Genomic DNA, 57,671 nt, shown 5'->3' with positions numbered 1-57,671 from the left:
CGTTCACCGCGGCCACGGCCGGGCGCGACGCCGGCCCGGTGAACGCGATCGCGCTGCTGAACAAGGCCGACACCGTGGCACCGGAGTCGGTGGCCGGCTCGGAGGGCGAGGTGTGGCGGGCCGCCACGATCCTGGCCGAGAAGCAGGCCCTCGCGCTGGGGCCCAAGGTGGCCGCGGTGCTGCCGGTGATCGGCCTGCTCGCCGAGTCGGCGGAGACCGGGTCGTTCACCTCGGCGGACGCCGACGCCCTGCGCCGCCTCGCCGAGCTGGACGAGGCCACCTGGGACACCATGCTGATGTCCGCCGACCTGTTCACCACCTGGGAGTGCGAGGTCCCGGCGAGCGCCCGGTCGGCCCTGCTGGAGAAGCTGGACCTGTACGGGGTAGGGCAGGCCGTGCGCGCACTGCGGGCCGACCCCACGCTGACCGCGGGTGCCCTGCGCCGCGCGCTGCTCGACGCGTCCGGGCTGGCCGGGGTGCGGTCCCGGCTGGACGCGGTGTTCCGCGCCCGCGCCGACGGCATCAAGGCGGCCGCCGCGCTGGCCTCGATCACCGCGCTGGCCCACGCCTCCGGCGACCCCGGTGAGCGCCAGCGGGTGCACGACGCCATCGAGGTGCTGCTGGCCAAGCCGGAGGCCCACCAGTTGCGCCTGCTGGAGGCGCTGACCCTGGTCACCTCCAACGCCGTGCGGATGCCCGAGGACCTGGCCGATGAGGTGCTGCGGGTGGGCGGTTCGGCCAGGATCCCCGAGCAGCTCGGCATGGTGGGCAGGCCGCCGCAGGAGTTGATCGCCTACGCGCTGGAGCGGGCCGGCTGGTGGCGGTCGTTCGCCTCGTTCGGCGCCACCCCGGCGCAGAGCCGGGTTGCGCACGTGGTGCACAGGGCGTACTTCCTGATCTGGCAGCAGTTGCGAGGGGGGAACGATGTCCGGGGGAACTGAACCACCAGGTGCCGCGTCGGAACCGGATGTGCAGGCCGAACTCCTGGAACAGGCGCTCAGCGAACGCAAGGCACTGATCAACCTGTGCCTCTACGCGATGGACCGCGCACGCAGCTCCGGGGTGGTGGAGCGGCTGGAGGCGGGGCTGGCCGAGCTCGGGGTGAGCGCGGTCCGCCCGGACGGCGAGCGCTTCGACCCGGCGCACCACGAGGCCGGTGGCACGCAGCCCACCGAGGACCCCGCGCTGGACGGCCTGGTCGCCGAGACCGAGCTGGCCGGGTTCACCGACCGCGGGCTGCCGCTGCGCCCGCCGATCGTGATCGTCTACGCCTCGTGACCGCCCCGGCCCCCGGACTGCCCCAGCTGGTCAAGCAGGCCCGGGAGAACCTGAGCGGGCTGCTGCGCGAGCACGACCGCAAGGCGGCGGAGCAGCTCGAGCGCCTGCGCGAACAGCGTGCCGCCACGCCGACCGTCGTGGTCCTCGGTGAGACCAACCGCGGCAAGAGCTCACTGGTCAACGCCCTGCTCGCCAGCCCAGGACTGTCCCCTGTGGACGCCGACGTGGCCACCGCCAGCTACCTCGTGCTGCGGCACGCGGAGAACTGGTCGGCCCGCGCGCACTACCCGGGACGCGCCGAGCCGGTCGAGTTCGAGGTCGACCGGTTGCGGCAGTACGTGACGGCACAGGAGGAACTGCCGCCGCGGCACGTCGAGCTGTCGGCGCCGATCCCGCTGCTGTCGAGACTGTCCGTTGTGGACACGCCAGGGGTCGGTGGGCTGAACTCCATGCACGGTGAGCTGGCCGCCGAAGCCGCCGCCTCGGCCACCGTGCTGCTGTTCGTCGTGGACGCCTCCGCGCCGTTCACCAAGGGGGAACTGGACTTCCTGCGCACCGTGGGCGGTCGCGTCGAGACGGTGCTGTTCGCGCTCACCAAGACCGACCAGTTCCGCGGCTGGCGCCAGGTGCTGGAGGCCGACCAGGCGTTGCTGGCCGAGCACGCGCCGAGGTTCGCGGGCGCCCGGTTCCACCCGGTGTCGGCGCGCATGGCCGAGATGGCGGGCAAGGCGCCCAACCAGGACGCGGCCGCCATGCTCCGCGAGCGTTCGGGCGTCGCCGAGTTGCAGACCGCCTTGCAGGAACTGGTGGTCGGCCGCTCGCTGATGCTGGCCGAGGCCAACGCGCTGCGCGGGCTGTCCACCGCCACCGCCGAGGTCGTGGTCAAGCTGGAGGGCCAGGTCAGGGCCCTGTCCACCGGCAACGCCGAGGCTGAGGCGCTGCGCGAGCGGCGTGAGCAGTTGGCCGCCGAGCGCAAGTCCTCCACCAGGAGCTGGCAGGTCAAGCTGCGCAGCGAGATCCAGCGCGCGCGGCTGGAGTCGGCGCACGAGGTGAGCAAGCAGGTCCGTGACGCCCAGGCGTGGTTCCGCCAGGCCATCGACGTGGCCGACCGCGAGCAACTCGCCCAGGTGCCCCAGCAGCTCGACGCCGGGTTGCAGCTGATCGCCGGGCGGGTCACCGAGGTGCTGGCCGACCGGCTCGGCCGGGCCGCCGACACCGCGCTGACCGAGCTGTTCTCCGCCGAGGAGCTCGCGGTGATCCGATCCCAGTTCGCCAGGGCCGGTCACCCGCCGGTGGTGCTGCGGCTGCCGGACAAGCGCACGCCCACCGCCGAGGACAAGCTGCTCGTGTTCATGGGCCTGTCCGGGGGCATGGGCATCGGCCGGGTCGCCGCCCTGCCGCTGGCGGGAATCGGCGTGGCCGCGCTGAACCCCGTGGTGCTGCCGGTGACCATCGTGCTGGGGCTCGGCGCGGGCTGGTGGATGGCGCGCACCCGCAAGCACACCGCCGACAAGCAGCACATGAAGCAGTGGCTGTCCGACGCGCTCGCCGACGCCCGGTCCACCCTGGACCAGGTGGTGTCCGAGCAGCTGATCGACGCCGAGGCCCAGTTGTCCCTGGCCCTGGACGAGGCGCTGAGCAGCCGGATCGAGGCCATCGAGGAGCAGCTGCGCGAGGTGGACAAGGCGCTCAAGCTGGACGCCACCGAACGGGCCCAGCGCCAGCAGGCGGTGGCCGTCAAGCTGGCCGACCTGACCGCCGGGCGGGACCGCGCCGAAGCCCTGCTGGGCACGATGCGCCAGCTCAGGGACAACGTGCCTGCAACCACGAATTGACGTGGAAGTCGGACGCCGTGTCCTAGTTGATTATGCGCTCTTCTGTGCACTTCAGTTCGGCGTACGCTGGATGAGCCCTAGCTCCGAACTGGGAGGTGTCCGCCATGAGTGGCGACAATCTGTCGTTGGGCGCCCGTATCAGGCGTGCGCGCAAGCGTCGCCAGTTCACCCAGGAGTATCTGGCTGAGAAAGCCGAGGTCAGTGTCGATCTTGTTCGCAAACTGGAGCAGGAAGTCCGCCACACGGCCAGCATGAGTTCACTGACCCGTATCGCGCGTGCGCTGGATGTGGATGTTCCGCAGCTGCTCGGTCAGATCGGCAACATAGAACCTTCGGTGGACGAGGAAGCGGTGGGAATCCTCGCGGTCCGTGATGAACTGACATCGCTTTCCTACTTTCCGGGCCTTGTCGACGAAGAGGTGTTCAACGACCAGCCGCCGACTATCGATGGACTCCGTGTCGCACTGTCGCATGCGGAATCCGTACGACAGCGCGGATCCTTCGCCGAACTCGGTGCCATGCTTCCCGGTCTCATCACCGAGGCACGGGCGGCTGTGCGCGAGCTCTCAGGAGAAGATCGGGAAGCTGCGTATGGACTGGTGTCAGAGGTGCTCCAGATCGCTTCTACGATGCTCACCGCGTTGGGGAGACCCGATATCGGCTACATCGGGCTTCTTCGGGCGCAGGAGGCCGCCGAGCAGTCCGGCAACGAGCTGTTGCAAGCCATGAACGTCTCGGCGTTGAGCTGGGTCTTCTTCAAGCAGGGGCGGCTGGCCGACGCGGAGACCGCAGCACTGCGAAAGGCTGGTCAGCAGTCGCCCGACTTCGTCCGCGACCCGGCCGAGAAACTGGCGGTGTGGGGGATCCTCATGCTTCGCGCGGCAAGTGCCGCGGTACGGAACAAGCAGGTTGACCGTGCGGAGGAGCACATGAGCCTGGCGCGGGCGGCTGCTGCTCGCGTCGGCCGGGATCACAACATATACGCCACCCCGTTCGGTCCGACCAATGCCGGTATCGCCGCAGTCAACGCGGCCGTGGAGAGCGAGCGGTTCGAGCGCGCCTTGCAGTTGGCCGAGTCGGTGCCGACCGACGGCTGGGTGTCCACCACCTGGCGATCGCGATATCTGCTCGATCTCGCGATCGCGCACAGCGAGCTGGATCAGGATGACGCCGCGACAGAACAGTTGCTCGCCGCCGAACGGTTGGCGCCGGAATGGATGCGGTACCACATGCTGAGCCGCCAAACTGTCCGTGAACTCGCCGAACGAGCTCGGCGAAGGCGAGCACCGATTCAACAGCTGGCCGATCGCCTGCACATCGAGCTCTAGCGCTGGGACACCGCGTCCCAGTGTGAGTGAGCACTGGGCTTCTCTCTGAACCCCGGTCACTTCAGGTCGCGCTGTTCTTGTTGTACCTTGGTCGGCATGACCAGCAAACCGGAACCGGGCACAAGGGTGAGTGCAGTACTCGGCGGCGTATGCAGATTCGGTGTCGTGATGCCGTACGACGTGGGGTTGGCATCGACCGCGGTGCCGATCCGGTTCGACGACGAGGTGTGGCGTCAGTTCAGCGCTGACGAGGTTGAGATCGTCGAAGTGATCCAGGACTGTGGGCTGGAACGGTAGATGCCCAACGCCTCGTCGCTCGTCCGCCAACTCGTTGAAGTCCGGTGTCGCTACACAGGTGAAACGCACAGCGCTGTACTGCCGGAGATCATCCGTGGGCTGGAGCCACTCACCAAGGACGATCGGGACTGTCTACTGGCAGCCCTGCACGATCATGACGTTCTCATACAGGCAGATCTACAGTCGGCGGTGCTCCCCGACGCGGTAACTGGTGAACAGCAGTACCTGGAGGCCGCGCTCTTCGTCGCTGCGGGCAAGGTCGGCGGGCCGGTGTTCCGCATGGTCCGGCCGTTGGCGGACGGCATCGCAGTGCACGTGCGCCCGGATGCGCTGATCCCCCTGCTGCGTGGGTTGCTGCTTGGTCTCGCGGGTCTGAGGTTGCGGCGGCACCGACGGCATCAGGAGTTGTACTTGCCGGGTACGTCAGCCCGCGTGGTGCTGCCCGCAGTGGCCGCGGCGCGATTGGCTTACCTCGGCGAGGAGTTCTGGCCCTGGTTGCTCAGAGGTCCCCGCCCGCGGGCCGATGTGCAGCTGTGTCCGTGGAACGCGGCCGCCAGTGCACTGTTGCGTCGATCTTCGGTTTTCGACACCGCGTGGGAGTGCACGGCGGCACCTCCAACCTGCCGCGTGACGTGGCGGGACGGTCTGACGACTGCGCGTGTGGCCGCGCTGCTAGCGCACCCGATCGTGGGTCTGCCACTGCTGGGCTGTCGACCTGCCGAGCAGTACCTGGAGCTCGGGCTGGCGGTGGGCAGCATCCAACTCGTCGGCCCTGACCTGGTCGGGGGCACTGTCCCGGTGACCTGACTGGATGGTGGAACCGATCGGGCCTACCGTGGGTCCAATCGGTACAGGCAACCCGAGCGGAGATGGGGGCGCGGCGGTGTACATCGAGGACGACAACGACACGGGCCACGAGATCAAGGTCGTGATCGACGGGCACGAGTACACCGCCGAGGAGACCGAGAGCTACCACCACGACGGCACGATGGACACCGCCGTGGTGGCGGGCGACGACGGTGGGCACATCAACTACACCGACACCAACCACGACGGTGAGGCCGACCTGGCCGTCCAGTACGACAGCCACGGCACCGTGGTCGCGCAGGCCCACTACGACCACGCCAGCGGCAAGTGGATCAAGGACTCGGCCGGGCACGGTGGCGGGACCATGACCGTGGACACCGCGCAGGGCGAGAAGTCGGTGGGTCCGGCGACCGCCGACACCACCGGCAGCGGGCACAACGACACGGCCGTGGTCACCGACTCGCACGGCAACACGTGGATGTACACCGACGTGGACGGGGACGGTAAGGCCGACTACGCCATGGAGATCGACAGCAAGGGGCAGGTCACGATCTCCGAGCACACCGGCACGCACAAGTGGACCGCCGTGGAGCACGGGCACCTGGACTCCAGCGGCACGTACCACAAGGACAGCGGCACCGGCACGCACAAGGTGGTCGGTGCGAGCGACGCGGACTGGGGCGCCGACAACCCGCTCGGCGACCAGGCCTCGACCGCCGCCGTGGTGAGCACCGACCCGGTCACCGGCGAGTGGCGCTGACGCTCGTGGCGTGAAGGTGGCTTTCACTGCGCTGGACGTAGTGAAGGGCACTTTCGCTGCATCGGCGGCGGCGCCGTGGGCGGGGTGCGCATGCCGTGAAGGTGCCGTTCGGGACGTTGGGCGTCACGAAGGTGCCGTTTGAGACGTGGGTGGCGGCGCCTCGCTCGGGCCTGCGGTGCCGTGAAGGTGCCGTTCGGGACGTTGGGCGTCGCGAAGGTGGCCTTCGAGACGTTGGCGGCGTCGCCCAGCCAGGGGCCAGCGCGGTGTGCCGACCGCCGTGACCTGCGCACCGTTCGGGCTGGGGGTCCGAGCGGTGGCGCCGAGGACGTCCCCGATGCCATTGCGGTGTCGGGGATGTCTCATTTCTGGTAATTTCTGAGCAGAACAAGCCCACGTGGTCCGCTGTGGTCTGAACCAATGCGTATTCGGAAACGATTCCGGAGTGATCTGCGCTACACAATGGAAGCGCTCCCACGCCTGCTGAAATAGGCCGTTTGCGTGCTCGAAAAGAGTGCTGAATCGATTCCTTGATCGCTTATGTGAGGGAGCCGACAGGTCAGCTGGCGGCTACCTGCGCGTAACCCGGCTAATCTCGGGGCATCCCCAAACATCGCACGCCCGGCCTCACCGGGCGTGTTCCACATTTGTTACGCCAGGACGCCGTCGTCGCACCAGGACAGCGGCGTCCCGGCGCTTCGCTCACGGCCCCGTGTCCGCGAAGTCAAGGCAGGAGACGAGATGACTGCAGTGACCATCCCCGGTCTCGATCAGGCACCGACCACGCACGCACGCCTCCTGACCTGGGTCCAGGAGGTCGCCGAGCTGACCACCCCCAACGAGGTCGTCTGGGTCGACGGCTCCGAGGAGGAGTCGGCCAGGATCAACGCCAAACTGGTCGCCGCGGGCACCTTCGTGCCGCTGAAGAAGAAGCCGAACTCGTTCTGGTGCGCCTCGGACCCGTCCGACGTCGCGCGCGTCGAGGAGCGGACCTTCATCTGCTCGGTCGACCCCGCTGACTGCGGGCCGACCAACAACTGGATGCAGCCGGCCGAGATGAAGGCCATCATGACCGAGCTGTACCGGGGCTGTATGCGCGGTCGCACGATGTACGTCATTCCGTTCTGCATGGGCCCGCTTGAGGCCGAGAGCCCCATGCTGGGTGTCGAGATCACCGATTCCGAATACGTGGTCGCCTCCATGCGGATCATGACCCGCATGGGCGCCAAGGCGCTGGCGAAGTTCGGCGAGGACGCCGATTTCGTGCCCGCGCTGCACTCGGTGGGCGCTCCGCTGGAGCCGGGTCAGGCCGACGTCGCGTGGCCCTGCAACGAAACCAAGTACATCACGCAGTTCCCCGAGGAGCGCGCGATCTGGTCCTTCGGCTCCGGCTACGGCGGCAACGCCCTGCTGGGCAAGAAGTGCTACTCGCTGCGCATCGCCTCGGCCAAGGCCCGCGACGAGGGCTGGCTGGCCGAGCACATGCTGATCCTCAAGCTCACCTCGCCGGAGAACAAGGTCCACTACATCGCGGCGGCCTTCCCGAGCGCCTGCGGCAAGACCAACCTGGCGATGCTGGAGCCGACCATCGAAGGTTGGAAGGTCGAGACCCTGGGCGACGACATCGCCTGGATGCGCTTCGGCGAGGACGGCCGCCTCTACGCGGTCAACCCGGAGTTCGGCTTCTTCGGCGTGGCGCCGGGTACCGACTACCACACCAACCCGAACGCGATGCGCACGATCGAGCGGGGCAACTCCCTGTTCACCAACGTGGCGCTGACCGACGACGGTGACATCTGGTGGGAGGGCATGGGCGAGCCCCCGGCCCACCTCACCTCCTGGAAGAAGCAGGACTGGACCCCGGACTCGGGCGAGCTGTCCTCGCACCCGAACTCGCGCTACTGCACGCCGATGTCGCAGTGCCCGATCCTGGCCCCGGAGTGGGACGACCCCAAGGGCGTGCCGATCTCCGCGATCTTCTTCGGCGGCCGTCGCGCCACCACGGTCCCGCTGGTGACCGAGTCCCGCGACTGGCAGCACGGCGTGTTCATGGGCGCCACGCTGTCCTCGGAGACCACCGCCGCCGCGGTCGGCCAGGTCGGCGTCGTGCGCCGCGACCCGATGGCCATGCTGCCGTTCATCGGCTACCACGCCGGTGACTACTTCCAGCACTGGATCGACATGGGCAAGAACGCGAACGCGGAGAAGCTGCCCAAGATCTTCTACGTGAACTGGTTCCGCCGTGGCGAGGACAAGCGCTTCCTGTGGCCCGGGTTCGGTGAGAACTCGCGCGTGCTGAAGTGGGCCATCGAGCGCATCGAGGGCAAGGCCAGCGCGCAGGAGACCGCGATCGGCCACGTGCCCGCGCCGGAGAGCCTGGACCTGTCCGGGCTGGACGCCCCGGTGGCGGACATCGAGGCGGCGCTGGAGTTCGACGCGCAGGAGTGGCGTGCCGAGCTGCCGCTGATCGAGGAGTGGTTCACCAAGATCGGCGACAAGCTGCCCACCTCGCTGCGTGACGAGTTCGAGGCGCTCAAGCAGCGCTTGGGCTGATCACCCGCCCACGAGAACCCCGGTGGCCAACGGCGTCCACCGGGGTTCTTGGCGTTAGGGTGCCGGTTCATGGGGGTATCGGCGAACAACCTCGGCGTGCGCGCCGGTGAGGACTGGCTGTTCCGCGAGCTGGACCTGGCCGTGGCCGAGGGCGAGTGCCTGGCGCTGACCGGCTCGAACGGCTCGGGCAAGTCCACGCTGCTGCGCTGCCTGTACGGCACGCAGCGGCCCACCGAGGGGCAGGTCCGGATCTTCGGCCAGGCCCCGGACGAGCGGGTTCCGGAGTTCCGGCGGCTGGCCTCGGTGCTGATGGACGACTCCGCCCTGTTCGACGAGCTGAGCCCACGCCAGCACCTGGAGCTGCTGACCCGCTCCTACCCCGGATCACCCGAGGCCGACCAGGAGCTGTTCGCCTCCGCGGGCCTCGATGCGCGGATGGACGTACCGGCGGGCAAGCTCTCCGCGGGGCAGCGCAGGCGACTCCTCCTGCTCGGGGCCATCGCGCGGCCCCACCAGTTGCTGCTGCTGGACGAGCCGGAGCGGGCGCTGGACGCGGCGGGCCGTGAGTGGCTGGTGGAGCTGGTCCGCGCGGCCAAGTCGCGGGGTGCGGTCGTGGTCGTCGCCAGCCACCACCTCGCGCTGGTCGAGGACGTCGCGGACTGGACCGTCGACCTGTGAAGACCTTGCTGCGCAACGTCATCCTGGGCGAGTGGCTGGTCGGCTACCTGATGGTGATCGGCCTGCTCTGCACCCCGTTCTTCCAGACCGACAGCTGGCGGCACACCGTGCTGGGCAGCCTGCCCGCGCAGCCAACGGCCGGGGTCGCCGTGCTCTGCCTGGCGCTGGCCCTGAGCTGGCGGTCCCTGCTGCGCCGCGACTTCGTCTGGCTCGGACCGGCCCGCCTGACCTGGGACGACTTCGGCACCGGCCGGGTGCGGACGATGAACCGCCGACTGCTGGGCGGCTGGGCCCTGCGCCTGCTGGTCGTGGCCTACGTGACGGCCGTGACGGCACAGGTGCACGGCTGGCGGCCCGAGTTCGTGCCGGTGGGCTGTGCCCTGCTGGCCGTCACCGCCGCGCTCACCCTGCTGGCCGCCCGCCGGGCCGCCCCGGCCCCGGTGCGCTGGGCCGAGCAGGCCGTGCCGCTGCTGTTCGCCGCGGCCCCGCTCGCCGTGCTGCCCGCCTGGTGGGGCCTGACCGCGGCGGTGACGCTGGCCGCACTGGTGCTGGTCTTCGTGCCCGGCCGGTCGGCCGCGGCCAGTGCGGGACGGGTCGACCTGCTCGAAGGCTGGAACTCCCGGGTCCTGCGCCAGGTGTCGGTCGCCTTCATGGACGTCATGGCGCTGCTGCCACCGGGACGGCCACTGCCGTTCCCGCGCTCGCTGAGCGGCCGGTTCGTGGTGCTGCGCTTCGTACTGCTCGGTGTGCTGTCCCGCGCCCGCTACCTGACCCTGACCGGCCTGCTCGCGCTGGCCGTGGTCATGCTGCCGCACGTCCTGCCCGCCACCGGCGCGGTGTGGTGGCTCGGGCTCGGCGCGTTCTTCGCCACCATCCCGTACGCCGCCGCGCTGAGCGAGCTGAGCCGGGTGCCCGGCCTGCGCCGTTGGCTGGGCTGCACCGACATGGAGCTGCGCGTCACGGCTGTCTGCGTGCTGCTGGTGATCACCATCGCGTGGTGGGCGGTGACCGGGTTCGCCTTCGGCTGGACGTTGAGCGGGCTGCTCGTCTCGGCGCTGGCCGCTGCCGCCGTGGTCCGCACGGTGACCAAGCCGATGCTGGACTTCGACAAGCTCGGCGAGGTGGCGGTGCCGGGCATGACGGTCGCGCCGGTCGGGCTCATCGCGCAGCTGGCCACCGGCCTGGACGTGCTGGTGGGCGGCGCGGCCGTGCTCCAGTTCCTGCCGATGTCGGCGATCACCGTGCTGGCCGTGGCCGGACTGTTCGGCTTCGCGGTATGGCGTCGCCCACATGAGTGAGCAACCGACTGGCCGCGTGCGGCGTCTTCTGTGGTGAGACGAGGAGGTGTGGCGTGATATTCGCGGCATTGGCGATGCTGGTGCTGGCGGCGATCGCCCTTCCCATGGCCATCGTGGCGCTGGCCAGAACAGCCCCCAAACCTGAGCAGCCTGCCGAGCAGGGTGCTGGCGTGACGGTGCCGTTGGGGACCAGTGACGTCCCCAACGGCACGGTCGAGACGAACTAGCGGGGCAGCGACCCCGCCGCCTCGCGGTAGGCGGCGACCTGGTCCAGCCCGGCGCGCTGGGCCGGTGCCGCGGCCGTCGGCGGTGCGGGCAGCGGCACCCCGCCGCAGGTCAGGTCTCCGGCGGGCACCTTGCCGTCCACCAGGAACGCCTCCACGACCGTGTCCACACACGTGTTGCCGCTGAGCGCGTAGACCCCGTGGTCACCCTGGTCGGTGGCGGTGAGCAGGCGCGAGTTGGCGAACGCCCGGTGCGCCAGCACGGCACCCTCGTACGGGGTGGCCGGGTCATGCGTGTCCTGCACCATCAGCACCGGGGGCACGCCCTTGCCGGTGGGCCTGCGCAGGTCCAGCTTCGGCCGGTCCCAGGACAGGCAGGGCTGGCTGAGCGTGCCCCAGCCGACCAGCGGGTACTTGCGGCCCTGCTCGGCGGAGTCGCGGATCAGCGAGTCGCGGTTGCCGTGCCACGGGGTGTCGTTGCACAGGATCGCGGTGAACGTGGACATGAACGAGTCCGCGGCGGCCACCGGCCGCAGCCCGCCCGGCTTCGCGGCCCGCAGCGCGTCAGCGACCACGGAGGCGGCAGCCGCGTCACCCGGCTTGTCGGCGACCGCCCGCACGGCGATGAGCGACTTGGCTAGCCCGTCGAACTTCCGGCCCGCGTACAGGGCGTTGACGATCAGGCCGTCCAACGCCACTGGTCCGACCTTGGTCCCGTTCACGGTAACCGGGTTCGCGGCCAGCTTGGCGCGCAGCGACTCGTAGGTCTGCCGGGCCGCTTCGGGCGTGGCGCCGAGGTGGTAGGTCGAGTCGTAGCGGGCCAGCCAGGGCAGCAGGTCCTCGCGGAAGCGGCGCTCGAAGCCCAGCGGCTGCCAGTTGAACGACTCCTGCCAGGGCGCGGTGAACTCGGTGTTCGAGTCCAGCACGAACTTGTCCACCCGCTGCGGGAAGTAGGTGGCGTAGTAGGCGCCCAGCCAGGTGCCGCCGGAGTAGCCGATCCAGTCGATCTTGTCCCGGCCGAGCAGGGCGCGCAGCAGGTCCAGGTCGCGCACGGTCTGCTCGGTGTTCACGAACTCGTTCAGGTCCCCGCCCTTGACCTGGCAGTACTCGGCGGTCAGCTCGGCCGAGTCCAGGATCAGGTCCACGTTGCCCTTGCTCCGGTCCCGCGGGTCCAGGTCGGCGCCGATGTCCAGGCCGCCGCCGCAGGTCAGGCTGGTGCTGTCCCCGGTGCCCCGCACGTCGAAGCCGACCAGGTCCAGGTTGTCCACCAGCTTGGACCGGCCCAGGAAGCTCAGCGGCAGGGTCCGTCCCGGTGCGCCGGGCCCGCCCGGATTGAGCAGCACGCTGCCCTGCGCCACCTTGTTCTGGGCCGGGCGCAGCCTGCTCACCGCGATGGTCAGATCCACCCCGTCGCCGGGGCTGTTCCAGTTTCGCGGGGTGCGGAAGGACCCGCACTCCAGCCGCTCGGCACCCGGTGGCAGACCGGGCGGCACCTTGCCCGGTGCGAAGCAGGGCTTCCAGTCGATCGTCTGGTTCAGGTAGGCCGAGGGCACGCCCCCGGGCGCGGCACCCGCGGCGGGCGCGGCGAGCAGCGCGGCCCCGGTCGCCGCCGCGAGCGCCGCGGCCAACATCGTCTTACGCACGTGCGGATCCCCCTCGTGCACGAAGAGATGGACGGGTCCACCTCATCGCGTGCACGAGGGGCCGCGCGAGAGCCGATCGTCGGGTTTCAGGTGGGCAGCGGGCCGGTACCGATCCCGCGCAGCCTGCCGTTCACGGTCCGTTCCGACTCGGCGTAGCAGATCAGGTTGGTGAAGCCCTGCGACCAGGCCTGCCGGGTGTCCGGCGCGCGCCAAGTGAAGGTCACGTCCGCGCGGTTGGTGGCGCCGAGGTAGTTGATCAGCTCCTTGCCGCACCGGTCGCGGGCGATGGCGTTGATCTGCTCGGTGGGCGGCATCGGGTCGGTGGACCGGCCCAGGGACTGCACGTCGGGCATGGCCTCCCCCAGGTGCGGGCCGTCGCAGCGGCCGAAGCGCAGCTGCTGGTCGCGGGAGGGGGAGCTGACGGTGCAGGTCTGGTACTTGCCGAAGCCCGAACCGGCCAGCCCGTTGTGGATCGACCCGGCCACGGTGGTCGGGTTGCCCACGGAGTCCACCTGGGTCACCGCGCAGACCAGCCAGCGCCTACCCGCGGCCCAGTCCTGCTGCTGCGGCCAGAACGCCCAGGCCTGCACGCTGGTGGCGTCGGCGTCCTTGCTGCCCACGTAGTCGCCCAGCGCCGTGCGGCAGCGGGGCAGCGCCTCGCGGGTCAGCGTGCTGTCGTCGGGCATGCTGCTGGGCAGCCCCGCGGGCAGCTCGCTGACCAGGGTGATCTCGCCCTGGTGCGGGTTGGTGCAGGGCACGGTCTGCCGGGTGGCGTCGATGCACTGCCCGACTGACGGCAGCACACTGCCCGAACCGACCGACACGCTGTCGTTGCGCGGGGCGGGCACCGGCAGCGCGCCGGAACTGTTCACCGGGGAACTCGGCGCGGGTGGAGCGGCGGCTGGCAGGTCGAGCGCGGGTCTCGCGCAGGCACTGGTCGCGCCGGCTACCGCCAGCACCAGCACTGCCTGCCACCCGCGCCGCACTATGCGCCTCCTCGCCGTCGCCTGTTCAGCGTCCATTCGGTCTCCCGGTGGCTCGACCGTACCGGCTATCGGTGACGCCATCCTGGCAAGAAGCTGAAGGTGGCCCCTGCCGAACAGGAGTCGGCAGGGGCCAGTTGGATACGAAATCCCAGGTCAGGACAGTGCGGATGCCGCGGCGTTCACGAGTGCGACCGTCTGGTCGGCAATGGCCTTGCGGCGTGCCTCGAAGGCCGGATCGGTCACTGCGGTCGGGCTCGAGGGCTCACCGAGCACCGGGGTGTGCAGGTGGCCGCCGGGCACCTCGGTGGCGCCCAGGCCCACCCGGATCCGGTTCGAGCGGTACATGCTCTCGTTGGACAGGTAGTCCCCGCCGCTGCCCTGGGCGGCGACCTCCCCCGGCCGCGGGGCGTCGCTGCGGCACTGCGCGGTGCCGGTGCCCGGGTGCGAGCTGTCCGGCCACACGCAGAACACCTGGTCGTAGTTGACCGGGTAGCCGCCGGTGCTCGCGGAGATCATCTGCTGGTACGGCAGGGTGGTCTCGATGAACTGAAGCGCGGGCTGCGGCCAGCCGGTCGCGGCGGGCACCGGCCCGGTGATGCTGACCCGGTTGTTGTCCGGGTAGCCGCCGCGCCAGTCGCCCGCCCAGCGCTCGATGTCGAACTTGCCCGGCCTGCCCTGGCTCAGGGTCATGATCAGGTCGGGCCGGTGCGCACGGTCGCGCAGCGCGGTGCCGTAGGCGGCCTCCACGATGCCCTGGTCGAAATAGCCCCACACCACCGGGAAGGACACGGCCTGCACCACGGCCTTGCCCTGCGGGGTGTCGAGCACCCGGCCGTCCAGTTGCAGGGCGGAGGCGCCCGCCGGGTTGGAGATCCGCACCCCGGTGCCGTCCAGTTGGAACGGGTCGAACCCGCTGACCAGCACCCGCTTGACCCCGTCCGGGTAGCGCACCGAGTCCAGGCCGCGCGAGCCGTGGTCCAGCGAGGTCAGCAGCTCGGTGCGGGTCCGCGCGTCCAGCGCGAACCGGGGCGTCCACTCGCGCAGTGCCTTGCTCAGCTGCAACCGGGCCCAGTACAGCGGCCGGTCGTCGTAGCGGTCCGAGGTGCCCAGGTCGGGGCGGCGGCCCTGGGCCCGGTCCACCGCGGTGCGCCACAGTTCGGTGCCGGTGGAGGCCACCAGCGCTCTGGCGTCGCCAACCGAGCGAGCGGAGCACAGCCTGGTCGTGAACCCGCTGACCAGCGGGTCCAGGCCCGCGTCGGTGACCAGCTTGGGCCCGACCGCGGGGCCGCCGGCGGGCAGGGTCGCCGTCAGCCGCTGCTCCTCAACCGTCAGCGGCGCGTTCGCGTCGTAGCAGGTGGAGGCCGGGGCCGCCTGGGCGAAACCCGGGACGGCGGCCAGCATCGGGACCGCCGCCAGCAGGGGTACCAGGGCTCGCAGGGTGCTGCGAGTTCGACTCACAGTGAGCTCCGTTCGAGTCATGTGTGATTGGTTCAGACCTTGAACGAGTCTCACCCATCCGTGCGTAAAGCAACACAACAGGTGACCAAGACCTTGCACGGAGGGGTGTCCACATGTCGCGCAAAAGTGTGAAGGCGGGGCTGGCGGTGGGATCCGCTGCCACCGTCCTGCTCGGGGTGGTGATCAGCACCGCGACCCTCGCCACGGCAGGCGTGCCGCAACCGCAGCAGGCGGCAGCCGCCGACGTGCTGACCGACGCCACCGGCCGGGTCGTGTCGATGACCCCGCAGACCCCGGAGCCCTCGACCCAGGGCACCGATCCCGGCCAGGCCGGCAACTCCCACCTGGACGCGATCGCCAAGGTGTTCGGCGTGCTCGCCGACACGCTCAAGCTGGTCGACGTCAAGCAGCTGCCCTCCGGCACCGCCGTGCGCTACCAGCAGGAGATCGCGGGCATCCCGGTCTTCGGCGGCCAGATCGTGCAGAACCTCGCCCCGGACGGTTCGCTGATCAGCGCCCAGGGCAAGGTCAGCCAGCGCACCCGGGGCAGCTTCCCGGCCAACGCGCTGTCGGCGAAGTCCAGCGCCAACACCGCGGCCGTGCGCAAGACGGCGGCCAACCACAACCTGGCCGCCGAGCAGGTCAGCGTGCGCGAGACCACCCCGTACTGGTGGGACCCGACCCTGGGCGGCGAGCCCGGTGAGGCCGTGGCCCAGCCCGCCTACGTGGTGCGGCTGCGCGGCTCGCAGGCCGAGCAGCAGTGGTCCATGGTGGTCGGCGCCGAGCGCAGTGAGGTGGTGACCTCCTGGAAGGACGCCCGCGAGGCCGTGAACAGGGACGTGTGCGACGCCGGGCGCCGGGTCGTCGCCGGGGACCTGAACTCGGTGCGCTGCGGCACCACGTTCCGGCCCGCGCTCACCGAGCGGGGCGGCCGGTCGAACGTCGCCGACGTGAACAACGTGTTCAAGTTCTTCGGCCAGGCCAGCGACTTCTACGCGAAGAACCTGAACGTGGACCTGACCCAGCTGATCGGCAACGACCTGCGCGACGGCACCGGCAAGGCGCTGCGCGGCACCGTGCGGATCTGCGTGCAGGACGAGCGGTGCCCGTTCCTCAACGCGTTCTGGGACGGCGAGCAGATGGCCTTCGGTGAGGGGGTCACCACGCTGAACGTGACCGGGCACGAGCTGACCCACGGGGTCACCCAGCACACCTCCGGCCTGCAGGGAGGTTTGGCGGACGCGCTGAACGAGGGCCTGTCCGACGTGTTCGGCAAGTTCATCGGCATCACCGCGAACGACCCCAACGACACCGGGGCCAACCGCTGGACCATCGGCGCGGGCTCCGCGCTGGGCGCCATCCGCGACATGCAGAACCCGGGGCGGTTCAAGCAGCCCGACAAGGTCAACGGCACGTTCTGGGTCACCAACAACCCCGACCCGCACGCCAACGACGGGGTGGTCAACAAGACCGACTTCCTGATCACCGACGGCGGCTCGTTCAACGGCAAGACGATCAAGGGCCTCGGCGTGGCCAAGTCCGTCCCGATCTGGTTCGGCGTGGAGAACCTGCTGACCCCGCGCGCGACCTTCCAGGACCTGGGCAACGCCCTGAACTCCTCCTGCAAGGCCAACGCGGCCAAGGGCGTCGCCGGCATCACCCAGGACGACTGCACCCAGGTGGCCAACGCGGTGCTCGCCACCCAGCTGAACCAGCGGCCCCGCTAGTCCGATCGGCGGGTGAGAATCCTACTTTCGGGGGGAGCGCTCACCTAAGTGAGGTATGCACACTTCGCGATACGTCACTCCAAGTGACCGTATCCCTGCGGAGGTGTATGAGTGTCACGCAATCGAGTTATCGGTGGTGCACTGGCCGCCGGCGCGACGACCATCGCGCTGGCGGCCACTGCGCTGGGGGCCGTCGGAACCGCCGAGGCACAGCCGACCCTGCACCAGGTGAGCTCGCGGGCGATGCCCTTCGGCAGCGTCGTGCGCTACCAGCAGGAGATCGGCGGGGTGCCGGTGTACGGCGGGCAGCTCGTGCGGACCCTGGACCGCGAGGGCAAGGTCATGGCCACCCTGGGCAAGACCACCCGCCGCTCGACCGGTCAGTTCCCGGCCAGCCCGGCGGGCGCGGACACCGCGGCCCTGGCCGACGTGGCCAGGAGCAGCGGACTCGCCCTCTCCGAGCTGACCGCCGACACCCCGCAGCCCTACTGGTACGACACCACCCTGGGCGGGGCGCGCGGCGAGTCCGTCGCGGTGCCCAGCTACCAGGTCGTGGTGCGCGGCACGCGGGCCGACCAGAAGTGGACCGAGGTCGTCAAGGCGGGCAGCAACGAGGTGCTCACCTCCTGGTCGGAGGTGCGCGAGGCGCTGAACCGGGACGTCTGCGACGCCAACCGCCAGATGGTCAGCAACCAGTTCAGCGGCATCCGCTGCGGCTCGAAGTTCACCGTGACCCGGCGCGAGGGCGGCGCCCAGTCCAGCGTGGCCGACGTCAACAACGTCTACAACTTCTTCGGTGACGCCTCGAAGTTCTACGCCGACAAGGTGGGCGTGGACCTGACCGACCTGCTGGGCGTGGACTTCGGCGACGGCACCGGCAAGGCCCTGCGCGGCACCGTGCGCATCTGCGTGCCGAACTACCCCTGCCCGTACCTGAACGCCTTCTGGAACGGCGAGCAGATGGGCTTCGGCGAGGGCGTCACCACCGACGACGTCACCGGGCACGAGCTGACCCACGGGGTCACCCAGCACACCTCCGGCCTGGGCGGCGGCCAGGCGGCCTCGCTCAACGAGGGCATCTCCGACGTGTTCGGCAAGTTCATCGCGCTCACCGCGAACGACCCGAACAGCACCGGGGCCAACCGCTGGAACCTGGGCGCGGGCACCTCGCTGGGCGTCATCCGCAACATGAAGGACCCGCGCTCCTCCAAGAAGCCGCAGCCCGACCGCGTCAACGGCCCCGGCTGGGACACCAACAACCCGGACGAGCACATCAACGACGGCGTGGTGAACAAGGCCGACTACCTGATCACCGACGGGGACACCTTCAACGGGCAGACCGTGCGCGGCCTTGGCATCGACAAGGCCGTGCAGGTCTGGTGGGGCGTGGAGAACCTGCTGACCCCGAGCGCCACCTTCCCCGACCTGGGCAAGGCACTGAACTCCTCCTGTTCCGCGCTGGCCCAGAACGGCACCGCGGGCATCACCGCAGACGACTGCACCCAGGTCGCCAACGCGGTGAAGGCCACCCAGCTTGACCAGGACCCGGCCTGACCCGCGAAATCACGATTCGACCCCACTGATGGGCGAACGGCGATCCTCCCGGCTTAACATCCGCGTCACGAGATGGGGCCGGGAGGATCGTCATGGCTGAACAGCCACCACCGCGCAAGCGGAACCCGTGGAACCTGCTGCTGCTGGTACCACTGCTCATGTTGGTCACGTCGTGGTTCAACTTCGACCAGCCTCGGCTGTTCGGCATGCCGTTCTTCTACTGGTACCAGTTCGCCTTCGTACCGGTCGGCGTGATCTGCGTCGGGGTCGTCTACCTCAAGTCGCGGGGTGAGGGCCAGTGACCACGGAGCAGATCGTCCAGCTGTGCGTGTTCGGCGTGCTGTTCGTGCTCGTCACCGTGATGGGCTTCGTCGCATCGCGCTGGCGGGCCGGTGCCACCCTGGACCACCTCGACGAGTGGGGCCTTGGCGGGCGCAAGTTCGGCGCCTGGATCACCTGGTTCCTCGTCGGCGGTGACCTCTACACCGCCTACACCTTCGTTGCCGTGCCCGCGCTGATCTTCGGCGCCGGTGCGCTGGGCTTCTACGCCCTGCCCTACACGGTGGTGCTGTACCCGATCGTCTTCCTGCCGCTGCAACGCATGTGGTCGGTCTCCCGGGTGCACGGCTACGTGACGCCCGCCGACTTCGTGCGCGGCCGGTACGGCTCCCCGCTGCTGGCCCTGCTGATCGCCATCACCGGCATCGTCGCCACCATGCCCTACATCGCGCTGCAACTGGTCGGCCTGGAGTCGGTGCTGCGCACGATGGGCATCAACGGCAGCGGGCTGCTCGGCCACCTGCCGCTGTTCGTGGCCTTCGTGATCCTCGCGGTCTACACCTACCAGTCCGGGCTGCGCGCGCCCGCGCTGATCGCCTTCGTCAAGGACGCCCTGATCTACCTGGTCATCCTGGTCGCGATCTTCTACCTGCCGACCAAGTTCGGCGGCTGGAGCGCGATCTTCGACAACGCGGCGAGCGCGCTGGCCAAGCCCAACCCGGTCACCGGAAAGCCCTCCGGCTCGATCCTGCTCAGCCCCAGCAACCAGTTGCAGTACGCGACCCTGGCGCTGGGCTCGGCGCTGGCGCTGTTCCTGTACCCGCACTCGCTGACCGGGATCCTGGCCTCCAAGGGCCGCAAGGTCATCAAGAAGAACATGGTCGCGCTGCCCGCGTACTCCCTGGTGCTCGGTCTGCTCGCGCTGCTGGGCTACATCGCGCTGGTCTCCGGGGCCAAGCCGATCGTCAACCAGGCCACCGGCAAGCCCGACTCCAACACGATCGTGCCGGTGCTGTTCGGCCACGAGTTCCCCGCCTGGTTCGCCGGCATCGCCTTCGCCGCGATCGGCATCGGCGCGCTGGTCCCCGCCGCGATCATGTCCATCGCCGCGGCCAACCTGTGGACCCGCAACATCTACAAGGAGTTCCTGCACCGCGACGCGACACCGAAGCAGGAGGCCACCCAGGCCAAGCTCGCCTCGCTGATCGTGAAGTTCGGTGCGGTGGCCTTCGTGCTGTTCGTGGACCCGCAGTTCTCCATCGACCTGCAACTGATCGGCGGGGTGATGATCCTGCAGACCCTGCCCGCCGTGGCGATCGCGCTCTACACGCGCTGGCTGCACAAGTGGGGCCTGATCGCGGGCTGGGTCGTGGGTATGGGCTGGGGCCTGTACCTGCTGTACACGATCCCCAACCCCAGCAACGGAAAGGCCCACTTCGGCGGCTCCGCGCTGACCCTGGACAAGCTGAACCTGCTCGGCTGGCAGCCCTTCGCCGGTTCCCAGGTGCAGATCTACGTCGGCGCCGTCGCCCTGGTGGCGAACCTGGTGGTGGCCGTGGTCGTCACCGTCATCGCCCGCCAGGCCAAGTGGTTCAACGGCACGGACCAGACCGACACCACCGACTACGAGGTCGAGGACGGGGACCCCAAGCTGCGTCCCGTCGGCCAGCACTGAGCCGGGTACAAGGGGGCGACACGCACGCGTGTCGCCCCCTTCGCATTACTCAGCGCTGAACCGGGGGTCGCGCTCCGGATAAATTCACGGGCCCGGTAACACCGGCCTCGGATTGTCGATGTCACCAGGCGTCAGGGATTCCGCTCGGAACCCGGTAACCGGAAGGTGACATCGTGCGACCGCTCGGTTCGGCCAAGGCACGCTGGGCTACCGCTGGCATCGTGGCAGTGGTCGCGCTTTCAGGCCTGGCATTCGTGCTGTTCGGGACCGGTTCCGATGAACAGCCCGTGACCAGCGCCAACGCTACGGTCACCAGCACCTCGGCGAGTGAGGCGCCCACCACGACACCTTCCGTCTCACCGTCGAATGCGCATGTGACAACTCCTTCCGGAACGGTGAGCGGTGCCCCCGGAACGGCGCCGCCCGCACTGGTGAATTGGCTCCAGGGCGGTGGCCTTCAGCAGACCAGCGGATTGTTGGCAGATTCCTCACAGGTTCTCGCGGGCCGCAGCAACTCGGGCGGTCCGAACCTGGCAAACGCCTGTGAATCGCTGGCCAAGAATGTGCGTGCGGCCAAGGCGTACCAGCCGATTCCCGATGAGACCACGCAACGCGCGTGGGCCGGCGCCCTCGCCGGTTTCGACCACGGCGCCGCCGAGTGCGTCACCGGCACCAAGGCGAACAACGCCGGCCAGATCTCCAGCGCCACCAAGGAGATCGGCACCAGTAGCGAGGCTCTCAAGCAGGTGATGACGCGCCTGTCCGATCTCGCGCGGTGAACCGTCCAGTGGGGGAACAGCAATCAACCGAAGGGATCCACCCACTCATGGCTAGACGCCGCCACGCCGCACCGCTCGGCGCGGCACTGGCCGTCAGCACGGCGCTGACGTTGACCGGAGCCTTACCCGCCGGTGCGGATCCCGCGCCGCGCATCGACCTGAAGGTGCTCGTCGTCACCAGCGGGGACGTGGGTACCCAGGCCATCGCCCAGGAACTGACCAACGAGGGCGTGCCGTTCACCACGGTCGACCTGAACTCCCCGTCACGGCCCACGATCGACGCCAACTTCCTGTCCGGCACCGCGGGCGGTGCCCCCGAGGCGAAGTACCAGGCCGTGGTGCTGCCCAACAACAACCCGTTCGCCTCCGGCTCCGCCGAGATGGCCGCGCTGACCGCCTACGAGGCGCAGTTCGGCATCCGCCAGGTCGACGCCTACAACTGGGCGAACCCCGCGGTGGGCCTGAACTACGCCGGTTACGCGGGCACCCTGGACGCCACCACCGGGCACGTCAGCGCGGACGGCCTGAGCGGGCCGTTCGACTACCTGCGCGGACCGGTGGCCTTCGAGCCGAGCACCTCGGGCTACTCGCAGAGCTGGGGCTACCTGGCCACCCCGTTGGCCGCGGGCTACAAGACCCTGGTCAGCGGCACCTCCCCGGACGGCAGCACCACCGGCTCGCTGGTCGGCGAGTACAGCCATGACGGGATCACCGAGCTGGTGATCACCTTCGCGTACAACAGCTTGCAGCGGCAGTACCAGTTGCTGGCCCACGGCATCGTCACCTGGATGACCAAGGGCGTGCACCTGGGGTACAACCGCAACTATCTCAACGTCGACATCGACGACGTGCTGATGGGCGACGACCTGTGGAACACCACCTACCACTGCACCCCCGGTGACGTGGACTGCCCGGTCGGGTCCAACCTGCCCGAGCAGTCGGTGCGCATGGTGCCCGCGGACGTCACGTACGCGGTGAACTGGCAGCAGCAGCAAGGTTTCCAGCTGGAGATGGCCTACAACGGCGGCGGCAGTGAGGACTACGTGGCCGACAACGGCTCGGATCCGCTGCTGACCTCGTTCCTGGCCAGCAAGAACAACTTCCACTGGGTCAACCACACCTACAACCACGAGTTCCTCGGCTGCGTGCAGAACGTGACCGTGGTGCCGTGGCAGTGCACCAAGGACGCACTGGGCAACACCGTGTGGGACTCGCTGGCCTCGGTCAGCAACCAGATCTCGCAGAACGTGGCCTGGGCCAACGCCAAGGGCCTGCCGATCGACACCACTGAGCTGATCTCCGGCGAGCACTCGGGGCTGTACATCCTGCCGCAGCAGCCGCAGGACAACCCGAACTTCGTGCTGGCGCTGACCGCCAACGGGATCAAGTGGACCGGGGCCGACGCCTCCCGCCAGCCCGCCCAGCGACTGGTCGGCGCCACCGAGACCGTGCCACGCCACCCGCTGGACGTGTACTACAACGTGTCCACCGCCAGCGCGATGGTCAACGAGTACAACTGGATCTACACCTCGCGGGCCAACGGCGGCAGCGGGTTGTGCGAGGACAACCCGACGATCATGACCTGCATCTCCCCGCTGAGCGAGTCGACCGGGTTCGCCTCGTACATCGTGCCGATGCAGACCGTGAACGCCATGCGGGACGTGCTGTCCAACGACCCGAGGCCGTTCTACATGCACCAGTCCAACCTGACCGGCGACCGGCTCGCCTACTCCGTGGTCGGCGACGTGCTCAGCACCTACCGGGCCGCCTTCGCCGACAACACGCCGGTGACGCAGAAGGTGCTCGCCGGTGCCGGGCAGGTCATGAAGGACCAGGCCGCGTGGCACAACGCGGTCGGTTCGGGTTCGGTGAGCGGGTACATCCAGGGCAACACCGTGGTCATCCAGACGGCCACCGGCACCCGGGTCCCGTTCACCGCGCCGAACGGCACGCTGACCGGCGGTTCGGCGGTCTACGGCGAGGCCTACGCGGGTGAGCGCTCGGCGTACACCCTCAGCACCGGCACGCTGAGCTTCACGCTGCCGAGCTAGTCGGTGGGGTGCTCGTCGGGAGCCTCAGCCTCCTGACGAGCACCCCAACTCGCCCTGCGCAGCACCAGCGTCCCGACCCCCGCGGCCGCCACGCCCAAGCCGGTGTACCCGAGCGCGGGCCCGCACGCTTGCCTGAACGGGTAGCCGTTCGCCTCCGCCAACCGCTGGTAGCGCGCGTTCATCCACTCCGTGGCCTGCGCCTGGGTGCCGGAGTACTTCTCGACGGGCGTGTAGTACCGCTCGTGCGGCGCACCGTCCTCGTGCTGGTAGACGGTCACCGTGGCGACCCTGTGCTCGTCCACCCCGTAGTTGATCGACCACGGCTTCGGCCAGATGCTGATCGCGACGAGGTTGACCAGCGAGTCGGACCCCAGGTTCGACCACACCAGCCCGGTGGCCCCCGCGCCGAGGCCCAGGCCGATCATGAGAAGTCCGCGCTTCACCCTGTTCGACATGTGACCGAGCCTGGCGCGAGCGATGACCGGGGGAATCGGTGCTACTACTCACCACCCATGAAAAGCCCCCACCACACCTCGGGGGGCGACCCCAAGTCCAGTCTACCGCCAGCAGCACCACGTTGATCTTGCTGGAGATCCACATGTGGACAACTCGGCGGCTGTGGACAACCTCAGTGGCCCGTCACCAGCGCAGCGGCTCCGACCAGGCCGGACTGGCTGTCAAGAGCTGCCCGCACCACCCGCAGACCGTCCAAGTAGGACAGTCCGGCGTGCACGTCCAGCGCGCGCCGGATCGGGTCGAACAGCAGCTCACCGGCCCGCGCGACCCCGCCGCCGATCACGGCCAGGTCCAGGTCGCAGATCGCGCCCGCGGCAGCGATCGCGTAGCCGACCGCGGCCCCACCCCGCTCGAAGGCGGTCCGCGCGACCTCGTCACCGGCCCGTGCCGAGCGCTCCAGTTCGATCGCGTCGGCGCCCTGCCAGCCCTGTTCCCGCGCCCAGCGCACCATGTTCGGCCCGCTGGCCACGGTCTCCACACAGCCCCGCCCGCCGCAGGTGCACGGCCAGCCGTCCGGTTCCACCACGACGTGACCGATGTGGCCCGCGTTGCCGGTGCGCCCGCCGAAGGGCTTGCCGTCCAGCACCAGCCCGCCGCCGACCCCCGTGGACACCACCATGCCGATCATGAACCGGTTCGCGGTGCCCGCCCCGAGCCGGTGCTCGGCCAGCGCGATGCACACCCCGTCCCCGGCCAGTTCCACCGGCACGCCAGGCACCAGCTCACTGACCCGCTCGCGCAGCGGGAACCGTTGCCAGCCGGTCACGTTGATCGGGCTCACCGTGCCCTCGACGGTGTCCACCGGCCCGGCGCAGCCGATGCCCACGGCCGAGGGAGACTCGCCGTCGAGCACCTCCGCCACGGCCTCGCGCACGGCGGTGAACGCCAGCTCCCCGTCCAGCGCGGGGGTCGGCCGCACGGCGCTGCGCAGCACCGAACCCGCTGAGTCCACCAGTCCGGCCGCGATCTTGGTGCCGCCGATGTCCAGAGCCAGCACGTGGTCAGTCACGGCAGCCACTATGCCTTGACCGCCCCTGACATGGTGAATCCGCCGCCCAGCGCCCGCGACACCAGCAGGTACAGCCCGATCACCGGGGTGGTGTAGACGATCGAGTACGCGGCCAGCTGCCCATAGGCGACCATGCCGTGCTCGCCGAAGAACGAGAAGATGTTCACCGAGGCCGGTTGCTTGGCCGGGTCGAGCAGCAGCACGAAGGGCACGAAGAAGTTGCCCCAGGCCGCGATGAAGTTGAAGATCGCCACCACGGCCACGCCGGGCAGCATCAGCGGCAGCACGATGCGGCGCAGCGCCTGCATCGGCGAGGCCCCGTCCACCCAGGCGGCCTCCTCCAGGCTGACCGGCACCCCGTCCATGAAGTTCTTGGTCATCCAGATCGCCATCGGCAGCGAGGTGGCCGCCATGAACAGCATGGTGCCCGCCAGCGAGTCGATCAGGTTCAGCCGCACGAACAGGCCGTACACCGGGACCATGATCGCCGTCACCGGCAGGCCCGTGGTGAACAGGATCGTGTACAGGAACGGCCGCCGGAACCGCAGTTGGTAGCGGGACAACGGGTACGCGGCCAGCACCGCTACCACCACCGTGACGACCGCAGCTCCACCGCTGATCAGCAGGCCGTTGAGCAGTGGACGGCCGCCGACGTCCCAGGTGAGCACGGCACCGAAGTTGGACAGCGTGAACTGCTCGGGCAGCTTGGCCGTGAAGCCCGCGCGGGCATCGAAGGAGGCGGTGACCAGCCACAGCAGCGGGGCGAGGAACAGCAGGGCCACGAGGGCGAGCACGAGGTTGACCACGATCGAAAGGCGCACCGCTCACACCTCCGTCTTCAGGCTGCGGATGTAGACCAGGGAGAACACCGCGCCCAGCGCGAGCAGCACCACCGCGATGGCCGTGCCGTAGCCGATCTGGCCGAACTTGAAGGCCTGCTCGTACATCAGCAGCGGCAGGGTGCGCGTCTTGTTGTCCGGACCGCCCGCGGTCAGCACGAAGATCAGCGCGAACACACCGAGCGTCTGCAGGGTGATCAGCATCAGGTTGGTCACCACGGTGCGCCGGATCACCGGCAGCACCACGTGCCAGAACCGGCGCACCGGCCCCGCCCCGTCCACCTCGGCGGCCTCGGTCAGGTCGCTGGGCACCTCGCTCAGCGCCGCCTGGTACACCAGCATGGAGAAAGCCGTGCCACGCCAGATGTTCGCCAGTACCACGGCGAACAGGGGCGCCGTGTAGAGCCAGTTCTGGCCGCCCAGTCCGAGCGCGCCGAGCACCTCGTTCAACGTGCCGTTGGTGTTCAGGAAGGCGTACACCGCAAACGCCGCAACCACTTCCGGCAGCACCCATGCCGCGACCACGATCGTGCCGACGATCCCGCGCAGCACCCGGCTGCGGCGCTGCATGAACACCGCGAGCAGCATGCCCGCGCCGTTCTGGCCGACCACCGCCGAGCCCAGCACGAACAGCACGGTCAGCCAGAGCGAGGCGCCGACATCGGCGCTGGTGAACAGGTTCTTGAAGTTGTCCAGCCCGACGAACTGCGGTCGGCGGGCCGCGATCCCGGTCAGCGCGGTGTTGGTGAACGCCGCGTACAGGCACCAGGCGATGGGGCCCACCACGAACAGTCCGAGCAGGACGAACGAGGGCGCCATCGGCGGTAGCCAGGCGAGGACCCGCTTCCCGTTGCGCGCCAAGGATCAGCCGTTCCTGGTCTTGTCGGCGCCGACGACCTTCTGCACGTCCTCGACCCACTTCCGCGTGGCCTGGTCGGGGTCGCCGCCGTTGACCACGGAGTCGGCCGCGACCTGCATCGCGTTGGACACCTGCGGGTACTCGGGCAGGGTCGGCCGGTACCGGGTGATCGACACCAGGTCGCTCCAGAACGGCACGGTCGGGTCCTTCTCGGCCAGCCGCGGATCCGCGCGCACGTCCTTGCGCACCGGCAGCCAGGAGCAGTTCACGTCGATGTCGGTGGAGTTCTTCTTGTTCAGCGCCACCGTGAGGAACTTGAACGCGGCCTCGGCGTTGCCGGTGCTGCCGCCCACCGCGAGCGTCCAGCCGCCGGACAGCGTGACCTTGCCGGGGGCCTGGCCGTGCTGGGTCGGGAACGCCGTGGTGCCCATGGTCTTGGTCCACTCCGGCCATGGCGAGACTCCGCCGGGCGCCCAGTAGCGGGCGTACCAGCCGCCGTCGATCATGAACCCGATCTTGTCCTTGGACATGCGCGTGGTCATCTGCGTGGCCGCGAACTGCGTGTCCTCCGCCTCGGCCGCGGTCTGCGCCAGGTGCTCGGTCATCGCCGTGGACACGAAGTGCAGTGCGTCGTTCATGCCCTTGCTCGGCGCCACCCACTTCTTGTCCGACTCGCTGTACAGGTCCTTGGTGTCCGTGCCGTACAGCAACATCTCCAGCGTCTGCATGGACACCGCCTCGGTGGACGGCTTGCCCAGCGGCATGTACATCGGCTCCACGTCGGGCTGGCTCTGCTTGATCTTGCGTGCCGCCGCGAGCACCTCGTCCCAACTGGTCGGGTGCCAGTCGGTGGGCAGCCCGGCCTTGGCGAACACGGTCTTGTTGAACCAGATCCCGCGCGTGTCGGTGCCCATCGGCACCGCGTAGGTCTTGCCGTCCGTGGCGCGGCCCGCCTGCTTGGTCGCGTCGATGAACTGCTCGTTCCAGTCCGGCCAGTTCTTGAGCTGGTCGTCCAGCGGCAGCAGGTAGCCCGCCGCCGCGTCCGCGTTCACGTTGTAGCTGTCCTCGAACAGCACGTCCGGGGCGGTGGACGGGGAGCGCTGCATCAGCTGGACCTTGGCCAGGTAGTCGGAGTCCAGGCTGGTGATCGGGTTGAGCTGGGCGGTCAGGCCGGGGTTGGCCGCCTCGAACTCCTTCTTGACGACCTTCATGAAGTCGTCCATCTGCGGGAAGTCGCTGTAGTTGCGGTAGACGACCCTGATCGTCTTGCTGTCCGTCGCGGGTGCCCCGCACGCCGCCGCGGTCAGACCCAGCGCGACGACGGTGAGCCCGGTGGTGACCGTCCTGAGCAGCACGGTGTCCCTCCCCGAGGTGATACTGAGACCCAGACCACACTTGAGGGTGACCGTAAATCCATTGGATGGACGAAGTCAACCATTCACGACAACCATGGAGACCATGCGAACGGGCACCAACCTGCCCAGGGTCGGCGGCTTCAACCGGGCCGTCGTGCTGGACACGATCCGCTCACTCGGTGAGGTGAGCCGCGTTGAGCTGGCCGAACGCACCGGGCTGACCCCGCAGACCGTGTCCAACATCGTGCGCAGGCTGATCGGGGAGGGACTGGTCGCCGAGGCGGGCACGGCCCGCTCCACCGGCGGCAAGCCCCGGGTGCTGCTGCGCGTGGTGCCCTCCGCCTACTACGCGGCCGGTGTGCACATCGACCCCGAGCGGCTCACCGGTGTGGTGCTCGACCTGGCGGGCGGGGTGGTCGCCCGCAGCCAGTGGCACGCCCAGGACAGCAGCCCCGGCGCCGTGGTCGGCACCATGGGCAGGCTGCTCACCCAGTTGCTGCGCCGCGCGGGCGTGCCCCGTGCGCGGGTGCTCGGGCTCGGCGTGGCCGCACCCGGCCCGCTCGACGCGCAGCGCAGGCGCCTGATCATGCCGCCGAACCTGGACGGCTGGACCGATGTGGCACTGGCCGATGTGCTCGAACAGCGCACCCGGCTGCCCGTGGTGATCGACAACGACGCGACCGCCGCCGCGATCGGTGAGCGCTGGGTCGGTGGCGCCGCGGGCTCGTTCCTGTACGTCTACTGCGGGGCGGGCATCGGCGGTGGCCTGGTGCTCGCCGACCAGGTGCACCGCGGCACCACCGGCAACGCGGGCGAGCTCGGGCACGTCACCGTGCAGCCCGGCGGGCGGCTCTGCTTCTGCGGCAAGCACGGCTGCCTCGAGGCGTACTGCTCGATGCGCGCGATCGTCGCGCAGGCCCGCGCCGACCGCGGGCTGGAGGGGCCCGCCGAGTCCGTGGCCGGTGAGTACGAGGTGCTGTGCCGGGCCGCCGCGAAAGGCGCGGACTACGAGGTCCGGCTGCTCACCGAGGCCGCCCGGCGGATCGGTGCCGTGCTCGGTGACGTGGTCAACCTGCTCGACGTGGACACCGTCGTGCTCGGCGGTCCCGCGCTGCGGCACGTCGGCGAACTGGTCCGCGACGAGGCCGAGCGGGTGCTGCGCGAGCGCGTTTTCGCCCGCGCCGTGCTCTCCCCGACCGTGCGGCCCTCCGCGATCGGCGAGGACGCCGGGGCCATCGGCGCCGCCTCGCTGGTGCTGGAGGGCGCCTACTCGCCCCGCCTCGCCACCCTGCTCGGCACCGAGATCAACTCGTACCAACCAATGAACATCCCCCGCCACTCCCAGGGGGGCGTCCCCGGCACCAGTCTACCGCCCCACCCCGACAGTTGATCTTGCTCAAGATCCAGTTGTGCACAACTCGCCGCCTGTGTACAACTACTTGAGCGGGTTCAGCACCCGGGCCAGGAACGTCCTGGTCCGCTCCTCCTGAGGGTCGCCGATGACCTGCTCGGCGGGACCCTGCTCGACCACCACGCCGCCGTCCATGAACAGCACCCGGTCGGCCACCTCGCGGGCGAACTGCATCTCGTGCGTCACGACGATCATCGTCATGCCCTCGTCGGCGAGCTGGCGCATCACGCCGAGCACGTCACCGACCAGTTCCGGGTCCAGCGCGGAGGTCGGCTCGTCGAACAGCATCACCTCGGGGTTCATCGACAGCGCCCTGGCGATCGCGGCGCGCTGCTGCTGGCCGCCGGAGAGCTGACTGGGCACGGCGGACTCCTTGCCCGCGAGGCCGACCTTGGCCAGGTTGCGGCGAGCTGTCTCCACCGCCTCGGAACCGCTGCGCCGCAACACCTTGCGCTGGGCGATGGTCAGGTTGTCCAGCACGCTGAGGTGGCTGAACAGGTTGAAGCCCTGGAACACCATGCCCAGTTTGCGCCGAGCCAGGTCGATGTCCACGTCCGGGTCGGTCAGTTCGGTGCCGCCCACGAGGATCGTGCCGGAATCGGGCTGCTCCAACAGGTTCACGCAGCGCAGCAGGGTGGACTTGCCCGAACCGGACGGCCCGATGACACACACGACGTCCCCGCGCTCCACCGACAGGTCGATGCCGCGCAACACCTGGAGTGGGCCGAATGCCTTGTGTAGACCGGAAATCTCTATAACGCTCATCGCCGCACCTCGCTGGCGCTCGGTGCGGCGCTTCGCGCCGGCGCCGTGCTTGATGATTCGCTCGCAAGCTCGCTCATGACTGAACCTCCAGCGCGCTGTCCTTCTTCGGTGCGTTGCCACGGCGTTCCAGCCAGCGCGACAGGTAGGACAGCGGGATCGTGATCACCAGGTAGCACAGGCCGGACACCACGACAGGGGTCAGCGTCGGGTTGGTGTTCATCGCGTCCCGGCCGAACTTCGCCAGCTCGTACTGGGCCCCGGTCAAGCCCAGCAGGTACACCAGCGAGGAGTCCTTGACCAGCAGGATCAGCTCGTTGGTCAGCGAGGGCAGCACGATGCGGAACGCCTGCGGGATCACGATGCTGACCATGGCGCGGGCCTGCGACATGCCCAGCGAACGGGCCGCCTCGACCTGACCGCGCGGCACGGCCTGGATGCCGGAGCGCAGGGTCTCGGCGATGTAGGCGGCGCCGACCAGACCCAGCGCCAGCATCACCGTGGACAGCGTGGTGAACCGGATGTGGAAGGCGATCGGCACGCCGAAGCCGAAGGCGATGAACACCAGCAACGCTGGCAGACCGCGGAACAGCTCGACGTAGCCGGCGGCGATCCACCGGTACGGCCCCACCGAGGACAGCCGCATCAGCGCGAGCACCAGGCCGAGCACGGCACCGAAGGCGAAACCGACGACGGTGTAGACGACCGTGTTGACCAGCGCGACGCTGAGGATGTCCGGGAACTGCTCGGCAGCGACGTCCAGGTCGAAGAAGCCGCGTTGCAGCTCACCCCAGTTGGCGGTGAAGGCCAGGGTGAGCAGAACCGCGACCAGGAGCAGGTACTGCGCGCCGCGGAAGGCCGCGCGGCGCTGGCGTCGGGTCAGTGCCATCCGGTCACCGCCCCGGCAGCCAGGTCGGGTTCTTGCCGAACCACTTCTGGAACAGCTTGGCGTAGCTCCCGTCCGCGGCAGCGCCGGTCAGCGCCGCGTTGAGTTCGGTGAGCAGGCCGCTGTTTCCCTTGCGCACACCGAAGCCGTACTGGTCGTCGGTGTCGAACTCCGCGGTGATCTCCAACTCCGGGTTCTTCTTCGCGTAGTCGTAGAGGATGCCGTTGTCGTTGATGGAGGCGTCCACCTGGCCGGTCTTGACCGCGGTCTCCAACAGGGCGGAGTCCTCGAAGGCCACGGCGGTGACCGCGTTGCCGTTGCGGTCGTTGAACTCCTTGACGAACTTCTCGCCAGTGGTCCCGGTCTGCACACCGACCTTCTTGTCCCTGGCGGTCTCCAGCGAGGACACCCCGGAGCCCTTCCTGGTCAGCAGCGCCTGCGTGGCGTGGAAGTACGGGGTGGAGAAGTCGAAGGACTTCCGGCGGGCCGGCGTGATCGACATGGCCCCCGCGGTGACGTCGCAGAGGTTGGTGTCCAGGTCGGCCCCGGACTGGATGCCCTCCCAGGGCGTGTCGATCACCTCTTGGGTGATGCCGAGCCGCTTGGCGAGCAGGTCGACCAGGTCCACGTCGAAGCCGACCACCTTGCGGTCGGCCTGCCGGTACTGGAACGGGATGTAGGGCAGGTGGCTGCACGTGAGCAGCTCACCGGACTGGATCAGCTGCACCGTGCCACCGGCGGCGGTGCCGGTCGCGGTGGTCGACACCACGCAGCCCGTGGTGGTCAACACGAGTGTCAGCACGGGCGCCACGGCCCGAACCCGGTACCTGTTCTGGCTGCTCACGGCGCGCCCCTCCTCGGTGCTGGTCCTGGGCATCCTGCCACCGGAGGGACTGCGGGGACACTCAGAAGTGGATCAGACCAGCATGCGGGAGAGCGCTACCACGAGGGCAGCGCTCTCCCGGGATCACAGCACCTTGGCCAGGAACGCCTTGGTGCGCTCGTGCTGCGGGTCGGTGATCACCTCGCGCGGGGTGCCCTGCTCGACGACCACGCCCCCGTCCATGAACACCAGGGAGTCGCCCACCTCGCGGGCGAAGCCCATCTCGTGGGTGACCACCACCATGGTCATGCCCTCGTCGGCGAGCTGGCGCATCACGCCGAGCACGTCGCCGACCAGCTCCGGGTCCAGCGCGGAGGTCGGCTCGTCGAACAGCATCAGCTTGGGCTTCATCGCCAGCGCCCGCGCGATGGCCACCCGCTGCTGCTGACCGCCGGACAGCTGGGCGGGGTAGTTGCCCGCCTTGTCCGAGAGCCCGACCTGGCGGAGCAGTTCGGCGGCGCGCTCGCGCACCTCACCCCTGGGCTCCTTCTTGACCTGGATCGGCGCCTCCATGACGTTCTCCAGCGCCGTCATGTGCGGGAACAGGTTGAACTTCTGGAAGACCATCCCGATCTCGCGGCGCTTCTGCGCCACCTCGTGGTCGCGCAGCTCGTAGAGCTTGTCGCCCTTCTGCCGGTAGCCGACCAGCTCGCCGTCCACCCACAGCTTGCCCGCGTTGACCTTCTCCAGGTGGTTGATACAGCGCAGGAACGTGGACTTGCCCGAACCGGAGGGCCCGATCACGCACATCACCTCGCCGGGGCGCACCTCCAGGTCGATGCCCTTGAGCACCTCGACCCGGCCGAAGTTCTTGTGCACACCCTCGGCCTTGACCATCAGCCGATCACTCATCGCACGTTCCCCCCAGCCTGTACCGAGGTGCCGCGCGAGTAGCGGCGCTCGATGTAGTACTGCCCGACCGAGAGCACCGAGGTGAACAACAGGTACCAGAGGCTGGCCACCACGAGCAGCGGGATCTGCTTGTAGTTGCCGCCGTAGATCAGCTGGACCTCGGTGAACAGGTCGCCACCGGCCACCACGGCCACCAGCGAGGTGGTCTTGAGCATCGAGATCGTCTCGTTGCCGGTTGGCGGGATGATCACGCGCATCGCCTGCGGCAGCACGATCCTGGTCATGATCTTGGTGCGGGTCATGCCCAGCGCCTCGGCGGCCTCGGTCTGCCCGGTGTCCACCGACAGGATGCCCGCGCGCACGATCTCCGACATGTACGCGGCCTCGTTCAGGCCCAGGCCCAGCACCGCGCCCATGAACAGCGGGATCAGCTTGTTGGAGTCGAAGAAGATGAACTCCGGCCCGAACGGGATGCCCAGTGACAGGTACGGGTACAGGAAGCCGATGAAGGACCAGAAGATGATCTGGACCAGCACCGGGGTGCCGCGGAAGAACCAGGCGTAGAACCAGGCGACCCCGGACACGATCGGGTTGTTGGACAGCCGCATGACGGCGATCAGCACGCCGCCCACGACACCGATCAGCATGGCCAGCACGGTCAGCTCGGCGGTCACCAGCAGGCCGCCGAGCACGCGCCCGGAGAACAGGTAGTCCCCGACGACGCTCCACTGCCAGGCCGGGTTGGTCAGCAGGCTGTGCACCACCATCGCCGCGAGCACCAGCAGCACCGCGGCGGCCACCCAGCGGCCGGGGTGGCGCACCGGAACGGCGGCGATCGGTTCGGAGCGTGGTGGGGCGGAGTCAGTCGAACCGGCCATCAGCTCTGGGCACCGTTGATCGTCGCGGTGGTGACGGCCCCGCCAGAGATGCCCCAGTTGCCGAGGATCTTGCCGTAGGTCCCGTCGGTGATCAGCTGCTGCACGGCGGCCTGCACGGCCTCCTTGAGCGTGCCGCCGTTCTTCGGCACCGCGATGCCGTACGGTGCGACGCCCTCGTCACCGCCGACCTTCTCGAAGGCAGCGCCGTTCTGCGCCAGCGCGAAGTCCACCACCGGGGTGTCGGCCAGGTACGCGTCGATCCGGTCCGCCTGCAGGGCCGCGTTCACGTCGGTCTGCTTGGGGAAGCCCTTGCCGGACGGCGGCTGCTTGCCAGCGTCCTTGCACCTCTTCACCAGCGAGCTGGGGTCCTCGGCCTTCTTCGGGTCGGTGTCCATCCAGTCCAGCTGGGTGGTGCCCTGTTCCGCGCCCACGTTCTTGCCGCACAGGTCCAGGTCGGTCTTGACGCCCTTGGGGTTGCACTTGCGGACCATGATCGAACTACCGGCCTTGAAGTAGTTCACGAAGTCCACGGTCTGCTCGCGGTCCTTGGTGTCGGTCAGCGAGGACATCGCCAGGTCGGCGCGACCGGACTGCACGCTGGACAGGATGCCGTCGAAGCTGATGCCCAGCAGCTGCACCTTCATGCCCAGCGCCTTGCCGATGGCGTTGGCCAGGTCCGCGTCCATGCCGATGATCTCGGAGGAGTTGCCCGCGGTGAACTCGTTCGGCGGGTAGCTCGGGTCGGTCGCGATGGTCAGCGTGCCCTTGGACTTGATGCTGTCCGGCAACTTGGCGACCGCCGCGCTGTTGGCGTTCACGGTGACCGCGGCGGGCTTGGGCGGAGCGGCCTCCGTCACCGCACCCGGCGTGCAGTTGCTGCCGCCCGAGGCGTTGCTGCCCGGCCTCTCCGTGGTCGCACCGCACCCCGCGACGAGCAGGGCGGTTGCGGCGACTGCGGGCAGCGCCAACATCGCCTTGGGACGAAACCAAGTCACGACGTCCTCCGATCGGATAGCTGGTCCGCCGCATCCTGCCACCCGATCCCGGTGCTGCACAGCAGGTACACGTCACGAATCGTCACCTGGAGGTGAACGTTGCGTCAGATCGGGCAACATCGGTCGATTCGTTGTCGCTGTGTGTCCGATCACAAAACGAGTCGACTGTGGACAGTGCATTCCACACAACGTTGCACGCAGTGACGCGCCGTGTTCGGGGTGTACACGTGTGCCCCCGCACCGAACGGCGCGGGGGCACACGTGACCTGCGGTTCAGCTGCCCGCGTGGGCGTCCAGCACGAGGGCGATGGCCTCGGTGATCTTGGTGGCGTAGTCCAGCACCAGCGACTCGTCGGGCACGTGGGCGTTGCTGCCCGGCCCGAGCGCGCCGGTGACCACGAACTGCGCCTCCGGGTAGGCCTGGTTGAGCAGCCCCATGAACGGGATGGAGCCGCCGAGGCCCAGGGTGCGCCACGGGCCGCCGAAGACCTCCTGGCTGGCGGTGTCCAGGGCCTGGCTCAGCCACGGGGCGAGTTCCGGCGCGTTCCAGCCGTCGGCGTTCTCGACCCGGCTCAGCTCGACCTGCGCCCCGTAGGGGACCTCCTTGGTCAGCGCCTCCTGCAACGCGGTCAGCCCGGCGGCGGAGTCGGCCGTCGGCGGCAGCCGGAAGCTCAGGCAGAGCCGGGTGAACGGGCGCAGCACGTTGCCCGCCTCGGCGGGGGTGGGCAGGCCCTCGGCGCCGATCACCGACAGGGTGGGCCGCCAGGTGCTGTTGAGCACCAGCTCGACCTCGTCCGGGTCGACCAGGGACAGGCCGTCCACCAGCGGGATGCCCGCGCTGACCGCACCGGGTGCGGTGTCCACCGTCTGCCGGATCTCGGCGAGCCGGTGCGCGGGCACCTCCACGTGCATGTCGGTGAGCTTGACCTGGCCGGTGCCCGAGTCCTCGATCCGGTCCAGCAGCTGGCGCAGCACCCGGAACGAGCTGGGCACGACACCGCTGGCCAGGCCGGAGTGCTGGCCGTAGTCGAGCACGGTGACGGTGACGGTGGCCTGCACGAGCCCGCGCAGGGAGGTGGTCAGCCACATCCGGTCGTAGTCGGCGGCCCCGGAGTCCAGGCACACCACCAGCGACACGCGGCCCAGCCGGTCGGCCAGGTGCTCCAGGTAGGCGGGCAGGTCGGGGCTGCCGGACTCCTCGCCGGTCTCCAACAGCACCACACAGCGGCCGTGCGCCCCGCCGTGGGCGTGCAGCGCCTCGATGGCCGCGGTGGCGGCGTAGCCCGCGTAGCCGTCGTCGGCGGCGCCCCGCCCGTACAGGCGGCCGTCCCGGATCACGGGGGTCCACGCGTCCAGCCCCTCGGACCAGCCGCCCACGGGGGGCTGCTTGTCCAGGTGGCCGTAGAGCAGCGCGGTGCCGACTCCCTCGGCGCCCGGGGTCGCGGGCACGTCGACGAGCAGCAGCGGGGTCCGCTCGGGCAGCCGGACGACCTCGATCTGGGCCCCGGTCAGGCCACGCCCGGTGATCCACGCACGCACGTGGTCAACGGCGGCGTCGAGCTGGCCGGTGGTGGCCCAGTCCGGGTCGAAGGAGGGCGACAGCGCCGGGATCCGGACGAAGTCGGACAGGCTCGGCAGGATCTCGTCGTCCCACAGAGCACGAACGGTACTGGTCAGCGCGGTTCGGTCCACAAGCCGATCCTAGGGGCCTCAACCCGCGTTGCGGGCGGTCCCGAACGGCTCCACGTGCCTGCGCCCGTCGCTCGGGGCGTGCGGCATCACCCGGACCTCGCAGACCTCGCACTCGTGGCAGCCCGAGCACACGCACTTGCGTCTTTCCAGGGTCGCGGTGTCGGTCTCGGTGATCGCGATCGTGGTGAAGCTGTGCTCGCCCTTGGCGCAGCCGCAGCCGTCCACGGCCTCGATCAGGGTCGTCGGGAAGTCGCGTTTCTGGAACGGGTACTCGCCGCCGTCGATCCGGCGCGCGAGCTTGCTGATGAGCGGCATGGAGCCTCCGGACACGTCTGGCCGCAGCGGGAACGACCTCTCGCTGCCTGCGCCGGATATCTCCCCCGAGACCGGCGTGACCCCCAAGATCACTATACCCAGCGGGAAAACGGCGACTCGACATAGGCCGTCATACCGTCTGACTTCCACCCATGGAGTACTGGGCCGGTGTCGAGGGGTACTGCCGGGTAGCTGGTGGTTAGCTTAGTTCGTCATTGTTTCCGCAGTTCAGCGTGTTGAGCGAGGGTTACGGTTGGTTGCCGTTCCTGTGGTCGCGCTCACTGGATTGGATGAGCGCGTGTCAGGATGGGTGAGGAGCACCGTCAGTGCTGACGGTCACCTCGGCGTCCCCACAGGGGCGGCAGTGGCCGGCGGCACAGCCGCGCGCGTCCGCCACGAGCGGCCGGGCGGCCTCGTAGACGAGGAGTAGGCGCAATGTCGTCCCCAGAACGATGGACGCAACCGCAGCCGGCCGGCACCCCCGCCGCCACAGCGGCCAGGCCAACGTCGGAGCAGGTGATCGCGGGTTTGCGAGCCACGAGTGAAGGTGGACCCGAGCTGGTCCAGCTGCTCACCCCCGAGGGAGAGCGGGTACACCACCCGGAGTTCGACGTCGACTTCAGCGACGAGGAGCTGCGCGGCCTGTACCGGGACATGGTCCTGGTCCGCAGGGCCGACCGCGAGGCCAACGCGCTGCAACGGCAGGGCCAGCTGGGGCTGTGGGTCCCGCTGCTTGGCCAGGAGGCCGCGCAGATCGGCGCGGGCCGCGCGCTGCGGCCCGAGGACATGGCCTTCCCCGGTTACCGGGAGCACGGCGTGGCCTGGTGCCGGGGCATCAGCCCCAAGGACATCATGGGCATGTGGCGGGGCACCGACCACGGCAGCTGGGACCCGGTCGAGCGCCGGTTCCACCTGTACACGATCGTGATCGGCAACCAGTGCCTCAACGCCACCGGTTACGCCATGGGCCAGCGCTTCGAGGGCAAGGTCGGCGACGACAACGGGGAGGCCACGATGGTCTTCTTCGGTGACGGCGCCACCAGCCAGGGCGATGTGCACGAGGCGTTCGTCTGGGCCTCGGTCTACGACGCGCCGCTGGTCTTCTTCTGCCAGAACAACCAGTGGGCCATCTCCGAGCCCACCGAGCGGCAGACCCGGCTCCCGCTGTACCAGCGCGCCCGCGGCTACGGCTTCCCCGGCATCCGGGTGGACGGCAACGACGTGCTGGCCAGCCTCGCGGTGAGCCGCTGGGCGCTGGAGGAGTGCCGGCACGGCAACGGGCCGGTGCTGATCGAGGCGTTCACCTACCGGATGGACGCGCACACCACCTCCGACGACGCCACCCGCTACCGGCACTCCGACGAGCTGGAGGCCTGGAAGCTGAAGGACCCGATCGAGCGGGTCCGGGTGCACCTGTCCCGCAACGGCATCGCCGACCACGACTGGTTCGACGCCGTGCAGGCCGAGGCCGACGAGCTGGCCGCGGAACTGCGCGAGCACGTGTACAACCTGCCGGACCCGCCGACCGAGCGCATGTTCGACCACGTCTACGCCGAGGCCAACCCCGTGCTGGCCGCGCAGCGCGACGAGTTCCTCTCCTACATGTCCACCTTCGCCGGGGGTGAGCACTGATGGCAACGCCGACCATCGACCGGCCGACCAGCACCGAGTCGGCAACCCAGACCATCACCATCATCAAGGGCCTGAACATGGCCCTGCGGGCGTGCATGGAGCGCGACCCCAAGGTCATCGTGATGGGTGAGGACGTCGGCAAGCTCGGCGGCGTCTTCCGGGTCACCGACGGGTTGCAGAAGGACTTCGGCGAGCAGCGGGTGCTGGACACCCCGCTGGCCGAGTCCGGCATCGTGGGTACCGCGATCGGCCTGGCCATGCGTGGCTTCCGGCCGGTCTGCGAGATCCAGTTCGACGGGTTCATCTTCCCCGCCTTCGACCAGATCGTCAGCCAGCTGGCCAAGCTGCACGCCCGCAGCCAGGGCAAGATCAAGCTGCCGATCGTGATCCGCGTGCCCTTCGGCGGCGGCATCGGCGCGGTGGAGCACCACTCCGAGTCGCCCGAGTCCTACTTCGCGCACACCGCCGGTCTGCGCGTGGTGGCCTGCTCGAACCCCGTGGACGCGTACTGGATGCTCCAGCAGGCCATCGAGTCCGACGACCCGGTGCTGTTCTTCGAGCCCAAGCGCCGCTACCACGAGAAGGGTCAGCTCGACCCGACGGCGCAGCCGCTGCCGCTGTACTCCTCCCGGGTCCTGCGCCAGGGCACGACCGCCACCATCGCCACCTACGGCCCGATGGTCCGCACCTGCATGGACGCCGCGACCGCGGGCGCCGAGGACGGGGTGGACCTGGAGGTCATCGACCTGCGCTCGCTGTCCCCGCTGGACCTGGACCCGGTCTTCGAGTCGGTCCGCCGCACCGGGCGCCTGGTCGTGGTGAGCGAGGCCCCGGGCGAGGCGTCCATCTCCTCGGAGATCGCCGCGAAGGTGCAGCAGGAGTGCTTCTACTCGCTGGAAGCCCCCGTGCTGCGTGTGACGGGGTTCGACACCCCGTACCCGGCCTCGAAGTTGGAGGAGGAGTACCTCCCCGACCTCGACCGGGTGCTGGATGCCGTTGACCGTTCGCTGGCGTGGTGAGGGGAAACAACCGCGATGCCGCAGTACAAGCAGTTCCCCCTGCCCGATGTCGGTGAGGGGCTGGTCGAGGCCGAGATCCTGACCTGGCACGTGCAGCCGGGCGACGAGGTGACGGTCAACCAGATCATCGTGGAGATCGAGACGGCCAAGGCCGCGGTCGAGCTGCCCTGCCCGTTCTCGGGCAAGGTCAGCAAGCTGCTCGCCGAGCCGGGGCAGACCGTGGACGTGGGCGTGCCGATCATCGAGATCGACACCGACCCGGACGGCACGGCCGCGCCCGAGCAGCCCGCCGTGAACGGGGCCGCCGCGACCGAGGAGCGGGTGCCGAACCTGGTCGGCTACGGCGCGAAGACCGGTGGCGCCAAGCGGCGTGCCCGCAGGGGTGCCGTCGAGGCCCCGCCGGTGGCCGCACCGGCCCCGGCGGCGGTCGCGGTGCGCGAGCCGGAGCCGGTGCCCGAGCCGGTGGCTGCGGTGGCGGTGCCCGCGGGCGGTTACGTGCCGCTGGCCAAGCCGCCGGTCCGCAAGCTGGCCAAGGACCTGGGCATCGACCTGGCCGCCCTGGCCGGGTCCGGGCCCGGCGGTGTGATCACGCGTGGCGACGTGGAGCAGGCCGCGAACGGGGCCGCCGCCCCGGTTCAGGCCGTCGCGGTGCCCTCGGGCAGCCGCGAGCGCCGCGTGCCGATCAAGGGCGTGCGCAAGGCCACCGCGCAGGCGATGGTCGACAGCGCGTTCACCGCACCGCACGTGACCGAGTTCCTGACCATCGACGTGACGCCGATGATGGAGCTGCGGGCCAGGCTCAAGGACGCACCGGAGTTCCGGGGCGTCAAGCTGACCCCGCTGGTCTTCGCGGCGAAGGCGGTGTGCCTGGCGGCCAAGCGGACCCCGGACGTGAACGCGACCTGGGACGGGGCCAGCAACGAGATCGTCTACAAGGACTACGTGCACCTCGGCATCGCGGCGGCGACCCCGCGCGGGCTGATCGTGCCGAAGATCCGGGACGCCGACGCCATGTCCCTGCGCGAGCTCGCCGTGGCGCTGGAGGAGCTGACCTCGGTGGCGCGGGAGGGCAAGACCCCGCCCGCGGACATGGTCGGCGGCACGATCACGATCACCAACGTGGGCGTGTTCGGCGTGGACACCGGTACGCCGATCATCAACCCCGGTGAGTCGGCGATCCTGGCCTTCGGCGCGATCCGCGACATGCCGTGGGTCGTCGGCGGCCAGGTGGTGCCGCGCAAGGTGCTGCAACTCGCGCTGAGCTTCGACCACCGCGTGGTGGACGGCCAGCAGGGCTCGCAGTTCCTGGCCGACGTGGGCGCGCTGCTCGCCGACCCGGCCGTGGCGATCACGTACTGATCCACCCGGTGGGCGGGACTCACCCCGAGTCCCGCCCACCGGCGCGCGAGTCCCGTTGACGGGTGCGCGAGTCCCGCCCACTGGTGCGCGAGTCCCGCTGAGCCGTGCACGAGTCCCGCCCACCGGCCGGGATGCCCGTCCGCTCCTGGCTCAAGGCCGACCCGGCAGTCACGGACCTCACCCCGATCCGCGCTGCCTTGACCCTCCAGTAGGTGGAGACTCCACCGTTGTGGGCGTGAACGGGGACAACGGCCTGTACGGGATCGGGGAGTTGGCGCGGTTGTCCGGGCTGACGGTCCGGACGATCCGCTTCTACTCCGACTCGGGCCTGTTGCCCCCTGCCGAACGCACCCACGCGGGTTACCGGCTGTACGACATCGCGGCGCTGACCAGGCTGAAGTTCGTGCGCACACTGCGCGAACTCGGGGTCGACCTGCCGACCGTGCAACGGGTCCTCGCCCGCGAGCTGACCGTGCCCGAGTTGGCGGCGGAGCACGCCGAGGCGCTGGACGTCCAGATCAGGGCGTTGCGGCTGCGGCGTGCCGTGCTGCGGGCGGTGGCCAAGCGTGGGTCGAGCCCGAAGGAGTTGGAGATGGTGCACGAACTGGCGCGGATGACCGAGGAGGAGCGGCAGCGCGTCCTGGACGAGTTCTGGGCGGAGGTGGACGCGGGGGTCCAGGGCTCGGAGACGGCGGCGTGGATGCGCACGGTGCGCGCCGACCTGCCGGACGATCCCAGCCCGGAACAGGTCGAGGCCTGGATCGAGTTCGTGGAACTGGTCCGGGACAAGGACTTCCGCGCGCTGGTCCGCAGGATGGCCGAGGCGAGTGCCGTGCAGCGGGAGAACGGCACGGACAAGGTACTGGCCACCCCCGAGTGGCAGGAGGCGATGCAGGCCGCGCTGACCGGGGCCGCTGAGGCGCTGGCTGCCGGGACGGCCCCGGACTCGCCGATGGGCGCCGAGGTGGTGCGGCAGCTGAACCAGGCGCTGGCCGCGCTGGCCGAACGCCCGAACGGCGAGCTGTTCCGGCAGTGGCTCGCCGAGTTCGACACGTTCGACGACGCGCGGGCCGAGCGGTACTGGCAGTTGCTCGCCACGATCAACGGCTGGCCGCCCCGGCCGAGTCAGCGATCGGCCTACCAGTGGCTGGCCGCGGCGGGCCGGGCCGTCTACGGGAAGTGATCGAGGCGGCGGGGTGGGGGCCACCACCACCCCGCCACCGGCGTTATTAAAGCCGCCGTGCGGCTGTGAGTACCGCCAGATAGAGCAGCAGACACGTGGCGAATGCTGATCCGCCGTAAAGAACGGCTTCCACGAGGCTGGCGCCAGAAAGGCCTTTCAGAATGCCGGCCGTGAGTGCGACGACTAGCGAGGCGAGTGCGCCGATCAGCAGCCACAGCACGTGTGCCTCCGTCGGTCGCGGCGGCCTTTTGATTTTCGACAAAGCGGTCCCTTTCGCAAATAGGTGGACAGGCCGCGGCTGTCTAACTGGACAGCAGGTATGCTGTGAGCTTGGCACGAGTTTCCCTCGTCGCCTTGACAATTTCGTCATGCGCTTGGCACTGTGAGTCAAGCGCCTCAAGAGTGTCGACGATCTGTCTCTGCGCATCGAGCGGCGGGAGGGGTATCGGGAGTTCACCCAATGCTGCACGATTGATCGAATCAATGATGCTGGTGAACTTCGCCCGATTCTTGATCCACGCGACCACATGCGGTGTGGACAGATAGTGCAACAGGTATTCTGGGGTAAGCAGTGCGGTGTCAAGCTTGTGGATCCTCAGCAGGTTCGCGGTGAGCAGCCAGCCTTCCTGGGCTCGGTGGACTATTGCGGACGCGCCAGTCGTCCCGGTACGTGTGCAGACGATGTCGCCGGGCTTAAGACGGAAATGCGACAGCGTCTCGGCGAGTTCGGCGGTCGCTTTCTCGTTGTCGTCGGTGACTATGCGGCCGTCCTGGAGGTGCTTGGGTAGCACCACAGGTACCGTGCCCTCTGTAGAGCGATCTTTGGTACCGAGCCGGGAGTATGACGGGCCAGGCTGGATTTCGCACAGTTCGCTGAGCGTGCTCCGGTGCCAGTTGTTCGGTGTCAGGTTCTGGAATGCCGCCGCACTTTCAAGGGACAGTGCATCCACGTGGCTATCCGTCACATCTGCTCGCCTACGCATCTCGGTGGTCGCGCCGTACGCTTTCGCTACTGGCTCGTAGGAATGTTCAACCTCCTCGGCCTTCGTGAGGTAGTCGGCCGGATTGAGCGAGTAGTCGCGGCGTTGAACCGTATTAATATCCACACAAGTGCTGAAGTCGGTTGATCTCTGCCTGGAGAGCATGGCTGAGACGGCATCAGTGACGTCGCTGAGGCTGAGCTTCCTCTTCCCTCTGCGGACCGCTCCCCTGGCTCGCAAGTCGATGAAGGATATTTCACGCCTTTCCCGCTTGGGTGAGCGCAGCAGCCAGATCGATGCTGAGATTGGGGTATTGCGGAACAAATTCGGTGGGAGACCAATGACCCCTTCCACCGCGCCACTCTCTACTAGATTCTCGCGAATCTGCCTGTACTGTTGGCGCTGAGATGCCCCGGCGTTGTCAGGCATGATCATTGCAGCTCGGCCGCCCTCTTTGAGAGAAGTGACTACGTGCTGCACCCACGCGAAGTTGTCGTTGTCCTTCGGTGGTGGACCGAATTGCCAATCTCTATCCTCACGTTCCTGTTCGGGTGTCCTGTGAAGGTTGAAAGGCGGGTTTGTGAGAACGCGGTCGAACTTGTGCTCCGCCAGGCCGTCTTCCCAGGGAACGGCGGAGAGCTTGAAGACTGGCTTGGCTCCGCCCTGCACAGCGAGGTTCATCGCGGCCAGCGCCAGGTTGTCGCTGTCCGCAGCCTCCGCGTACACGGTGATCGGTGCCATGCCGTCGCGCTTGGCCACCTCCGTCGCAGCGGTCAGGAACTCGCCGCTGCGTGTGTAGGGGTCGTAGACGTCCCGACTGCCTGCAAGGTCGCTCAACACGAGCTTGGTCATCAGGTCGACAACTTCGACCGGAGTGGAAGCCATGTGGGCGGATGTGTTCGCAGCTTCCTCGATGTGGTCGAGCAGCACGCGGAAGGAACTTGCTCCAAGTCTGCTGCACAGGTCCATGACAGGTGCGAGGTCCCTGACGGACCGAAGTGGCAGAGCATTGAATGAGACTCGCGGCGGCAGCACGCCGCGTTCGCGCAACTCGGTGTCGACCAGGCGTCTCGCGTGCCGCAACAGCACATGTGGTGACTTGACCTCGGTGATCTGTTGGGTCAGTTCCGACCACTTCCTCGGCGCGCAGTGGTGTAGAAAAGTCAGCGAGCAGAGCAGGTGCAAGTAGTGCACCCGCGGGGCGCTCCCCTGGACCGGAGCCGACAACGAGCCGAGCAGCTCCGACAAGTAGCGCTGGGCCCGGAGGTCGTCAATGGGACGCCCGTTCGGTTGAGCGGTACCTCGATCAGCCTGCTCAGCCAACCGCTGGCGCGCGCGTTGGCCGTAGGTAGTGCAAGGTTGCTCATCCTTGAGGAGGTCGCGGGCTTTGATGGTTCGCTGATCAAGCCAGGCGAGGACCTCGTTCAACCTGAAGTACTCGGCACCTGCCGATCGGTGTGGCTGCGGAAAGTCCTCGTGCCGTCGCTGCCAGTTGCTGACAGCGGGTCGCTGCACCCCCGTGATGTGCGCGATCTGAGATCTTGCGACCAGTTGATCACTGTGTTGCCGCGTGTCTGCCAAAGCTCCACCCCTCATGCGTGACCGGCACTGTTGATGAGGAGAACGTAGAGCTGATGCCTACCGCTTGCCAATTGAGTACGAAAAGTGCGCACCTGTTCAGCATGACGCCAGCATCTTCATGCTCACGTGGCCGTGTCGAGAAAGTGTGGCTCTACCTGGTAACTTGAGGATGCTCGAAGCTGTCACAGCTAATGGACTTCGTATCGCGTTGTTAACCCCTGTTTCAGGAGCCTAGGTGGAGTGTAGGGACTGGCTGTCCGAGCTGCGGAGTTGGCGATGTGGTCTAGTAGGACGGAGTGGGGGCCACCACCACCCCGTCGCCCAGCAAGCATCCACCTCGGGGCCGTCTCGGGACATCCTGTGCCGGTGACTGCCCCCGAGGGCCTGCCCCGCTACCACGTGCTCACCGGCCCGGACGACGCGAAGTTCTGCCACCGGGTCAGCGAGGCCATTGCGCTGGGCTACCAGCTGCACGGCGGACCGGCCCTCACGTTCAACGGTGAGTCCGTGATCGAGGCCCAGGCCCTGGTCTGGCCGACCTAGCCGCGCCTGGCCACTGCGGACAGGATTCCGCGCTCCCCGTCGCTGAGCAGGGCGGCATGCACGTCGCTGGGCCGCAGCGGGTTGCCGGTGACGGTCTCGGAGTAGCACTCGATGACGTCGCGCAGCACTGTCGACGGGATGCCGGCGGCTAAGGCGTTGTCCACGACGGCGCTGATCTCGCGTTGGGTGGCCCGTGCGCGGCCGAGCATGTCGTAGTAGCGGCTGAGCACGTCGACCAGGGCGCCGGTGTGGTCGATGATCGTGCGTGGATGGACTGACGCGGAGAGTTACCTTAAGGTTCAACTTCCGTGCTCGTGGTCAACCAGCGCCGAAGCGGTGAACCAGGTCGTTCGGACGGGTGGGGCGGTGCAGCCGTTCGCACCGACCCACCCGTGAGTCCTCACCTGATGTGTATCCCCGAGATCGCCCGGGCCATGACCAGGCGCTGGATCTCGCTCGTGCCCTCGAAGATGGTGAAGATCTTGGCGTCGCGGTGCATGCGCTCCACGGGGTGCTCCCGGGTGTAGCCCGCGCCGCCGAGGATGTGGATGGCCCGCTCGGTGGCCCACACCGCGACCTCGCCCGCCTTGAGCTTGGACATCGAGCCCTCGCCCGCCTCGAAGGGCACGTCGTTGCGGCCCATCCAGGCCGCGCGCCACACCAGCAGCCGGGCGGCGTCGATCTCCATGCGCATGTTCGCCAGGTCGAAGGCGATCGACTGGTTCTCGATGATCTTGCGGCCGAAGGCCTCGCGGTCCTTGGCGTAGTCCAGTGCGTACTCGTAGGCGGCCCGCGCGACCCCGACCGCCATGGCGCCCACGGTGGGCCGGGTCGTCTCGAAGGTGGCCATCGCGGCCTGCCCACCGGCCTTCTGCCCCTCGCGGGCGCGGGCCAGCCTGGCGTCCAGCTTCTCCTTGCCGCCCAGCACGCAGCGGCCGGGGATGCGCACGTCGTCGAAGAACACGTCGGCGGTGTGCGAGGCGCGCAGCCCGTGCTTCTTGATCTTGCGGGTGCTCTGCACGCCCGGGGTGCCCGGCGGCACGATGAACCCGGCCTGCCCGCGCGAGCCCAGCGCGGGGTCGACCACCGCGGTCACCACGTGCACGTTGGCGATGCCCCCGTTGGTGGCCCAGGCCTTCTGCCCGTTGATCACCCACTCGTCGGTGGCCTCGTCGTACACCGCGCGCGTGCGGTACCCGGCCACGTCGGACCCGGCCTGCGGCTCGGAGGCGCAGAACGCCGCCAGCTTGGGGTCGCCCTCGTCGCCGAAGCACTCCGGCACCCACTCGACCAGCTGCTCGGGCGAGCCGGAGGCGAAGATGCCCGCCACGGCCAGGCCGGTGCCCATGATCGCCAGCGCGATGCCGGCGTCACCCCAGAACAGCTCCTCCACGGCGATCGGCAGGGACAGCCCGATCGGGTCGGCGAACCAGGTGGCCAGCGACTCGAACCCGTAGAGGCCGATCTTGGCCGCCTCCTGGATGACCGGCCACGGGGTCTCCTCCCGCTCGTCCCACTCGGCGGCGGCGGGCCGGATCACCTCGGCGGCGAAGCCGTGCACCCAGTCGCGCAGGTCGCGCTGGTCCTCGTTGAGCTCGAGGGAGAAGCCAGGCATGGACGGGTCCTCTCAGGCCTTGGGGATGTCGAACAGGCTCATGAAGCCGGCGGCGAAGCCGAGGTCACCCTTGACCTTCAGCTTGCCGGTCATGAACAGCACGGGGGCGGAGGCGTTGCCGGTGGCCAGCTTCAGGAACTCCACCGGGGCCAGGGTCACGCTCGCGCGCGGCTCCTCGGTGCCGTCCCGGGTGATCGAGCACTGCGCGTCGGCGATCACGGCCTGGTACCGGTCGTAGCCGCCCTCGCCGGAGCCGCCGGTGAGCCGGAAGTGCACCACCGCCTTGGTCGATCCGGCGCGGTCGGTGCGGAAGTGCACCTCCATGCGGCGGAACACCTCGTCGAGGATGCGCCCGCGCAGCTTCGGCTGCTCCATGACGCCCTCGATCTGGTCCTTCGAGGCCCGGGAGATGATCCGCGCGAAGTTCTTCGGGTCCATCTTGCTCAGGTCGAGGTCGGCACCGCCCTCGGCGAGCCGGGTGATCGAGCCGAGCAATCCGACGAACTCCGCCTTGCCCAGCTTCTTGGGGTCGATGCCCCGCGCGATCACATCGATGTCGATGTCCTTGACCGCGGGATCGGTCGGGTCGATCGACTCCAGCGCGGCCAGGAGCTCCTTGGGGCTGAGCTTGGCGATCGCCTCGGGGCCGAGGTCGGTGTTGGTCATGCGCCACCTCCATGTACCTACTGGCGAGTAAGACTACTGTAGAGTAGGTACGCGGGCAAGCGCGTCCGCTAGCCTGCTCACAACCTTGCTAGGGGGTTGGATGCGCAGCACGCACGAACGAGCGGGCCGGGTGCGGTCCAAGAGACTGCCGCGGGAGGTCCGCGAGCGGCAGATCCTGGACGCGGCGGTCGAGGTGTTCTCGCAGCGCGGCTACCACGCCGCGTCCATGGACGAGATATCCGAGGTCGCCGACATCTCCAAGCCCATGGTCTACGCCTACCTCGGGTCCAAGGAGGACCTGTTCGCGGCGTGCATCCGGCGCGAGGCCACCAAGCTGATGGAGGCGATCGCCGACGGGGTCGCCGAGGCGGGCAACAGCCCCGACGAGCAGCTCTGGCGTGGGCTGCGCGCCTTCTTCGGCTTCGTCGGCGAGTTCCGCGACAGCTGGCGGGTGCTGCACCGGCAGGCCAGCGCCCAGGGCGGGCCGTTCGCCCAGGAGCTGGGCGACATGCGCAAGCGGGCGATCAGCCTGGTCGCCGCGCTGCTGATCAACACCGCTCAGGACGAGGGCGTGGGCGCGGCGGCCACCGGCCAGACCGACGCGCTGGCCGCCGCACTGGTCGGCGCCAGCGAGTCGCTGGCCGACTGGTGGCTGGACCACCCCGAGGAGTCGGCGGGCGCGGTGGCCGCGCGGCTGATGAACCTGGTGTGGATGGGGTTCGGCAACCTCGTGGACGGCCACACCTGGCAGCCGCCCAAGGGGTCATGACGACACGGCTTCACCGGACAGGTGGGGCTTGCCGGTGCGCAGGTCGTGCAGGGCGAACTGCCAGCCCTGCTCGGTGGCCTGCGCGCTGAAGCCGACCTTCGCGGGCAGCAGCACCGGCAGCTTGAAGCGGGCGCTCACCGTGTACGCCTCGGGCAGGCGGCCCTCCAGGGCGGCGACGCAGCGGGCCTTGGACCACATGCCGTGCGCGATCGCCGTGGGGAAGCCGAAGGCCTTGGCGGTCAACGGGTGCAGGTGGATCGGGTTGCGGTCCCCGGAGACCTCGCCGTAGCGGCGGCCGATGTCCGAGGGCACCTGCCACACCGCCGAGGGCCGCGGCGGCTCGGCGCGCTCCCCGGCCGCCGGGGAACCGGAGCCGCCGCCCTTGCGCAGGTAGGTGCTGACGTCGCGCCACACCACGGCCCCGTCCACGGTGGCCTCGCTGATCACGTCGAACTGCTTGCCACGCTCGTGCTCGCGCAGGTCCACGGCGTGTACGCGCAGGTCGAAGGGCTCACCCAGCCGCAGCGGCCCGCTGACCGTGATCGAGTTCGCGATGTGGACCAGGCCCGGCAGCGCGAACGGGAAGTCCCGCTGGGTCATCAGCTCGATCTGCATGGGGAACGCGAGGATGTGCGGGTAGGTCACCGGCAGTTCGTCGCGCAGGCCGAAGCCGCAGACCTTGTTGTACTGCGCCAGGTGCTCGCGATCGACCAGCACCGCCTCCCGCCGGTACTCGCTGGTCGGCAGCGATCCCTTGCCGTCGCGCAGAAAACCGGTCAGCCCGGCCTTCGCGTACAACCCGAGCAGGCCCGCCATCACGCCCCCAGCAGGCTCTGGCCGCAGACCCGGACCACGTTGCCGTTGACCCCGGTCGAGGCCGGGTTGGCGTACCAGGCAATGGTTTCCGCCACGTCCACCGGCAGACCGCCCTGGGACATGCTGTTCATCAGCCGACCGGCCTGCCGGATGAACAGCGGCACGGCGGCGGTCATCTTCGTCTCGATGAAACCGGGGGCCACGGCGTTGATGGTGCAGCCCCGGCTGGCCAGCTCGGGGGCCATCGAGCGGACCATGCCGATCACGCCCGCCTTGCTGGTGGCGTAGTTGGTCTGGCCGACGTTGCCCGCGATGCCCGCGATCGAGGAGACGCCGATGATCCTTCCGTTGGGGCGCAGGGTGTTCGTGCTCAGCAGCGCCTCGTTCACCCGCACCTGGCTGGCCAGGTTCACCGCGATCACCGAGTCCCACTGCGCCTCGGACATCCTGGCCAGGGTCTTGTCCCTGGTGATGCCCGCGTTGTGCACGACCACGTCCACGCCCTCGTGGCGCAGCTTGAAGTACTCCACCAGCTTGGTGGGCGCGTCGGGGGCGGTGATGTCCAGTTGCAGCGAGGAACCGCCCACCCGGTTGGCGACCTCGGACAGCTCGGAGCCCTGCGCGGCGATGTCCAGGCACACCACGTGCGCCCCGTCGCGGGCGAGCACCTCGGCGATGGCCGCGCCGATGCCCCGCGAGGCGCCGGTGACCAGCGCGACCTTGCCCGCCAGCGGCTTGGCCCAGTCGGCGGGTTCGGTGACCTCGGCGGTGCCGACCCGCACCACCTGGCCGGAGACGTACGCGGACTTGGCGGAGAGCAGGAAGCGCAGGGTGGACTCGAGGTTCTGCTCGGCGCCCTCGGAGACGTAGACGAGCTGGGCGGTGCCACCCGCCCGCAGCTCCTTGCCCACCGAGCGGACGAAGCCCTCCAGCGCGCGCTGGGCGATGACCGCCGACACCTCGGTGAGCTCCTCGGGCGGGGTGCCCAGCACGAGCACCCGGCCGGAGGGGCCGAGCTCGCGGATCACCGGGTTGAAGAAGGAGTGCAGGGCGTGCAGCCCCTCGGGGTTGTCGATGCCGGTGGCGTCGAAGACCAGCGCCCCGTACGGCTTGTCACCGCTGGACTCGAAGCCCTTGAGCACCGAGGCCAGCCGCCCGGTGCCGCCGATCAACGTGGGTCCCGCCAGCGGCGGCTGTCCCGGCCGGTGGCGGCGCAGCTTCGCGGGCTTGGGCAGGCCCAGTCGGCCCACCACGAACTTGCCGAGGCCGGACTGGGCGAACTGCAGATACGGATCGGACACGGATCGCCTCCCTACTCGCTGGTAAGTCTACTCTCTAGTAGGTTATTGTCGATACCCCGGGACCAAGGCATCGGAGGGACAGATGAGTCCGACGGTCAGGCGCGTGGCGATCCTCGGTGGCAACCGGATCCCGTTCGCGCGATCCAACGGCCCGTACGCCACCGCCTCCAACCAGGACATGCTCACCGCGGCCCTGGACGGCCTGGTCAGCCGGTTCGGCCTGCGGGACGAGCGGATCGGTGAGGTGGCCGCGGGCGCCGTGCTCAAGCACAGCCGCGACTTCAACCTGGCCCGCGAGGCCGTGCTCGGCAGCAGGCTCTCCCCGCAGACCCCCGCCTACGACGTGCAGCAGGCCTGCGGCACGGGTCTCCAGGCGATCATCGGCGTGGCGAACAAGATCGCCCTGGGGCAGATCGACTCGGCCATCGCCGGTGGCGTGGACACCACCAGCGACGCGCCCATCGGCGTCAACGAGGACCTGCGCTCGGTGCTGCTGGAGTTCAACCGCGCCAAGAGCTTCGGCCAGCGGCTCAGGGCGGCCACCAAGCTGCGGCCCACGCACGTGGTGCCCAACATCCCGCGCAACTCCGAGCCGCGCACCGGCCTGTCCATGGGCGAGCACGCCGCGATCACCGCGCAGGTCTGGAACGTGAGCAGGGAGGACCAGGACGCGCTGGCCGCGGCGAGCCACCAGAACCTGGCCGCCGCGTACGAGCGCGGTTTCTTCGACGACCTGATCACGCCCTACCTGGGGCTGACCCGCGACCAGAACCTGCGCGCGGACTCCACCGCCGAGAAGCTGGCCAAGCTCAAGCCGGTGTTCGGCAAGGGCGAGGGCGCCACGATGACCGCGGGCAACTCCACCCCGCTGACCGACGGCGCCTCGGTGGTGCTGCTGGCCAGCGAGGAGTGGGCCGAGCAGCACAAGCTGCCGGTGCTGGCGTACCTGACGCACAGCGAGACTGCGGCCGTGGACTACGTGCACGGCGAGGAGGGCCTGCTGATGGCCCCGGCCTACGCGGTGCCGCGCATGCTGGCCCGCGCCGGGCTGACCCTGGCCGACTTCGACCTGTACGAGATCCACGAGGCGTTCGCCTCCCAGGTGCTGGCGACCCTGGAGGCGTGGCGCAGCCCGGCCTTCGGCAAGGAGCGCCTCGGCCTGGACGGGGCGGTCGGCGAGATCGACAAGGCCAAGCTGAACGTCAACGGCTCCTCGCTGGCCGCGGGCCACCCGTTCGCGGCCACCGGCGGGCGGATCATCGCCACCCTGGCCAAGCAGCTGCACGAGCGCGGCTCGGGTCGTGGACTGGTGTCGATCTGCGCGGCGGGCGGCCAGGGCGTCACGGCGATCCTCGAGAGGCCCTAGCTGGCCGACACCGGACGGAGTTCGTCCCGGTGACCTACCTCAGCCGGTGGCTGGCACAGCGATGAGCCACGAGCAACGCGGTGCCCGCCGCCGGCAGCACGCAGACCGCCACGGTGACGAGGTCAGCCAGCGCCAACGGTCGGGCGGCGAGCACTGCCAGCACAGGTAGCGTCAGCGCGCCCGGTGCCCAGCCGTTGCCGCGGCGAGCGGCTCGCACCACGCGGAGCGTCAGTGCCAGCACGCCCAGCCCGGCGATCAGCAGCACCACGCCCCCAGGCTCGACCCCACCGGCCAGCCTGACCGCGAACAGGCTGAGCACCAGCGCCGTCGCGAGCCCGATCGTGACGGCCCACAGCCAGTACCCGGCGCGGTCAGCCGACAAGCGTCCACGTGGCCGTGCACGAGGCCGACACGGTGATCAGCTCCGGCTCCAGGTTGAGCTCGCGCACGTCGGGGCCGCTCGCCGCCGCGGCGGCGTAGTGCACGCGCCCGAAGCCGCCGCCCATGCCCGGGCCCTGGCTGCCGTCGGTGATCCGCACCAGTTCGCCCAGGCCGAGCCCGAGCGCCGAGGCGTAGCCCTCCGCGTGCAGCCTGGCCTTCGCCACGGCCAGGTGCTGGGCCTCCCGGGTGGCCGCGGTCTGGTCCGCCAGCTCCCAGTTCGGGCCGTTCAGGTTCGCTGGCTCGGTGGCCAGCAGCGCGTTGAGCAGGTCTTCCAGCACGGCGGTGTCGGTCACCCGCAGCGAGTAGTTCTGCTCCGCGATGCACCCGGTGTTGCGCTTGTTCTCCCAGTTGGCGTGCACTGACAGCCGTCGGCTGCGCACCTCCACCCCGTCCCGTGCCAGCAGCGGCTCGACCTGCGCCACCTGCGCGGTCAGCGCCGAGACCGCCCGCGCGCGGTTCTTCTCCTTCGCGCGGTAGGTCAGCCAGAGCGTCGCTCGGTCGGCTGCGTACTCGACCTCGCCTGTGCCTGTCGTCACAACGTCAGCCATCTCGCCAGTCAACCATGTTGGCGTCTACTGCTCTCTAGCTCTCAAGCTATACAGACCTAGAGAAGCCGAGACGGAACCTGAGGCGGCACACCACGGCCTCGGTGTTGCGGCCCACGCAGCGCGCGACCACCGCGCCCCGCCGGTTGCGCAGCACCCGCTCCCAGCGCGCGGCGGGCTCGATCTCCCCGATCAGCACCACCACGTGGTCGTCGTCCAGGGACTTCACGTACCGCGCGATCGGCGGTCCCAGCACCCGGTGTGCCGAGTCCAGCAGCACCAGCGGCACCTCGGGCCGCCACGCCTGCCAGTCGAGCTGGAACTGCCGTGCCCGCTCCTGTTCGTCCTCGAAGGTCACGTGCACCGCCACCACCCGGTCGCCCATGGACAGCGCCGTGGACAGGCTCTCCGCGGTCAGCTCGGTGATCGCCACCACCGGCACGACCACCACCGAGGAGGTCCGCCTCGGCCGCACCGGCAGGGTGCCGACCCCGATCTCGCTGCCGATCCGCGTGTACGCCCGCCGCACCACGCTGAACAGCAGCACGAACACCGGGATCACCAGCACGATCAGCCATGCGCCCTCCACGAACTTCGAGGCCGTCACGTCGATCAGCGCGGCCACCGTGAGCACCGCGCCGAACCCGTTCAGCGCCGCCCGACCCACCCAGCCGCGACCGCGCTCGGCCAGCCAGTGCCGCACCATGCCGACCTGGGCCAGCGCGAAGCCCACGAACACGCCGATCGCGAACAGCGGCACCAGCACGCTGGTCTCCCCACCGGTGAACAGCAGCAGCACACCGGCCAGCGCGGCCAGCACGAGCACGCCGTGGCGGTGCACGAGCCGGTCGGCGCGCAGCCCGAACACGTGCGGCAGGTAGTCGTCACGGGCGAGCTTCGCCGCGAGCACCGGCAGGCCGCCGAACGAGGTGTTCGCGGCCAGCGCGAGCAGCAGCACCGTGGACAGCTGCACCACGAGGTAGATCCAGCCGTTGCCCAGCGCACCCTCGGTGACCAGCGAGAGGATGGTGCGGCCCTCCACCGGGCGCACGTCGAAGTGCTGGATCAGCGCGGCGAGCCCGATGAGCAGCACGCCGAGCACCAGCCCGAGCCCTGCCTCGGCCCGGCGGGCCCGCTGCCTGCGCGGCGATCGGAACGAGGGCGTCGCGTTGGCGATGGCCTCCACCCCGGTCAGCGCCGAACAGCCGTTGCCGAAGGCCGACAACACGAGCAGCACACCAACCCAGCCCACGGTCTGCGGCTGGGTGCTGACCGGCAGCGCGTGCAGCGGGGCCTCGCGGAGCAGGCCGACGACGATCACCACCAGCACCGAGCCCACGAACACCGCAGCGGGCACGGCGAACGCCTTCGCACCGACCACCACCCCGCGCAGGTTCACCGCGGTGACCAGCGCCAGCACGAGCAGGCACAGCTCGGTGGTCCACGGCAGCAGCCCGGGGAACGCCGAGGTCAGCGCGGCCACCCCGGCGGCGACCGACACCGCCACGTTGAGCACGTAGTCCACCACCAGCGAGGCCGCCGCGACGAGCCCGGCGCGCCGCCCCAGGTACCGCGTGGCCACGGTGTAGGCCCCGCCGCCGTCGGGGAACGCCTGGATCACCTGCCGGTAGCAGGCGATGAGCACCGCGAGCAGCACGACGATCGCCAGCGTCACCGGCAGGGTCCAGCCAACGCCCACCGACCCGGCCGCCGCCAGCACCAGCACGATCGACTCCGGCCCGTAGGCCACCGAGGCGATCGCGTCGAGCCCCAGCCCCGCCATGCCGGTCAACGCGGTCAGCCGGTGCCGCTCCCCCGAGGTCCTGGCCGGTGCGGTCGGCCGGACAGCTGTAGTCGTCACGTCCGCACTGTGCGTCCGTTGACCCGCGCTGAACAGGGGTGTTGACGGGTTCCTAACACCCATCCGGGTGAGGCGCTACAACGCCCTGACGGCCCGCACCGCGCCGCCCAGCTCGGCGTCCGCGGCGGCCCGGTCCAGTGCCTGCGTCAGCACCTCGGTGTAGACCGGTGCCGCCGTGGCCAAGCGTTTGCGGCCCGCGTCGGTGATCACCGAGTAGACCCCGCGCCGGTCGTCCGCGCACAGGTCGCGCCGCGTCAACCCGGCCTCCTCGAGCCGGGCCACCAGCCTGCTCACCGAGCTCTGGTTCAGCCCGATCGCATCGGCCAGTTCCTGGATGCGCAGCTCCCCGCACTCGGTGGCGGCCAGCTGGGCCAGCGCCCGGTACTCGGACAGGCCGAGCCCGTGCTGCCGCTGCAGCGCCTTGGCCAGCTCCTGCTCGACGCGGCCGTGCAGGGTCACCACCCGGCTCCAGCCCAGCTCGTCGGTCACGGCTCCTCCTCGTGGTGTTGACGAAAGACTATATGCGCGTGCAGTATCTGCATGTGCATACATCAACTGCGGCCCGGTCCTTCCTGTTCCTGCTCGGCAGCGCCCGCGAGGGCGGCAACACCGAGACGCTGACCAAGGCGGCTGCCGAGCAACTGCCCGGCACGGTCGAGCAGCGCTGGCTCAATCTCAGGGACGTGCCGCTGGAGCCGTTCCAGGACCTGAGGCACACATCCGGTCGCGATCACGCCGAGCCGGTGGGCAACGAGAAGCTGCTGCTGGAGGCCACGCTGGCGGCCACCGACCTGGTCATCGCCTCCCCGCTGTACTGGTACAGCGTGTCGGCCGACGCGAAGCTGTACCTGGACTACTGGTCGGGCTGGATGCGGGTGCCCGGGGTCGAGTTCCGGCAGCGCATGGCAGGCAAGACCCTGTGGGGCGTCAGCGCGCTGAGCGAGGAGGACCCCGCGCAGGCCGACCCGCTGGTCAACACGCTGCGGCTGTCCGCTGAGTACCTGCGCATGAACTGGGGCGGGGTCCTGCTCGGCAACGGCAGCAAGCCGGACGACGTGCTCGCCGACTCGGCGGCCCTGCTCCGGGCGAAGACGTTCTTCACGAGTCTTCCGGTGTATTGAGCCAGCGCTAGACAGCTCGATACCGTCCGATGATGGATCCGGTGCGCAATCCGTTCGCCCCAGGCGCAGGTCAGCGCCCGCCGGAGCTGGCCGGTCGGGACCGGGAACTGACCGCCTTCGAGGTCGTGCTGGAGCGCGTGTCGCGAGGACGCCCCGAACGCAGCCTGGTGCTCACCGGGCTGCGCGGGGTCGGCAAGACGGTGCTGCTCGGCGAGCTGCGCTCGATGGCGGTGCGCCGCGGCTGGGGCGCCGGAAAGATCGAGGCCCGTCCGGACGCCGAGCTGCGCCGCCCGCTGTCGGCGGCCCTGCACCGAGCCATCCGCGACCTGGCCGTGCGGCACCGCAACCCGGAACGGGTCGAGCAGGTGCTCGGCGTGCTCAAGGCCTTCGCCCTGCGCGCCAACCCCGACGGAGCGAGGCTGCGCGAGCGCTGGCAGCCCGGCATCGACGTGCCCGCCGCGCAGGGCAGGGCGGACTCCGGGGACATCGAGATCGACCTGGTGGAGCTGTTCAGCGAGGTGGCCGAGCTGGCGAAGGACGTCGGCACCGGGGTGGCGCTGATGATCGACGAGATGCAGGACGTGCGGCCGGAGGCCCTGTCGGCGCTGTGCGCCGCCTGCCACGAGTTGTCTCAGTCCGGGGCCCCGCTGGTGGTGGTCGGAGCTGGGCTGCCGCACCTGCCCGCGGTGCTCTCCGCGAGCAAGTCCTACTCCGAGCGACTGTTCCGGTATGTGCTCATCGACCGGCTGGACCGCGCCGACGCCGACCTGGCCGTGCTCGCGCCGGTCTCCCGCGAGGACGCCGGCATCAGCCCGTTCGCGCTGGACGCCCTGTTCGAGGCGTCCAGCGGGTACCCGTACTTCGTGCAGGCCTACGCCAAGGCGGCCTGGGACGCCGCGCCCTCCGACCCGATCACCGCCGAGGACGTGGCGGTGGCGGCTCCCGAGGCCGAGGCCGAACTGGCCGTGGGCTTCTTCGGCTCGCGCTACGAGCGGGCCACCCCGGCCGAGCGCGAGTACCTGCGGGCGATGGCGGACCTGACCGAGGGCCGCGACGAGGCGATCGGCACCTCCGAGGTGGCCGTCTACCTGGGGCGCAAGCCCTCCTCCCTGTCACCGGCGAGGGACAGCCTCATCAAGAAGGGGCTGGTCTACTCGGCCGAACGAGGGCGCATCGCGTTCACCGTGCCGCACTTCGGCAGGTTCCTGCTCGCGCGGGAGGAGTAGTGGCTCGGCCGTTCGGTGGACCCCGGTAGTCTGCCGGACGAACATGGGGTGGACATGCGGTGTCTGCCGACGAATCATCGGTCTGTGCCCCAGCTCACCGGAAAAACGGGTGCCAAGCAGGGGTCTGATGCTGCATACTGGTACTACCGCACCAGATCGCAGACTTCTGAGAGGGATGCAGACCCCATGAACTTCGCCGCGAAGATCCGCGCCCGCCGTGCCGAGGCTCGTACTCGCAAGGCCGTGAGCCGAGCGATCGACGCCGCCGCGACCCCGGCCATGCGCCACGAGCTGACCCTGCTGGCCCAGTCCCAGTTGCAGGGCCTGCGCTGAACTGAAGCCTTCTCCGACCGGCCGCCGCGGCCATGCCCGACTCGACCCGGGCAGCCCTCCCGCCGCGCGCCACGGTGAGCGGTCGGCGCAGATGCAGGGTCTGCGCCGACCAGCTCCCACCGCGACCCCGGTGCTTCTCCCAGTACCGGGGTCGTTCTCTGCTCGTCGTTCACTCGAAAGTGACTCGCGTCACGAACCGTTCTCGTGTAACGCACCTCGTGACGGGGACGATGAGCCCAGTGACCCCGCAGCGCTGTCGGACCCCCGACCTGGCAGCACTGCGGGGTCACTGCTTTTCCGGGCAGCTCCCGCCGATGCTGTTCGCTCGCGGACTGAGAAATCCAGCGCCCGACCAACAGTGCGCTGAAGCCCGGTTGGCGGTCCCCCGTGCGAACTCCGGTGGCGACCACCAGTGCCCAACCGCTCTCTGCCTTCTTCGGCCCCTTCATCTCGTGTGCGCGAACTCCCGGGCCGGGAACTCGCCGGTGTGACCCCGGTCATAAGCACTCTGGTTGGAGCCCCATCTGGCCACCTGGAGGACACCTCCGCGATGCGTTGACCAGGGGAAACGCTCCGGTGCGTGTGTCGCCAGGGGGTCGATTTGGATCTGTTGTGGATCGGCTGCTAATGTTCTCCACGTACCGCAGAGCAGGACGGAAACGGACGCCAGCGGGTCGCAGACAAAGCCTCTAGAAAGTCTGGTAGAGTCAGCGGCGCTCGGGACGACCCCCAGCAAATCAGCCCCAAACAGGCCGATTTGACTCGGAGAATCCGGACCGACTACGGTAGGAAATGCCAGAACGGGTAAGACCAGGTCGGAAAAGCTCCTCCGGAGCCGATTTGACAAGGGAAATC

At 69.4% G+C, this 57,671-nt stretch carries 55 protein-coding genes (1 of these 55 running past the window's edge); 28 read left to right on the top strand and 27 right to left on the bottom strand.

All coding sequences use genetic code 11. The annotated features are described in order from the left end of the window. The 11 genes from KALB_RS42940 to KALB_RS48080 form a co-directional block, all read left to right on the top strand. Positions 1–941, top strand: partial view of a dynamin family protein gene (locus KALB_RS42940; RefSeq protein WP_025361859.1) — the 3' portion only. The gene continues 622 nt to the left of window position 1, outside the view; only the last 941 of its 1,563 coding nucleotides appear in the window; its start codon lies off the left edge, out of view; its stop codon occupies positions 939–941. A 28-nt stretch (positions 942–969) separates the two neighbouring features. After that, complete coding sequence (gene grpE, locus KALB_RS42935; RefSeq protein ID WP_025361858.1) at positions 970–1,278, top strand: nucleotide exchange factor GrpE; 309 nt, start codon at positions 970–972, stop codon at positions 1,276–1,278. Next, a complete protein-coding gene (locus KALB_RS42930; RefSeq protein WP_025361857.1) occupies positions 1,275–3,113 on the top strand; it encodes a dynamin family protein in 1,839 nt (612 codons plus the stop codon). Before grpE ends, KALB_RS42930 begins: the two co-directional genes overlap by 4 nt. 104 nt (positions 3,114–3,217) lie before the next feature. Continuing rightward, on the top strand, positions 3,218–4,441 hold the full coding sequence (locus KALB_RS42925; RefSeq protein WP_025361856.1) for a helix-turn-helix domain-containing protein: 1,224 nt from the start codon (positions 3,218–3,220) through the stop codon (positions 4,439–4,441). Positions 4,442–4,537: 96 nt separating this feature from the next. Continuing rightward, complete coding sequence (locus KALB_RS47380; protein ID WP_148309879.1) at positions 4,538–4,738, top strand: hypothetical protein; 201 nt, start codon at positions 4,538–4,540, stop codon at positions 4,736–4,738. Further along, a complete protein-coding gene (locus KALB_RS42920; RefSeq protein ID WP_025361855.1) occupies positions 4,739–5,545 on the top strand; it encodes a hypothetical protein in 807 nt (268 codons plus the stop codon). It abuts the gene before it with no gap. A 76-nt stretch (positions 5,546–5,621) separates the two neighbouring features. Next, positions 5,622–6,305 carry a hypothetical protein gene (locus KALB_RS42915; RefSeq protein ID WP_025361854.1) on the top strand — a complete coding sequence of 228 codons (684 nt, stop codon included), beginning with the start codon at positions 5,622–5,624 and terminating at the stop codon, positions 6,303–6,305. A gap of 738 nt (positions 6,306–7,043) precedes the next feature. Next, positions 7,044–8,855, top strand: a complete 1,812-nt coding sequence (locus KALB_RS42905) for a phosphoenolpyruvate carboxykinase (GTP) (RefSeq protein WP_025361852.1) — start codon at positions 7,044–7,046, stop codon at positions 8,853–8,855. Positions 8,856–8,924: 69 nt separating this feature from the next. Continuing rightward, positions 8,925–9,533: an ABC transporter ATP-binding protein gene (locus KALB_RS42900; RefSeq protein WP_025361851.1), complete on the top strand. Its 609-nt coding sequence runs from the start codon at positions 8,925–8,927 to the stop codon at positions 9,531–9,533. Then, positions 9,530–10,831, top strand: a complete 1,302-nt coding sequence (locus KALB_RS42895) for a DUF6297 family protein (protein ID WP_025361850.1) — start codon at positions 9,530–9,532, stop codon at positions 10,829–10,831. Before KALB_RS42900 ends, KALB_RS42895 begins: the two co-directional genes overlap by 4 nt. A gap of 53 nt (positions 10,832–10,884) precedes the next feature. Further along, positions 10,885–11,058 carry a hypothetical protein gene (locus KALB_RS48080; protein WP_158510909.1) on the top strand — a complete coding sequence of 58 codons (174 nt, stop codon included), beginning with the start codon at positions 10,885–10,887 and terminating at the stop codon, positions 11,056–11,058. On the opposite strand, the gene KALB_RS42890 is transcribed toward KALB_RS48080, so the two are convergent. The 3 genes from KALB_RS42890 to KALB_RS42880 all read right to left on the bottom strand — a co-directional run bounded on the left by KALB_RS42890 (position 11,055) and on the right by KALB_RS42880 (position 15,085). Beyond that, a complete protein-coding gene (locus KALB_RS42890) occupies positions 11,055–12,698 on the bottom strand; it encodes an alpha/beta hydrolase (protein ID WP_025361849.1) in 1,644 nt (547 codons plus the stop codon). The genes KALB_RS48080 and KALB_RS42890 overlap by 4 nt on opposite strands. 86 nt (positions 12,699–12,784) lie before the next feature. Beyond that, positions 12,785–13,684 (bottom strand): septum formation family protein, encoded by a 900-nt coding sequence (locus tag KALB_RS42885; protein WP_051913371.1) that lies wholly within the window; start codon positions 13,682–13,684, stop codon positions 12,785–12,787. Positions 13,685–13,837: 153 nt separating this feature from the next. Then, on the bottom strand, positions 13,838–15,085 hold the full coding sequence (locus KALB_RS42880) for a pyroglutamyl-peptidase I (RefSeq protein WP_042221438.1): 1,248 nt from the start codon (positions 15,083–15,085) through the stop codon (positions 13,838–13,840). Positions 15,086–15,255: 170 nt separating this feature from the next. Between KALB_RS42880 and KALB_RS42875 the strand changes: the two genes are divergently transcribed. The 6 genes from KALB_RS42875 (at position 15,256) to KALB_RS42850 (ending at position 23,207) form a co-directional block, all read left to right on the top strand. Beyond that, positions 15,256–16,869, top strand: coding sequence for a M4 family metallopeptidase (locus tag KALB_RS42875; protein ID WP_081789776.1), 1,614 nt, complete (start codon positions 15,256–15,258; stop codon positions 16,867–16,869). 111 nt (positions 16,870–16,980) lie between these two features. After that, positions 16,981–18,423: a M4 family metallopeptidase gene (locus KALB_RS42870; RefSeq protein WP_025361845.1), complete on the top strand. Its 1,443-nt coding sequence runs from the start codon at positions 16,981–16,983 to the stop codon at positions 18,421–18,423. A gap of 92 nt (positions 18,424–18,515) precedes the next feature. Continuing rightward, positions 18,516–18,725 (top strand): DUF3311 domain-containing protein, encoded by a 210-nt coding sequence (locus KALB_RS42865; protein WP_025361844.1) that lies wholly within the window; start codon positions 18,516–18,518, stop codon positions 18,723–18,725. Further along, the gene (gene mctP / locus KALB_RS42860; RefSeq protein WP_025361843.1) at positions 18,722–20,377 is read left to right on the top strand and encodes a monocarboxylate uptake permease MctP; all 1,656 of its coding nucleotides are present in this window, start codon (positions 18,722–18,724) and stop codon (positions 20,375–20,377) included. The genes KALB_RS42865 and mctP overlap by 4 nt, the downstream gene beginning before the upstream one ends. A 173-nt stretch (positions 20,378–20,550) precedes the next feature. Next, positions 20,551–21,156: a superantigen-like protein SSL4 gene (locus tag KALB_RS47375; RefSeq protein ID WP_148309878.1), complete on the top strand. Its 606-nt coding sequence runs from the start codon at positions 20,551–20,553 to the stop codon at positions 21,154–21,156. Between the two features lie 47 nt (positions 21,157–21,203). Further along, positions 21,204–23,207 (top strand): hypothetical protein, encoded by a 2,004-nt coding sequence (locus KALB_RS42850; protein WP_025361841.1) that lies wholly within the window; start codon positions 21,204–21,206, stop codon positions 23,205–23,207. Here the strand turns inward: KALB_RS42850 and KALB_RS42845 are convergent. The 5 genes from KALB_RS42845 to KALB_RS42825 all read right to left on the bottom strand — a co-directional run bounded on the left by KALB_RS42845 (position 23,204) and on the right by KALB_RS42825 (position 27,785). Continuing rightward, positions 23,204–23,662, bottom strand: coding sequence for a hypothetical protein (locus tag KALB_RS42845; protein WP_148309877.1), 459 nt, complete (start codon positions 23,660–23,662; stop codon positions 23,204–23,206). The genes KALB_RS42850 and KALB_RS42845 overlap by 4 nt on opposite strands. A 173-nt stretch (positions 23,663–23,835) precedes the next feature. Then, positions 23,836–24,732, bottom strand: coding sequence for an ROK family protein (locus KALB_RS42840; protein WP_025361839.1), 897 nt, complete (start codon positions 24,730–24,732; stop codon positions 23,836–23,838). 8 nt (positions 24,733–24,740) lie between these two features. Continuing rightward, complete coding sequence (locus KALB_RS42835; protein ID WP_025361838.1) at positions 24,741–25,553, bottom strand: carbohydrate ABC transporter permease; 813 nt, start codon at positions 25,551–25,553, stop codon at positions 24,741–24,743. Positions 25,554–25,556: 3 nt separating this feature from the next. After that, complete coding sequence (locus KALB_RS42830; RefSeq protein ID WP_030111362.1) at positions 25,557–26,432, bottom strand: carbohydrate ABC transporter permease; 876 nt, start codon at positions 26,430–26,432, stop codon at positions 25,557–25,559. Positions 26,433–26,435: 3 nt separating this feature from the next. Continuing rightward, on the bottom strand, positions 26,436–27,785 hold the full coding sequence (locus KALB_RS42825; protein WP_025361837.1) for an extracellular solute-binding protein: 1,350 nt from the start codon (positions 27,783–27,785) through the stop codon (positions 26,436–26,438). Between the two features lie 103 nt (positions 27,786–27,888). On the opposite strand from KALB_RS42825, the gene KALB_RS42820 reads away from it, so the two are divergent. Further along, positions 27,889–29,175, top strand: a complete 1,287-nt coding sequence (locus KALB_RS42820; RefSeq protein WP_025361836.1) for an ROK family transcriptional regulator — start codon at positions 27,889–27,891, stop codon at positions 29,173–29,175. Positions 29,176–29,220: 45 nt separating this feature from the next. Here KALB_RS42820 and KALB_RS42815 read toward each other — a convergent pair whose 3' ends face one another. The 8 genes from KALB_RS42815 to KALB_RS42780 all read right to left on the bottom strand — a co-directional run bounded on the left by KALB_RS42815 (position 29,221) and on the right by KALB_RS42780 (position 36,459). Continuing rightward, on the bottom strand, positions 29,221–29,961 hold the full coding sequence (locus KALB_RS42815) for an amino acid ABC transporter ATP-binding protein (RefSeq protein ID WP_025361835.1): 741 nt from the start codon (positions 29,959–29,961) through the stop codon (positions 29,221–29,223). Positions 29,962–30,034: 73 nt separating this feature from the next. Beyond that, positions 30,035–30,847 (bottom strand): amino acid ABC transporter permease, encoded by an 813-nt coding sequence (locus KALB_RS42810; RefSeq protein WP_025361834.1) that lies wholly within the window; start codon positions 30,845–30,847, stop codon positions 30,035–30,037. Between the two features lie 4 nt (positions 30,848–30,851). Beyond that, positions 30,852–31,721 (bottom strand): ABC transporter substrate-binding protein, encoded by an 870-nt coding sequence (locus KALB_RS42805; RefSeq protein WP_148309876.1) that lies wholly within the window; start codon positions 31,719–31,721, stop codon positions 30,852–30,854. Positions 31,722–31,811: 90 nt separating this feature from the next. After that, the gene (locus tag KALB_RS42800) at positions 31,812–32,579 is read right to left on the bottom strand and encodes an amino acid ABC transporter ATP-binding protein (RefSeq protein WP_025361832.1); all 768 of its coding nucleotides are present in this window, start codon (positions 32,577–32,579) and stop codon (positions 31,812–31,814) included. After that, a complete protein-coding gene (locus KALB_RS42795; RefSeq protein ID WP_025361831.1) occupies positions 32,576–33,457 on the bottom strand; it encodes an amino acid ABC transporter permease in 882 nt (293 codons plus the stop codon). Before KALB_RS42795 ends, KALB_RS42800 begins: the two co-directional genes overlap by 4 nt. After that, positions 33,457–34,452 carry an ABC transporter substrate-binding protein gene (locus tag KALB_RS42790; protein ID WP_148309875.1) on the bottom strand — a complete coding sequence of 332 codons (996 nt, stop codon included), beginning with the start codon at positions 34,450–34,452 and terminating at the stop codon, positions 33,457–33,459. Before KALB_RS42790 ends, KALB_RS42795 begins: the two co-directional genes overlap by 1 nt. 273 nt (positions 34,453–34,725) lie before the next feature. Then, positions 34,726–36,144 (bottom strand): M20/M25/M40 family metallo-hydrolase, encoded by a 1,419-nt coding sequence (locus tag KALB_RS42785; protein ID WP_025361829.1) that lies wholly within the window; start codon positions 36,142–36,144, stop codon positions 34,726–34,728. An 18-nt stretch (positions 36,145–36,162) separates the two neighbouring features. Next, on the bottom strand, positions 36,163–36,459 hold the full coding sequence (locus KALB_RS42780) for a hypothetical protein (RefSeq protein WP_025361828.1): 297 nt from the start codon (positions 36,457–36,459) through the stop codon (positions 36,163–36,165). A gap of 435 nt (positions 36,460–36,894) precedes the next feature. Here KALB_RS42780 and pdhA point away from each other — a divergent pair, with 435 nt between their 5' ends. The 4 genes from pdhA (at position 36,895) to KALB_RS42760 (ending at position 41,652) form a co-directional block, all read left to right on the top strand. Beyond that, a complete protein-coding gene (pdhA, locus tag KALB_RS42775; protein WP_025361827.1) occupies positions 36,895–38,091 on the top strand; it encodes a pyruvate dehydrogenase (acetyl-transferring) E1 component subunit alpha in 1,197 nt (398 codons plus the stop codon). Beyond that, entirely contained in the window at positions 38,091–39,110 is a 1,020-nt protein-coding gene (locus tag KALB_RS42770) for an alpha-ketoacid dehydrogenase subunit beta (protein WP_025361826.1), read from the top strand. Before pdhA ends, KALB_RS42770 begins: the two co-directional genes overlap by 1 nt. Positions 39,111–39,125: 15 nt before the next feature. Then, positions 39,126–40,469 (top strand): dihydrolipoamide acetyltransferase family protein, encoded by a 1,344-nt coding sequence (locus KALB_RS42765; protein ID WP_025361825.1) that lies wholly within the window; start codon positions 39,126–39,128, stop codon positions 40,467–40,469. Positions 40,470–40,704: 235 nt separating this feature from the next. Next, positions 40,705–41,652 carry a helix-turn-helix domain-containing protein gene (locus KALB_RS42760; protein WP_025361824.1) on the top strand — a complete coding sequence of 316 codons (948 nt, stop codon included), beginning with the start codon at positions 40,705–40,707 and terminating at the stop codon, positions 41,650–41,652. Positions 41,653–41,698: 46 nt separating this feature from the next. Here KALB_RS42760 and KALB_RS47370 read toward each other — a convergent pair whose 3' ends face one another. Beyond that, on the bottom strand, positions 41,699–41,872 hold the full coding sequence (locus KALB_RS47370; protein ID WP_201771874.1) for a hypothetical protein: 174 nt from the start codon (positions 41,870–41,872) through the stop codon (positions 41,699–41,701). Between the two features lie 82 nt (positions 41,873–41,954). After that, positions 41,955–44,060, bottom strand: coding sequence for an N-6 DNA methylase (locus KALB_RS42755; RefSeq protein WP_025361823.1), 2,106 nt, complete (start codon positions 44,058–44,060; stop codon positions 41,955–41,957). A gap of 519 nt (positions 44,061–44,579) precedes the next feature. Here KALB_RS42755 and KALB_RS42750 point away from each other — a divergent pair. Continuing rightward, complete coding sequence (locus KALB_RS42750; protein WP_236650139.1) at positions 44,580–44,756, top strand: DUF1737 domain-containing protein; 177 nt, start codon at positions 44,580–44,582, stop codon at positions 44,754–44,756. Here the strand turns inward: KALB_RS42750 and KALB_RS42745 are convergent. The 3 genes from KALB_RS42745 to KALB_RS42735 form a co-directional block, all read right to left on the bottom strand. After that, positions 44,753–44,986 (bottom strand): hypothetical protein, encoded by a 234-nt coding sequence (locus KALB_RS42745; protein WP_025361821.1) that lies wholly within the window; start codon positions 44,984–44,986, stop codon positions 44,753–44,755. The two genes, KALB_RS42750 and KALB_RS42745, sit on opposite strands and share 4 nt — an antisense overlap. 170 nt (positions 44,987–45,156) lie before the next feature. Beyond that, on the bottom strand, positions 45,157–46,371 hold the full coding sequence (locus KALB_RS42740; RefSeq protein ID WP_025361820.1) for an acyl-CoA dehydrogenase family protein: 1,215 nt from the start codon (positions 46,369–46,371) through the stop codon (positions 45,157–45,159). Positions 46,372–46,383: 12 nt separating this feature from the next. Further along, entirely contained in the window at positions 46,384–47,037 is a 654-nt protein-coding gene (locus KALB_RS42735; protein ID WP_025361819.1) for an SCP2 sterol-binding domain-containing protein, read from the bottom strand. 100 nt (positions 47,038–47,137) lie between these two features. Between KALB_RS42735 and KALB_RS42730 the strand changes: the two genes are divergently transcribed. Beyond that, entirely contained in the window at positions 47,138–47,806 is a 669-nt protein-coding gene (locus KALB_RS42730) for a TetR/AcrR family transcriptional regulator (protein ID WP_025361818.1), read from the top strand. Here the strand turns inward: KALB_RS42730 and KALB_RS42725 are convergent. Together KALB_RS42725 and KALB_RS42720 are read right to left on the bottom strand one after the other, a co-directional pair. After that, positions 47,801–48,622, bottom strand: a complete 822-nt coding sequence (locus KALB_RS42725; protein ID WP_025361817.1) for a MaoC family dehydratase — start codon at positions 48,620–48,622, stop codon at positions 47,801–47,803. The genes KALB_RS42730 and KALB_RS42725 overlap by 6 nt on opposite strands. Further along, positions 48,622–49,923 carry a 3-oxoacyl-ACP reductase gene (locus KALB_RS42720; RefSeq protein WP_025361816.1) on the bottom strand — a complete coding sequence of 434 codons (1,302 nt, stop codon included), beginning with the start codon at positions 49,921–49,923 and terminating at the stop codon, positions 48,622–48,624. The genes KALB_RS42725 and KALB_RS42720 overlap by 1 nt, the downstream gene beginning before the upstream one ends. Positions 49,924–50,005: 82 nt before the next feature. Here KALB_RS42720 and KALB_RS42715 point away from each other — a divergent pair, with 82 nt between their 5' ends. Beyond that, a complete protein-coding gene (locus KALB_RS42715) occupies positions 50,006–51,289 on the top strand; it encodes an acetyl-CoA C-acetyltransferase (RefSeq protein ID WP_025361815.1) in 1,284 nt (427 codons plus the stop codon). A 34-nt stretch (positions 51,290–51,323) separates the two neighbouring features. Here the strand turns inward: KALB_RS42715 and KALB_RS42710 are convergent, their stop codons facing one another. The 4 genes from KALB_RS42710 to KALB_RS42695 form a co-directional block, all read right to left on the bottom strand. After that, positions 51,324–51,671 carry a hypothetical protein gene (locus KALB_RS42710; protein WP_025361814.1) on the bottom strand — a complete coding sequence of 116 codons (348 nt, stop codon included), beginning with the start codon at positions 51,669–51,671 and terminating at the stop codon, positions 51,324–51,326. Beyond that, positions 51,661–52,278 (bottom strand): SIMPL domain-containing protein, encoded by a 618-nt coding sequence (locus KALB_RS42705; protein WP_025361813.1) that lies wholly within the window; start codon positions 52,276–52,278, stop codon positions 51,661–51,663. The genes KALB_RS42710 and KALB_RS42705 overlap by 11 nt, the downstream gene beginning before the upstream one ends. Before the next feature lie 46 nt (positions 52,279–52,324). Then, positions 52,325–54,136 carry an APC family permease gene (locus KALB_RS42700; RefSeq protein ID WP_025361812.1) on the bottom strand — a complete coding sequence of 604 codons (1,812 nt, stop codon included), beginning with the start codon at positions 54,134–54,136 and terminating at the stop codon, positions 52,325–52,327. A 75-nt stretch (positions 54,137–54,211) separates the two neighbouring features. Continuing rightward, the gene (locus tag KALB_RS42695) at positions 54,212–54,625 is read right to left on the bottom strand and encodes a MarR family winged helix-turn-helix transcriptional regulator (protein WP_025361811.1); all 414 of its coding nucleotides are present in this window, start codon (positions 54,623–54,625) and stop codon (positions 54,212–54,214) included. Positions 54,626–54,678: 53 nt separating this feature from the next. Here KALB_RS42695 and KALB_RS42690 point away from each other — a divergent pair, with 53 nt between their 5' ends. The 3 genes from KALB_RS42690 (at position 54,679) to KALB_RS48385 (ending at position 56,816) form a co-directional block, all read left to right on the top strand. Next, complete coding sequence (locus tag KALB_RS42690) at positions 54,679–55,257, top strand: flavodoxin family protein (protein ID WP_030107904.1); 579 nt, start codon at positions 54,679–54,681, stop codon at positions 55,255–55,257. A gap of 32 nt (positions 55,258–55,289) precedes the next feature. Continuing rightward, entirely contained in the window at positions 55,290–56,483 is a 1,194-nt protein-coding gene (locus KALB_RS42685; RefSeq protein WP_025361809.1) for an ATP-binding protein, read from the top strand. 186 nt (positions 56,484–56,669) lie between these two features. Continuing rightward, a complete protein-coding gene (locus KALB_RS48385; RefSeq protein ID WP_169743547.1) occupies positions 56,670–56,816 on the top strand; it encodes a hypothetical protein in 147 nt (48 codons plus the stop codon). Positions 56,817–57,671 lie beyond the last annotated feature (855 nt).

The sequence above is a fragment of the Kutzneria viridogrisea DSM 43870 genome (genome assembly GCF_000525635.1).
Classification (GTDB): Bacteria; Actinomycetota; Actinomycetes; order Mycobacteriales; family Pseudonocardiaceae; genus Kutzneria; species Kutzneria viridogrisea.
The sequence above is the reverse complement of the archived record's forward strand: the minus strand, read 5'-3'. Positions and strand labels throughout refer to the sequence as shown.

Coding starts and splice junctions, on each gene's coding strand:
- KALB_RS42820 (WP_025361836.1), top strand. CDS start 27,889: ATGCGAACGGGCACCAACCTGCCCAGGGTCGGCGGCTTCAACCGGGCC.
- KALB_RS42865 (WP_025361844.1), top strand. CDS start 18,516: ATGGCTGAACAGCCACCACCGCGCAAGCGGAACCCGTGGAACCTGCTG.
- KALB_RS42765 (WP_025361825.1), top strand. CDS start 39,126: ATGCCGCAGTACAAGCAGTTCCCCCTGCCCGATGTCGGTGAGGGGCTG.
- KALB_RS42735 (WP_025361819.1), bottom strand. CDS start 47,037: ATGACCAACACCGACCTCGGCCCCGAGGCGATCGCCAAGCTCAGCCCC.
- KALB_RS42705 (WP_025361813.1), bottom strand. CDS start 52,278: ATGGCTGACGTTGTGACGACAGGCACAGGCGAGGTCGAGTACGCAGCC.
- KALB_RS47380 (WP_148309879.1), top strand. CDS start 4,538: ATGACCAGCAAACCGGAACCGGGCACAAGGGTGAGTGCAGTACTCGGC.
- KALB_RS42880 (WP_042221438.1), bottom strand. CDS start 15,085: ATGCTGGCCGCCGTCCCGGGTTTCGCCCAGGCGGCCCCGGCCTCCACC.
- KALB_RS42715 (WP_025361815.1), top strand. CDS start 50,006: ATGAGTCCGACGGTCAGGCGCGTGGCGATCCTCGGTGGCAACCGGATC.
- KALB_RS42770 (WP_025361826.1), top strand. CDS start 38,091: ATGGCAACGCCGACCATCGACCGGCCGACCAGCACCGAGTCGGCAACC.
- pdhA (WP_025361827.1), top strand. CDS start 36,895: ATGTCGTCCCCAGAACGATGGACGCAACCGCAGCCGGCCGGCACCCCC.
- KALB_RS42725 (WP_025361817.1), bottom strand. CDS start 48,622: ATGGCGGGCCTGCTCGGGTTGTACGCGAAGGCCGGGCTGACCGGTTTT.
- KALB_RS42845 (WP_148309877.1), bottom strand. CDS start 23,662: ATGTCGAACAGGGTGAAGCGCGGACTTCTCATGATCGGCCTGGGCCTC.
- KALB_RS42815 (WP_025361835.1), bottom strand. CDS start 29,961: ATGAGCGTTATAGAGATTTCCGGTCTACACAAGGCATTCGGCCCACTC.
- KALB_RS42800 (WP_025361832.1), bottom strand. CDS start 32,579: ATGAGTGATCGGCTGATGGTCAAGGCCGAGGGTGTGCACAAGAACTTC.
- KALB_RS42905 (WP_025361852.1), top strand. CDS start 7,044: ATGACTGCAGTGACCATCCCCGGTCTCGATCAGGCACCGACCACGCAC.
- KALB_RS42920 (WP_025361855.1), top strand. CDS start 4,739: ATGCCCAACGCCTCGTCGCTCGTCCGCCAACTCGTTGAAGTCCGGTGT.
- KALB_RS42685 (WP_025361809.1), top strand. CDS start 55,290: ATGGATCCGGTGCGCAATCCGTTCGCCCCAGGCGCAGGTCAGCGCCCG.
- KALB_RS42795 (WP_025361831.1), bottom strand. CDS start 33,457: ATGGCCGGTTCGACTGACTCCGCCCCACCACGCTCCGAACCGATCGCC.
- KALB_RS42740 (WP_025361820.1), bottom strand. CDS start 46,371: ATGCCTGGCTTCTCCCTCGAGCTCAACGAGGACCAGCGCGACCTGCGC.
- KALB_RS42805 (WP_148309876.1), bottom strand. CDS start 31,721: ATGCCCAGGACCAGCACCGAGGAGGGGCGCGCCGTGAGCAGCCAGAAC.
- KALB_RS42875 (WP_081789776.1), top strand. CDS start 15,256: ATGTCGCGCAAAAGTGTGAAGGCGGGGCTGGCGGTGGGATCCGCTGCC.
- KALB_RS42780 (WP_025361828.1), bottom strand. CDS start 36,459: ATGCCGCTCATCAGCAAGCTCGCGCGCCGGATCGACGGCGGCGAGTAC.
- KALB_RS42900 (WP_025361851.1), top strand. CDS start 8,925: ATGGGGGTATCGGCGAACAACCTCGGCGTGCGCGCCGGTGAGGACTGG.
- KALB_RS48385 (WP_169743547.1), top strand. CDS start 56,670: ATGAACTTCGCCGCGAAGATCCGCGCCCGCCGTGCCGAGGCTCGTACT.
- KALB_RS42810 (WP_025361834.1), bottom strand. CDS start 30,847: ATGGCACTGACCCGACGCCAGCGCCGCGCGGCCTTCCGCGGCGCGCAG.
- KALB_RS42925 (WP_025361856.1), top strand. CDS start 3,218: ATGAGTGGCGACAATCTGTCGTTGGGCGCCCGTATCAGGCGTGCGCGC.
- KALB_RS42850 (WP_025361841.1), top strand. CDS start 21,204: ATGGCTAGACGCCGCCACGCCGCACCGCTCGGCGCGGCACTGGCCGTC.
- KALB_RS42730 (WP_025361818.1), top strand. CDS start 47,138: ATGCGCAGCACGCACGAACGAGCGGGCCGGGTGCGGTCCAAGAGACTG.